The organism is Vibrio sp. Vb0304 (assembly GCF_033338995.1).
In the GTDB taxonomy this organism is placed as follows: Bacteria; Pseudomonadota; Gammaproteobacteria; order Enterobacterales; family Vibrionaceae; genus Vibrio; species Vibrio alginolyticus.
The window spans coordinates 1-57,671 of the sequence record NZ_JAWOTT010000009.1 but is presented as its reverse complement, the minus strand read 5'-3'; the positions used below and the strand labels follow the sequence as shown (position 1 = coordinate 57,671).

The window sequence follows — 57,671 nt, the reverse complement described above, 5'->3', positions numbered from 1 at the left end:
TTTACAGAGCCTTTTTCGGTAATAAAGGTGAAGCCTCGACGAGTCTGGTAATCGCCAAATGCTTCCATTGAAAAGTATTTTTCCGGCGCTCGCCCAGAAAACAAAAAGTCGACCTCAACATCGTGCTCTTTAAACGCATGACTCATCGCCCTTGCGCGTGCAATATGTCCGTTTCCTGTCCCTTGAACACCGTACAAGATTTTCATCAATTAGCCTCCCAACATCGCAATCGCTAATCCACCACAAAGACTGCCAAGCAGTGCACCAATGATGACATCGGTAAAAAAGTGCACACCCAATAAGATTCGCGCGGTTCCGATTAAACTTGCCCAAAAGAATGCAGCAACGCCTAGGCTCGGATAGAAATGGTCAATCAGCGTCGCCATGACAAACGCAGCGGCAGTGTGTCCTGAAGGAAGACTGTAGCGATCAGAGGGGGTAATAAAAGCAGGAAGGAGTGCATTAAGCTCTTCAGGGCGACGACGCTTAAAACTATTTTTCAGCGTCCAATAAATTGGTAGCTCGATAGCAAAAGCAAGTAAACCCGCCAGTAAAAACCAGACTCCTTGCTCCTTATCTAAATACCAAGCTAATAACCCCAACACCAAGTAAAGATGCCCGTCACCACTGTGGGAGACTCCTTTGCTGATATTGGCGACTTGTTGATTAAAACGGTGCTTAAGACAAACACTAGAGAGCGCTAAATCAAACTTAGCAATGGTTGCAATTGGCTGTGTAATTGTCTCTATGGTTCGCATGTGACCTTTCCTTACTTTGACAACGCCTTTGTGTGAAAAGTAGGAGGTTTAGGTGACAACAGCATGACGGGAGTTTGGACAATTAATGACAAAGGCCAAATTAAAGTGTGCCCAACAATTTATCTATTGGGCATAACCATAAAATAGAACACTAAGAAGGGTTTGCTGGTTGCGGTTGAGGGGTATCTATATACCAGACTTTTCTCTTCTTGCGGCAGGCGCGCAAAGAGCCTGTCGTCATGTCACCATCTTTTGTTAGCTCATAGCTCAGTGAGCGGCAAGTATAGTTTCCCGACAGTTCATGCTCTATACTCGTTTGCTCCGTTTTACTCGAGTTAGGCTCTAGTAAAGGGTTAGGCTGTGTAGATAAAATGTCACGATTTATCACATTGCTGCGCGCATAATCCTTATGGACATAACCTTTTATCACTCCTTTCTGTTCAACGAGAAACCAAGGTTGATCAACCACTTTTGCTAGCACATTAAAGACTTCCCCTTTCGATAATACGCCAAGCTTTTCCCCTTCAAGACTCGGTTTGGAGCGTAGGTTTAATGTGGTCTTAGAGCGGTAAGAAACATCCATAAACTCTACTGGGTTTGAGGTATCGACACCTTCAGTGGTTGGTCGGAAAACTTCCGCTTGCTGTTTCTCACTAGGTTGAACACGGATCTTCCACCAAGAATACGTTTCCGGGTCTTTACCTTTAAACTTATTTCGGCTGTCAGACTCAAGGGCAACAAGCATCTGATTCAAGAACGATTCGCGTCCCTCATAACTCAAAAATCGATCCATTTGATCATTGATAACCATGACGCTCTGTGAGTGATCATTCATAACAACGGGGGAAGCCACTTCCACATAGGTCTGCGATTGAAACAGCTGACAACCCGACAAGCTGACCAGAGTAAATACTATGGCTGAACGCCCAAATTGTTTTGTTAACCTCATTCTTTCCCTAACCCTTATATTTCTTTTACCTAGTGCAACTGCACTACTATAAATGGTCATTCAAAACTTTTGCCAAACAATTCGGACCTTTGTGTGACAAGTCGCAATCCCGATGCTTGTTTTGGTAATGAAACGTCGCAAACTTGATGAGAACTTACTTCTTCTAGCACGTTTCTATCGCATCATGTCGTTTCACTTAGTGCATCATTTTTTTCAAGCAAACGAAAAGACTCATCCGATATGAATAAAAAATCGACTTTAGGGTTGACGCGCTTCATGGAGTGCGGTACTAATTTGTTAACTTAATTATGTGGAAAGCTTAACAACTATGTCAGCTCATTTTTCTATCCTGCTTAGCCTCCTCCTGATCGTGACCAGTTCGCGCGGGTAGGCTGTGGAAGAAAAATAACCACACCAATTTCTAAGAACCCGCATGAGAATGCGGGTTTTTTTATATCTAAATACTGGAAGTAAACGATTCACTTGCGCGAAAGTGCAGAAATCAGGAAGGAAGCAAACATGAACGATCAGGTCATTATATTCGACACCACATTGCGTGATGGCGAGCAAGCGTTGTCAGCAAGCTTGACGGTTAAAGAAAAACTGCAGATTGCCTATGCGCTGGAAAGACTCGGCGTTGATGTTATCGAAGCTGGCTTCCCAATCTCTTCACCAGGTGATTTCGAGTCTGTACAAACCATCGCAAAAAACATAAAAAACAGTCGAGTTTGTGCCCTTTCGCGTGCCGTTGCGAAAGACATTGATGCTGCCGCTGAAGCATTAAAAGTGGCTGACCAATTCCGTATTCACACGTTTTTAGCCACTTCCACCATTCACGTAGAAGACAAACTACGCCGCAGCTACGACGATGTACTAGAAATGGCAGTCAACGCCGTTAAACATGCACGTAACTACACTGATGATGTCGAGTTTTCTTGTGAAGATGCTGGTCGTACTCCAATCGACAACCTATGTCGCATGGTAGAAGCCGCCATCAATGCAGGTGCGAGTACAATCAACATTCCAGATACCGTTGGCTACACCGTACCAAGTGAGTTTGGTGGGATTATTGAAACCCTATTTAACCGCGTTCCGAACATTGATAAAGCGATCATCTCCGTTCACTGTCACGACGATTTGGGGATGTCAGTTGCCAACTCTATTGCCGCCGTTCAAGCTGGCGCACGTCAGATAGAAGGCACGATCAATGGCATTGGAGAGCGAGCGGGTAACTGTTCACTTGAAGAGATCGCAATGATCATCAAGACTCGTCAAGAGTTTTTGGGCGTTCACACTGGCATTAAGCATGATGAAATTCACCGCACCAGTAAGTTGGTTAGCCAGCTATGCAATATGCCTATTCAAAGCAACAAAGCAATTGTGGGTGCAAATGCGTTTAGCCACTCTTCAGGCATCCACCAAGATGGCATGTTGAAGAATAAGAATACCTACGAAATCATGACCCCTGAGTCTATTGGCCTAAAAAACCAAGCTCTGAACCTAACCAGCCGCAGCGGTCGCGCTGCCGTGAAGAGCCATATGGATACCATGGGTTACAACGAAGACGAGTACAACCTAGACGCGCTGTATGCGGATTTCTTGAAACTTGCTGATCGCAAAGGCCAAGTGTTCGATTACGACCTAGAAGCCCTAATGCACTTCTCGAACTTGCGTGAAGAAGATGACTTCTACAAATTGAGCTACCTAAGCGTGCAGTCTGGCAGCGTAATGGCTACCACCAGCATCAAAATGCAATGCGGTGATGAAGAAATGTGTGAAGCAGCGGTCGGTAATGGCCCAGTTGATGCGCTATACCAATGTATCTACCGCGTGACAGGCTACGACATCGTTCTGGATAAATTCGACCTAACCGCGAAAGGTGAAGGTGAAGATGGTTTGGGTCAAGCAGACATCATTGCCAACTACAAAGGTCGCAAATACCACGGTACGGGTGTTTCCACCGACATCGTTGAGGCTTCCGGCCAAGCATTATTGCACGTTATTAACAGCATTCATCGTGCAGATAAAATCGAAGAAATGAAGCAGAAAAAGATTGCGACTGTGTAATAACAACCGGGCTACACGGCTCAGGAAAGAACACGCTCGTTGAAATAATTAAGCTCAAAATTAGAAAACTTAAAGGATTAACATGACAGACAAATCGTACAAAATTGCCGTCCTACCCGGTGACGGCATTGGCCCGGAAGTAATGGCGCAGGCACATAAAGTATTGGATGCAATCGAAAAGAAACATGGTATTGCGTTTGAGCGTGACGAGCATGATGTAGGTGGTATCGCGATCGACAATCACGGTTGTCCACTTCCAGAGAGCACAATAAAAGCATGTGAAGAGTCTGATGCAGTCTTATTCGGCTCGGTTGGCGGCCCTAAGTGGGAGCACTTACCACCAAATGACCAACCTGAACGCGGTGCCCTACTGCCGCTACGTAAACACTTCCAACTGTTCTGTAACTTACGTCCAGCGCAAATTCACTCAGGTCTTGAAGCTTTCTCACCGCTACGTGCAGACATCTCGGGTCGCGGCTTTGACATCGTGGTAGTCCGTGAACTGACGGGTGGTATCTACTTCGGCCAACCGAAAGGTCGTGAAGGTGAAGGCGCAACAGAAAAAGCATTTGATACTGAGGTGTACCACCGCTTTGAGATCGAACGTATTGCAAAAATCGCTTTTGACTCTGCTCGTCTACGTCGCAAGAAAGTGTGCTCTATCGACAAAGCGAACGTTCTACAAAGCTCTATCTTATGGCGTGAAGTAGTCGAAGAAATCGCAAAAGACTACCCAGATGTCGAGTTGTCACACATGTACATTGATAACGCGACTATGCAGCTTATCAAAGACCCTGCTCAGTTCGACGTAATGCTGTGTTCAAACATCTTCGGCGACATCATTTCTGATGAATGTGCGATGATCACAGGCTCTATGGGTATGTTGCCATCAGCAAGTCTAAACGAAAGCAAATTCGGTCTGTACGAGCCAGCAGGTGGCAGTGCACCAGATATCGCAGGTAAGAACATCGCTAACCCTGTGGCACAAACCCTGTCTGCGGCACTGATGCTACGTTATAGCCTAGGTGAGGAAACGGCGGCACAAGACATCGAAACGGCAGTTTCAAAAGCGCTATCAGCGGGGGAACTAACGGGTGACCTTGCTGGTGACAACCCAGCACTTTCGACGTCTGAGATGGGCGATAAGATCGCTGAGTACATCTTAAACTCTTAATACAAAACAGATTCATAATAAATACTAAATCCTCTATCCACCAATGACTTACCTCTAAGTCATTGGTGCTAAAACAAAGCAACAAGGATAACGAGGAAAGGAAGCAAACAATGGGCAAAACATTATACGAAAAAGTCTACGACGCACACGTTGCCGTCGCAGCAGAAGGGGAAAACCCAATCTTGTACATCGACCGTCACTTGGTACATGAAGTGACGTCTCCGCAAGCATTTGACGGCTTGCGTGAAAAAGGTCGTAAAGTGCGTCAGGTCAGCAAAACTTTTGCCACCATGGACCACAACGTTTCGACAACCACCAAAGACATCAACGCATCGGGTGAGATGGCTCGTATCCAGATGGAAACGCTATCGAAAAACTGTGAAGAGTTTGGCGTTACGCTTTACGACATCAACCACAAATACCAAGGTATTGTGCATGTTATGGGCCCAGAGCTTGGTATTACCCTACCGGGCATGACCATTGTTTGTGGTGACTCACACACTGCTACACACGGTGCATTCGGCTCGCTAGCTTTTGGTATTGGTACATCTGAAGTTGAGCACGTATTAGCGACTCAAACGCTAAAACAAGCGCGCGCTAAAACGATGAAGATCGAAGTGAAAGGCAAAGTAGCTCCGGGCATTACTGCGAAAGACATTGTGCTAGCAATCATCGGTGAAACCACAGCAGCAGGCGGTACCGGTTACGTAGTTGAATTCTGTGGTGAAGCGATCACTGACCTTTCAATGGAAGGTCGTATGACCGTATGTAATATGGCGATTGAGTTAGGTGCAAAAGCCGGTTTGATTGCACCAGATGAAACCACATTCGAATACATTAAAGGCCGTAAATTCTCCCCTCAAGGTGCGGACTTTGATGCAGCAGTAGAATACTGGAAGACGTTAAAAACTGACGATGATGCTCAGTTTGATGCCGTAGTAACGCTGAACGGTGCAGACATCAAACCACAAGTCACTTGGGGCACAAACCCAGGTCAAGTAATCGCGGTAGACCAGCCGATCCCAGCACCAGAGAGCTTTGCGGACCCAGTAGAAAAAGCCTCGGCAGAAAAAGCATTGGCTTACATGGGTCTAGAAGCGGGCAAGTCATTGTCTGATTACAACGTCGATAAAGTCTTCGTTGGTTCTTGTACTAACTCACGTATCGAAGACATGCGCGCAGCCGCTGAAGTAGCGAAAGGTCGCAAAGTCGCGCCTCACGTTCAAGCGCTGATCGTTCCTGGCTCTGAGCAAGTAAAAGCGCAAGCAGAAGCGGAAGGCTTGGACGTTATCTTTAAAGAAGCGGGCTTTGAGTGGCGCCTACCAGGTTGCTCGATGTGTCTAGCAATGAACAATGACCGTTTGGGCCCACATGAACGTTGTGCGTCTACTTCAAACCGTAACTTTGAAGGCCGCCAAGGTCGTGATGGCCGTACCCACCTAGTGAGCCCTGCGATGGCAGCGGCAGCAGCAATTGCTGGTCACTTTGTAGATATTCGTGAACTAGACTAAGGAGCAAACCAATGTCAGGCTTTAAACAACACACAGGCTTAGTTGTTCCTCTAGATGCAGCGAACGTTGATACTGATGCCATCATTCCAAAGCAGTTCCTACAAAAGGTCTCCCGCCTAGGGTTTGGTAAGCACCTATTCCATGACTGGCGCTTCCTAGACGATGCTGGCGAACAGCCAAATCCAGAGTTCGTGATGAACGCACCTCGCTACCAAGGCGCGTCTATCTTGCTGGCTCGTGAAAACTTCGGCTGTGGCTCATCTCGTGAGCACGCACCGTGGGCACTAGCGGATTACGGCATCAAAGCGATGATCGCACCAAGCTTTGCCGATATTTTTTACGGCAACTCGATCAACAACCAAATGGTGCCAGTTCGTTTGACTGAACAAGAAGTGGATGAAATCTTCCAGTTTGTTGAGGCAAATGAAGGTGCAGAAGTCGAGGTCGACCTAGAAGCGAATGTCGTTCGTGCCAACGGCAAAGAATATGGTTTTGAAATCGATTCGTTCCGTCGTCATTGCTTGCTAAACGGTTTGGACAACATTGGCCTAACCCTTCAACACGAAGATAAGATTGCTGAGTACGAAGCGAATATTCCAAGCTTCTTGCGTTAAGACGCGTTAGTAAATACACAAATCAAGGGCTGGCAATTGTCGGCCCTTGATTTGTTTTGGGTGACTGATCTCATATCGCTTTGCTTACAGAATACCGAACGCCTCTGTTGAAATTCGTCATCCTGAACAGCGACGAAGGAGCGTGATTCAGGATCGACTACCAGAGCGCACTGTACAGATTCATACTGTCTTTACTCAAGAGTTTGTGGGTATTAGATTCCTGATATCGCTTATGCTCCTCGGAATGACAGCGAATAAAGGCCACTGATTACTGAAAGAAAACAAGCACTAAACTGGTCTACACTATCAACAATATCTCATTCAAAGGTATCTCTATGAAGCGTCTGTTATTGCTGTTGTGTGCTCTGGTTTCTTTCTCGACATTGTCCGCGCCTAAATCCGACTTATGGCCATATTGGAAACAATCGAATCAAGCCAACCAAACCCAAATTTCTCATCAAGAATGGCAACAACTGCTCGATACTTATTTAGTTGAACAAGGCGAGAATACCTTGTTTCGTTATAGCCAAGTCTCCTCTGTCGATAAAACTAAGCTGAAACAATACATCCAGCGTTTGGCAAAACTAGACCCTCTACAATACAACCAAGCAGAGCAATATGCCTATTGGGTAAACCTTTACAACGCCATCACGGTAGATCTTATTTTGGATAACTATCCAGTCGAATCAATCACCAAGCTAGGTGGTTTATTTAGCTTTGGTCCTTGGGGAGACGATGTGGTCGTGGTCAATGGGAAGGATCTAACTTTAAACGATATTGAACATCGAATTTTGCGTCCAATTTGGAATGACCCAAGAACGCATTACGCGGTTAACTGTGCCAGCCTAGGATGCCCTAATCTGCAATCTCAAGCATTCACTGCTGACAACACGCAAGCTCTACTGGATAGTGCCGCCAAAACATTTATCAACAGCAGCAAAGGCGTATCTATCCAAGGTAACACGGCACAGCTGTCTTCTATTTATGATTGGTTTGCAACGGACTTTGGTGGAGAAAAACAAATCTTCAAACACATCGCAAAGTACGCACCGCAATACAAAAACTTCTCTGGCAAAGTGAAATACGAATACGATTGGGACTTGAATCAAGCCAACTAAACTGGGGGATGTGAGGTCAATTAGCATTAGGGACATAATAGGCCAAAAGCTAAAGACACCGGCAACTCAAAGACTAAGACATGAAAAAAAAGGGCACTGAGTGCCCTTTTTTACATCCAAATGTTTGATAGAAAACGTCCGACTACTTAAAGCCTTTAACCTTCTTAATAAGATCGTAAGCGTTTTGAATCTCTTGAGATTTCTCTTTCGCGACGTTCATCATCTCTGGTGGTAAGCCTTTAGCCATCAATTTGTCCGGGTGATGCTCGTTCATCAGTTTACGATAAGCACGCTTAACGGTTTTACTGTCTGCATCTGAAGACACATCCAGAATTTTGTACGCGTCGGCCAACTGATCCGCTTGTGAAGCTTGTTGCCAGCTACCACCTGAAGATTGGCCTTGATGCTGACCATGAAAACCGCCCTGGCTTTGGAAACGAAATGCGGCTTCTTGCATTTGCAAACGACGCTCTAATTGCTCAGAAGAGAAACCCAAACCACGTGCAATCTTGTGTAGTACATTTCGTTCACTCGGGTGGATCGAGCCATCTGCAAAGGCCGCCGAGATTTGCAGCTCTAAGAAAAATTGCAACAAGTCAAAGCGACCAGCTGTCGAAATTTTCACACGAACAAGAACATCTTCTAACGGAAAGTCGCTGTCTTTACCTTCACGAAACGCGTCTTGCGCTGCGCGACGCTGTTCGCCATGCAAATTCATGCGGTCCATCATGGCTGAAGCCAGTTGGATTTCCTCTTTGGTGACTTGGCCTTTCGCTTTTGCCACATGTCCCATTACCGCAAACGCCGCTTTAAAAAACTCTTCTTGGCGCTGAGCTTGACTTGGCCCTTTTCCAAAGCCGCCAGTAGAGAACCCGGCTTGACTCAAGCGACGTGCTTTATCGAATTGATGGCCAATAAATAAGCCAAAGAGTAAACCTAGCGGCCCGCCAAGTAACAAGCCAAAAAAGGCACCCAGAATTTTGCCAAAAATATGCATTATGTGTTCTCTATCAATGAATTTTTATCGACGACGGCGGTCTTATAGTGCCGGATGCAACGATTTCCTTTATGATAATGGAATTAGTTTTATTTCGGCTAGGCCATTTCGCCTGCTTATCTTTGCAGCTATTTTGTCGTCATTATGCCACAGTGAATCAATACGCTGGGATAAATGCGACTATAGTTGATTCATTTGGCTATTACGCTAGGGTACAACAAGCCCTATAGCCATCGAGTAGTAGTGACACAGGAAAGTTCAATTCAATGCAACATTTCTCCCGCACATTTTTAGCGGCCTCTATCAGCACCGCCTTGTTTGTACCCACCACTCAAGCTGAAGCGAATATCCATGATAGTGTGCAGGAAATGCCCGCCACAGATCAATGTTTGGTCGATACAAGTGGCGAGGAGGACGCTCTTAATACCCCAGTAGTGGTAGAAGCTGACACCCTGCAAGCCATCAATGGTGACAAAGCTCAGTACTCAGGTAATGTACAAGTCACCCAAGGCCAGAAGAAAATTACCGCAGATAGCGTAACGCTGCACCAACAAGACAACGTCGTGGTTGCCGAAGGCAACGTGACTTTCAATGACGGCCAAGTCAAAGCTCGATCTGATCGTGTTACTAACGACATTAATCAAGATACGTTTTCACTTGAGAACACCGATTATCAGTTCCTTTGCCAACAAGGCCGAGGCACTGCAGCCTATATCGCCCGCACAGGTCAGTCGGTTTATGAACTCGAAGACGGCTCTATCACATCGTGCCCTCAAGGCGATAATTCATGGCGATTGGTTGCGTCAGGCATCGATGTTGACCAAGATGAAGAGACAGCGACGCTGCACCACCCTCGATTTGAAGTGTTAGATGTGCCTGTTTTCTATGTGCCGTATCTAACCATGCCAATTGGAGATACGCGTAAAACGGGTTTCCTCTTCCCTTCTTTATCGTACGGTTCTAGTGATGGTATGGAAGTCGAGGTGCCATTCTATTGGAACATCGCGCCTCAATATGACATGACACTCACCACGCTCTATATGCAGCAACGTGGTACAAAACTCGATACTGATTTCCGCTACCTAACAGATGGTTGGGGAAGTGGAGAAATCAAAGGCGAATACCTCAATAGTGATCGCAAATATCAGGACGAGTCTCGTTGGGGCTACCAAGTTAAACACGACGGTATCATCAATAAACAGTGGATAGTCAAAGTCGATTACTCAAAAGTGAGTGATATTGATTACTTCCTCGATCTCGACTCCGACATTGGTAACCGTGAAGATGGTCAACTGGTTCAAGAAGGACAAGTACAATATCGTTCTGACTTCTGGGATGCCTCGTTAACCGTTCGTGACTTCCAAATCTTATTGAAAGAAGAGAACCGCCCTTATCGCCTGCTTCCTCAGTTAGACTTGAACTACTACACGCCGTTGTGGGGAGACTACCTTAACTTTGACGTGAAGAGCCAAGTGAGCCGCTTCGATACCAGCGATGCTGCGCGACCAAATGCGACCCGTGTTCACATTGAACCAGGGCTTACATTACCACTCTCAAACTCATGGGCAACGTGGACAACAGAAGCGCGTGTGCTCTCTACGTATTACTCTCAAGACTTAACGGGTTTGACTGATGTAAACTTGCAAAACCAGTTGGATGATGAAGTTTCTCGTGTTATTCCTGAGTTCCGTACGCATGCGCAACTTTACTTAGAGCGAGATACAAGCTGGATCAAGGGCTACACCCAAACACTGGAGCCTCAGCTGCAGTACTTGTACGTACCTGAAGAAGATCAAACCAACATCTACAACTACGATACCACCTTGCTACAAACCGACTACTACGGGCTATTCCGCAGTCGTAAGTACAGTGGCATTGATAAAATCGCCTCGGCGAACCAGTTAAGCTACGGTGCGAGTACTCGCTTCTTTGATGATGACTATAAAGAGCGTCTTAACGTTTCATTTGGTCAGATTTACTACTTCGATAAAAAGACCAAACTGAGCAACAGCCCAAATCTTCCGGATGAGACAACCAATTACTCATCATGGGCGATTGAAGCTGATTTCAACTACAACGATTACTTGTTCTATCACGGTGGAATTCAATACGATATTGATTTGAGCTCCATGCAGTTGGCAAACAGTACCTTGGAATACCAATTCAACGGCGGCTTTATTCAGGGTAACTATCGCTACGTTACGCGTGAATACATCGAAGATACGATCATTCTCGAAAACCTAGACACAATTACTCGTAAAGGTATTTCTCAAGCAGGTATTGTAGCGGCCTACGAGTTCAACCCGAACTGGTCTGCGAGTGGTCAATACTACTACGACCTCAATGAAAATGCGGACCTAGAATGGTTAGCGAGCCTACGTTACCAATCTGACTGTTGGTACATTGGCGTCACTTACTCAAACCAATTGCTTGGTTGGGAAGACCAAGCTATCGGCAGCACCGGGGCATCACCTGAATACGAAAATAACTTCAGCGTTAACTTCGGTATTCAAGGCTTTGCGACCAACCAGCGTGAAGACACTGCTGTCAAAGAGCTGGATGGTTCTGACAACGCGATTAAGTACGGCCGCCCATTCTATCTGAACAATTAATCAAAATAGGCGTCTTAAATGAATAAGACGCCTATTCAAAAATACTGACGGAATTTTAAATGAAAATTTGGAAATCAATCTTATTCACGACCCTACTCTCTTGCGGAGCGGTTGCAGCACCAGTAGAGATCGATAAGGTTGCGGTCATCGTGAACGACGGTGTAGTTCTACAAAGCGACATCGAAACAGCGATGAAAACGCTGCAAGCCAACGCTCGTCAAAGTGGAAAGAGCTTACCTTCTACCAGCGTATTAAAAGAACAAGTTGTTGAAAAACTTATCATTGACACGTTGCAAGGCCAAGAAGCTGACCGTATTGGTGTACGTATTGACGACAACCGTTTAAACCAAGCGATTGCAGAGATCGCACGTAATAATGAGCAATCGGTAGAACAACTCGCTGCTTCTGTAGAAAGTGAAGGTTTAAGTTACCCAGAATTCCGCGAACAAATTCGTAAGGAAATCGCCGCATCAGAAGCTCGCAATGCACTGGTTCGTCGCCGTATTAATATCCTTCCAGCAGAGGTCGATAGCCTTGCTGAGCAACTATCACAAGAAACCAATGCGACTGTTCAATACAAAATTGGACACATTCAACTGCGCTTCTCTGACGATAAAGAAAAATCTGCTGTAGAAGCAGAAGCTAAAGCGCTCGCGAAAAAGCTAAACGAAGGTGCAGACTTTACGGAGATGGCCTACACCTACTCTAAAGGTCCTAAAGCTTTACAAGGTGGTGACTGGGGCTGGATGCGTAAAGAAGAGATGCCGACCATCTTTGCTGATCAGATCAAGATGCAAAACAAAGGCAGCATTATTGGTCCATTCCGTAGTGGCGTTGGTTTCCACATCCTAAAAATAGAGGATGTCAAAGGCCTAGAAACGGTTGCGGTAACGGAAGTAAATGCGCGTCATATTTTGATTAAACCAACCGTGATTCTGAGCGACGAAGGGGCGAAGAAGCAACTGAATGAATTTGTACGCCGCATCAAAGCCGGTGAAGCAACGTTCGCTCAATTGGCAACACAATACAGTCAAGATCCTGGCTCGGCAGCACAAGACGGTGAACTAGGTTATCAAACACCAGATCTTTACGTGCCAGAATTCAAGCACCAAGTAGAAACTCTGCCAGTTGGCTCAATCAGCGAACCGTTCAAAACCGTTCACGGCTGGCATATCGTTGAAGTGTTGGATCGTCGCCAAGTTGACCGTACTGACTCAGCGATGAAGAATAAAGCTTACCGCATTCTATTTAACCGTAAATTTAATGAAGAAGCGGGCGCATGGATGCAAGAGCTACGCGCAAGTGCGTTTGTTGAAATCGTGGATGACAACAATGACAACTAATACAATTCGTAGAATTGTCGTAACCGCAGGGGAACCTGCGGGTATCGGCCCAGACTTAGTGCTTGCCCTATCGAAAGAAGATTGGGCGCACCAAATTGTCGTCTGTGCCGATAAGAATATGCTGATGGAGCGAGCCAAGCAGCTTGGCATCGAAGTCCAACTGTCTGATTACAATCCAGAAGAAGCACCTAAAGCACAAAAAGCGGGCACGCTTATCGTTGACCATATCCAAATATCGGAACCTGCGGTCGCAGGTGAGCTCAATGAAGCGAATGGCCACTATGTACTAAAAACGCTAGAAAGAGCGGCTTTAGGCTGTATGAATGATGAATTTGATGCTATTGTCACCGGCCCTGTTCATAAGGGGGTGATTAATCGCGCAGGTGTTGCATTCAGTGGTCATACTGAATTTTTCGCCGAGAAGTCACAAACGCCGCTAGTTGTAATGATGCTAGCAACGGAAGGACTACGCGTGGCGCTGGTTACAACACATATTCCTTTAGCTTATGTGTCCAAAGCTGTCACCGAAGAGCGATTAGAAAAAATCATCGATATTCTTCATAAAGACCTTGTAGAAAAGTTTGCTATCGCACAACCAAACATCTACGTTTGCGGGCTTAACCCTCATGCTGGCGAAGATGGCTGCTTAGGTCGTGAAGAGATCGAAACCATCACTCCGACACTGGAAAAAATTCGACAAGAAAAAGGTATCAACCTGATCGGCCCTCTGCCGGCTGATACCATTTTCAATGAAAAATATTTAAATGATGCTGATGCTGTTTTAGGCATGTACCATGATCAAGTATTGCCAGTATTAAAATACAAAGGCTTTGGTCGTTCAGTAAACATTACTCTTGGTCTACCTTTTATTAGAACATCGGTGGACCACGGTACTGCATTAGATCTGGCAGGGACAGGTCAAGCGGATACAGGGAGTTTCCGAACAGCGCTCACGCATGCGATAGATTTGGTAGAGAAGAAACAATGAGAAATGATGTCCATTTAGGACACAAAGCGCGTAAACGTTTTGGTCAAAACTTCCTGAACGATCCATACATTATTGATGGGATCGTATCAGCGATTAACCCAAAACCAGGTCAAAACCTGGTTGAAATCGGTCCTGGTCTTGGTGCAATCACTGAGCCGGTAGGTCGTGAAGTAGATAAGTTCACAGTTATCGAATTAGACCGCGATCTGGCGGAACGCCTACGTACTCACCCTGAACTGGCAGATAAGTTGACCATTCATGAGGGTGACGCTATGCGTTTTGACTTCACTCAACTAGTGAAGCCAAACAACAAGCTGCGCATTTTTGGTAACTTGCCATACAACATCTCTACACCATTGATGTTCCACCTTTTTGAGTTCCATAAAGACATTCAAGACATGCACTTTATGCTGCAAAAAGAAGTGGTAAACCGCTTAGCCGCCGGCCCTGGCAGCAAAGCTTACGGCCGTTTAACGGTAATGGCTCAGTACTACTGTAAAGTGGTACCGGTACTGGAAGTACCGCCAACGGCATTCGTTCCACCACCGAAAGTGGATTCTGCCGTTGTTCGTTTAGTGCCTTACGAAGAGCTGCCATGCCCGGCAAAAGATCTGCGTTTGCTCGATCGCGTTTGTCGTGAAGGCTTTAACCAACGTCGTAAAACCGTTCGTAACTGCTACAAATCGTTGTTAAGCACAGAAGTACTAGAAGAGCTAGGTGTTAATCCAAGCATGCGTCCAGAGAACCTGACGCTAGAACAATTCGTCGCAATGGCGAACTGGCTTGCGGATAACCCGCAGCACTAAGAACTCAAACAATGAGCCAAACCCTTGTAGGTTTGGCTTATTATTATTGGGATATTACGTTTCTGAGGAGTGCACATGGACGTCATTCAACCTTGCATCAAAATTCAAGTTCACACCAAATACATCGAAGAACAGTCCAACCCAGAGCTACAACGCTACGTTTTCGCTTATATCATCACCATCAAAAACCTTAGCCAGCAAACCGTACAGTTAGTGAGCCGCCGCTGGCTAATCACAGACTCGAACGGCAAGCAAATGACGGTTGAAGGTGACGGAGTTGTAGGCCAGCAGCCCTTTATTCCAAGCAATGATGAATACACGTACAGTAGCGGAACCGCGTTAGAAACCCCTGTCGGCGTTATGCAAGGACACTACAAAATGCTGGATGAGAAAGGGCAAGAGTTCATCACCGAAATCGAACCATTTCGCTTGGCTGTTCCAAATGTTTTAAATTAGTAAATTGGAGATTCAGTGGCTACCTATATTGTTGGTGACATCCAAGGCTGTTTTGATGAATTGCAGCGACTACTAGAAAAAGTATCTTTCTCTGCGAAAAAAGACCAACTTTGGCTTGCTGGTGATTTGGTCGCCAGAGGGCCTAAATCACTAGAAACGTTACGCTTTGTGAAGTCACTTGGCGCAAACGCAATCGTGGTGCTTGGTAATCACGACCTTCACCTTCTCGCAGTGGCTCACGGGATAAAAAAGGTCAAAGACAAAGATAAAACCGCACCTATTTTCACGGCCCCTGACAAAGAGGAACTACTGACATGGCTAGCTCAGCAACCTCTATTGGCCGAGCATGACGAGTTCGTGATGTGTCACGCTGGCATATCACCGCAGTGGAATCTAAAAACAGCGAGAAAGTGTGCCCGTGAAGTTGAGCGCATCATCCAAAGTGAAGAGTTGCCTTGGCTATTAAAAAACATGTACAGCAATCAACCTGATTCCTGGGATGACTCTCTACAGGGTTTGGACCGATACCGTTATATTATCAATGCTTTTACGCGGATGCGCTTTTGTTTCCCTGATGGTCGTTTGGATATGGATTGTAAATTGCCACCGCAACAAGTTTCCGGTAACAAACTTATTCCATGGTTTGATGTGCCCAAACGTATTCACTTAAATAAAGCGGTGCTCTTTGGGCACTGGGCAGCACTACAAGGCTATATGAACAACGAAGTCATCGGGCTAGATACTGGCTGCGTTTGGGGCGGAAGCCTGACCATGATCCGTTGGGAAGATAAGAAAATTTTTACTCAGGATGCGTTAAGTTAAACACTGAATAACAGTCGATAATCCATAGTAGGAAGAATACTTGTCACTTAACACCTCCTGTAGGGTCATTCCAACGAGCCTTAACGAGACGAGGAATCTAATATCCTCGCGCTGCGAATAGATAGAAATACCTTTGACAACAAAGTACTCGTATAGAGGATCCTGAACCTCGCTCGTTCGTCGCTTTTCAGGATGACGGTAGGTTGGGATGACCGCTCGCTGCTATACGAACGGCATTACCCCGTTTTAATCTCGAATTACTTCTCTAACACCGTAAAACGCATGTTGTAGGCGTTCTTCTCATCGGCTTGATACATTTCTGAGTAAGTTTCCTTAAACTCGTCTCCCCAATCTGGGAACTGAGTATCACCATCAATGGCCGCTTCAATGTGTGTTACATACAGTTTATTGGCCATCGGCAGACAAGATGCGTAAATCGCACCACCACCAATGATCATCACTTCTTCCACGTCACCAGCCACGTCCAAAGCTTGCTCAATCGATGTTACGGTAGTGACGCCTTCGATCTTTAGTGTCTCATCACGGCTAATAACAATATTCAAGCGACCTGGTAAAGGGCGACCAATAGACTCGTACGTTTTACGTCCCATAATAACCGGTTTACCCATGGTACAACGCTTAAACCAAGCAAAATCAGCGGGAAGGTGCCAAGGCATTTGATTGTCTTTGCCAATGATGCGATTGTCGGCCATCGCGGCAATCATACTAATGATCATGTTAGGTCCTTATACAATTGGTCTGCGGCGATAGAATAACAGCCCTGGAACCGCAAGACCAACAGCTAAACCTGCAATAATAAACATGGCCTTAAGAAAGTTTTCCATACAGGTTGCGACAAGCTCGGGTGAGTAGCCAACATGATTGATCTCTACCATAGCGATCATTGCTTTGTACGCAAACACACCCGGCACCATCGGGATCAAAGCAGCCACAGTAAACACTTTTGGATGCGCGAGAAAACGGTGAGACCAGTACACACCAATCATCCCAACTAACGTCGCAGCAAAAAAGGTTGCCCACTCAATAGGAATGCCAAACTGCATCATCAAGTAGCGGCTACCATGACCAATCGCGCCACCAACAGCGCAATACACTAAAGCTCTTTGTGGTACGTTAAAAACCAATGCAAATCCTACGGCGGGAATCGCCGCAAAAAACATGTCATTCAAAAGGCCAAACATCAAATCAAATAAACTCATTAGATAGCCCACCCCCAAATTCCAGTTACACTCATCGCAGCAACGATCCCCAAACATGTCGCCAACGTTAGTAAACTAGCCATCACAAATCGAGCAATGCCCATATTAATGTGGCCTTTCAACATATCTGCGACAGAGTTAATGAGTGGGAAACCAGGTACAAGCATTAATACTGACGATGCCATTGCTACGGTAGGTAGATTACCGATTTGGTAAATTTCCGCCTGTGCTGAAATTAAGGTAGTCACAAAAGCGGTCGCAGCAAAGTTCAATAGAGGGTTGAAATGACGATGACCAATTTCTTGGCGAACGATCATGCCACCAGCTGAAGCTAAAAAGGTCATGATGAAGACTCCCCAATCACCACCAGCTAGATGACTGAATGCCGCACAAGACAAGCCAATCATAAACACCACCAACCAGCGGTTATAACGCTCTGGACTGATAGCGTTCAGCTTTTTCTGCGCCATGGTTGCATCGAGCAAACCACGTTCCATCATGATACAGATTCGTTGAATTTGCGTAATAACGCGCATATTAATGCCACGATCAGCGCAGCTTCGGGTGGTGGTGATGCAATGCCCATCCATTACCGTCGTCACAACCAATGCATTAGCTGATAGTGCTACCGCAACTTCATTCACCCCACAAGCAAGGCCAATACGACGCATAATATCGCTCACAAGAGTACTTTCAGCACCATGAGCAAGTAGCATTTGTCCGGCTTGGGCGACAAGACGAGAAATCGATCGTTGAGTAGATACCGCCAACTCTCTAGGCGGTATGGTTTCTAGAGTCATAAATAAGTCTAATTCCTTTTAGGGTGTTACTCATTCATACGCGCGAGGGCCAAACTAACCCTCAAAAAACACGACGTATCGGTTATTGTGCCGTAAATCACATCACCTAAATATGATTTAGATACAAAAAAAGCCGCAATAAATAATTGCGGCTTAATGAATTATAGGCAAACAGGCATTGTTTGACCGTTCTGGTTAGTCACGAACGTAGACAACGTGACCGTCATCTTCTTCATCGTCCCAGTCATCCCAATCGTCGTCGTCATCTTCAGTGATAACGTCTTTACCCGCCATCGCATCTTTATGGTAATCATCCCACATGAAGTTAACTTTATCTTCTTCAGCCACTTCTTCCTCTTCGCGAGGTAGGTTATCCATAAAGTCAGCCAGTTTGTAACAAAGCTCTTTAGTACCGTTACGATTGATCGCCGAGATCTTAAAGTACTCGTCTTCCCAACCTAGTGCGTCTAAGATTTCTTGGATCTTCTCATTCGCTTCTTCTTCAGGCATTAGATCAACTTTGTTGAACACTAACCAGCGCGGCTTACTTGCCAGTTTCTCGCTGTATTGTTCTAGTTCATCAATGATCGTCAATGCATTTTGCACCGGATCGGACTGATCAATTGGCATAATATCGATCATGTGCAGCAACACTCGACAACGCTCTAAGTGCTTCAAGAATCGAATACCAAGGCCAGCGCCATCTGCTGCACCCTCGATCAAACCAGGGATGTCTGCAACAACAAAACTTTTCTCTGGTACGACACTTACGACACCCAAGCTTGGGATCAAAGTCGTGAATGGGTAATCAGCGACTTTCGGTTTTGCTGCTGATACTGCGCGGATAAAGGTTGATTTACCGGCATTAGGTAGACCAAGCATACCCACATCAGCAAGAAGCAATAGCTCAAGGCGAATTTCGCGTACTTCACCTTTTGTACCCAATGTTCTCTGACGAGGCGCGCGGTTTACTGAAGATTTGAAACGCGTGTTACCTAGACCGTGCCAACCACCTTTTGCGATCATCACTTTCTTACCGTGTTCAGCAACTTCCGCCACGATTTCATTTGTGTGGATATCCACAGCGCGCGTACCCACAGGTACACGAAGAACGATGTCTTTACCACGCTTACCTGTACAGTTACCACCGCGACCGTTTTCACCACGCTCAGCTTCGTAGAAGCGCTGGAAACGGTAATCAATCAGGGTATTTAGGTTTTCATCAGCTTGGATATAAACATCACCACCGTCACCGCCATCACCGCCATCAGGGCCACCTTTAGTGATGAATTTTTCACGCCAGAAACTGACAACGCCACTACCGCCATCACCAGCCTGAACTTTTACTACCGCTTCATCTACGAACTTCATCTTTTACTCCGACTACTTCGTGCGTGGATTAAATCTTACTATGTCATCCGACAATTTTAGCAGATGACAGATCTAAGCTCCCAGATTCAAATCGCTTAGGATCTTAGCGAGAAACTTCGATATGTCGACTGCCACAAATAAAAAACCCCGCCGATTCGGCAGGGCTTTTGAATTCAGCTTAAAGCTATTAAGTAATTTGGTTAAAAACCTAATTACTCAGCTTCGATGCTTACAAACTTACGGTTCTTAGGACCTTTCACTTCGAACTTCACTTTACCTTCAGTAAGAGCGAATAGAGTGTGGTCTTTACCGATACCTACGTTGTTACCAGCGTGGAACTTAGTACCACGTTGACGAACGATGATGTTACCTGCAAGTACAGATTCACCACCGAAACGCTTAACACCTAGACGTTTGCTTTCTGAATCGCGGCCGTTACGAGTAGAACCACCAGCTTTTTTGTGTGCCATTGTTAAACTCTCCTAATAGATTAAGCGTTGATACCAGTGATCTTCACTTCAGTGAACCACTGACGGTGACCCTGTTGCTTACGAGAGTGCTTACGACGACGGAACTTAACGATTTTAACTTTATCGCCACGACCGTGTTGTACAACTTCAGCAACAATTTTGCCGCCCTCTACAAGAGGAGCACCAACTTTGATGTCTTCGCCGTTAGCAACAAGAAGAACTTTATCAAATTCTACAGTTGCACCAGTTTCAACGTCTAATTTCTCTAAACGAAGAGTTTGACCTTCGCTTACACGGTGTTGTTTACCACCAGATTGGAAAACAGCGTACATATTTTACTCCGCTTTTTCCGCACAGCCTTTCTTGAGGGTGTGCGCTAAACTAATCATCAATAGGGCGCAGATTCTACAGAATAGATGCTCCTATGACAAGCCATATTTTGAAAAAATTGGCGAAAAGCTAATCGCCAAAGAAAAGTGCGGCAATCATGCCCTTTAGTAATGTATTAATCAACGTTTTTTAGTGTATTATTCGACAATTATATAAATCGAATAAGCCTTGCAGGGTCTAACTTCAGCCGGATATACGATGGATTTTAAAACTATCCAAGCGCTTACTGCCGATGACATGGCAAAAGTGAATGAAACAATTCAAGCCCAACTTAATTCTGATGTCTCTTTAATCAACCAGCTCGGTTTTTATATCGTGAGTGGTGGAGGCAAACGTCTAAGACCGCTTTTAGCGATACTGTCAGCCCGTGCACTTGGTTACCAAGGCAATGGTCATACAATGGCAGCTGCGTTTATTGAGTTCATCCATACAGCGACTTTGCTGCATGATGACGTGGTAGATGAATCAGACATGCGCCGTGGTAAAGCCACTGCGAATGCAGCATTTGGCAATGCGGCTAGCGTATTAGTTGGGGACTTTATCTATACACGCTCATTTCAGATGATGACAGAACTAGGATCCATGAAGATCCTTAAACTAATGAGCAATGCCGTAAACGTGATCGCCGAAGGTGAAGTACAGCAGTTGATGAACTGTAACGACCCTGACACGACAGAAGAAAGCTACATGCAAGTCATCTACTCTAAGACTGCGCGCTTATTTGAATCCGCAACTCAAATCGGTGCAATCTTAAATGATGCTCCTGAGCATGTTGAAATCGCAATGCAAAATTACGGTAAGTATCTAGGCACTGCGTTTCAGCTCATTGATGACGTCATGGATTACACTTCTGATGGCGAAGACATGGGTAAAAATGTGGGTGATGACTTGGCCGAAGGCAAGCCAACTTTACCTCTACTCCATGCTATGCGTAATACCACACCAGAAAACTCAATCATGATTCGTGAAGCGATTGAGAAAGCGAATGGCATGGATCGCTTAGAAGAAATTCTTGCGGTCATGAAAGAAGCAGGCTCTCTGGAATACACAACGCAAAAAGCTCTAGAAGAAGCAGACAAAGCAATCGCAGAACTATCAGTGTTGCCAGAGTCTGAATACAAACAAGCGCTTGTTACTCTGGCTCATGTCGCAGTACAACGCACGAAGTAATCAATAGCTACCCATAACGCAAGACTTATAGCAAAAAGGAAGAGCATGCTCTTCCTTTTTTACGTTTGATACCTAATGACGACGCCGGAGGCGCTAGTAATATCTGTCACTACCGCCATGCAGTTGTGGATCATCTTCTATTTCATCAAAGCTAACGGCGAGCTGCTGTTCAGTCCCTTGTTTGGACAACAATACCGTCTCTGCTTCATGGTCGACCACTAATATCGTACCGACGCCTTGTTGGCACTCAACAACCATGCCTTTACGGATTCGACTCGCTTCCATCATCTTCTCCTTCACTACGTGGTTTTATTCGACCATTTTTACGAAGTTGAGAAATCAAGGATCAAAAAAGCCGATCAAAATGATCGGCTTTCTTCTTATATAGGCTTTCTAGATTACTTTGCGAATTCAACACCAATGTTGATGTCGCCATTTAGTGTTTCTAGCATACCGTCTAATGCAGACTTTTCGTAATCGCTGAGTTTGCCGTAGCTTAGTACTTCTTCAACGCCTTCTTTACCCAGTTTCACAGGTTGCGCGAAGTAAGTCGCGTGTTCGCCGTCGCCTTCAACGTAAGCGCACTCAACTACGCCTTCTTCACCTTGAAGAGCACGAACCAGAGACAGACCAAAGCGACATGCAGCTTGGCCCATTGACAGTGTTGCACTACCACCACCCGCTTTCGCTTCTACAACTTCAGTACCTGCATTTTGAATACGTTTCGTTAATGCTTCTACTTCTTCAGCTGTAAACTCAACACCTTCTACTTGAGACAGTAGAGGTAAGATCGTTACGCCAGAGTGACCACCAATTACTGGCACGCGAACGTCACCTGGATCTTTGTCTTTTAGCTCAGCAACAAACGTTTCTGAACGGATAACATCCAACGTTGTTACACCAAATAGACGACGCTTATCATAAACACCCGCTTTTTTAAGAACTTCAGCAGCAATTGGCACTGTTGTATTTACAGGGTTTGTGATGATACCAACACAAGCTTTCGGACAAACAACCGCAATCTTCTCCGCTAGCGATTTAACGATACCAGCGTTTACATTAAATAGATCCGCACGATCCATACCTGGCTTACGCGCAACACCAGCAGAAATTAGCACAACATCCGCGCCTTCTAGTGCTGGAGTAGGATCTTCACCAGCGTAACCTTTGATAGAAACTGGCGTAGGGATGTGGCTAAGATCAGCGGCCACACCAGGAGTTACTGGAGCAATATCATATAGGGCTAGATCAGAACCAGCAGGAAGACGGTTCTTAAGTAGAAGGGCCAGGGCTTGACCGATGCCACCAGCGGCACCAATAACGGCTACTTTCATGTAGTTCTCCTTGAGAGTATTTCTCTTATAAACGTATTCGTAGGGTAGTTTGTAACCAACTTAAATAAAGCTATCGGAATCACAACTTGATTACAATCAATTAACGCTAGCTTTGCGACCTCGCGCAACTCGCTGTTACCGTGCTACAAATGGGGCTTGGATTATTCTTTTATTCTGTTGAAATGACAAGGAATTCAAGAAAACAGATACAGCCCTACTTCAGCGCGCTAAAGAATTCTATGTGGTATATAGTTTACAGTGACGCATCTAACATAATCCTGGGACTCTTTGGCACCGCCTGAATATATATGCGAGAATATGCAAAATTGCTGACCCGTAATAAGAGATTTGTAATGACTATGCGCAATTCAGAAAAACAAGACAACTTAGTTCGCGCCTTTAAAGCCCTGTTAAAAGAAGAAAGCTTTGGCTCACAGGGCGAGATTGTTGACGCACTCAAACAGCAAGGGTTTGAGAGTATCAACCAATCTAAAGTCTCACGTATGCTGACTAAATTTGGCGCCGTCCGTACGCGCAATGCAAAAATGGAAATGGTTTACTGTCTTCCTGCTGAGCTAGGTGTCCCAACAGTCAGCAGTTCTCTGCGTGAACTAGTACTAGACATCGATCGTAACGCAGCGTTAGTAGTAATTCACACTGGCCCAGGTGCAGCACAGTTGATTGCTCGCTTGCTTGATTCACTCGGTAAATCCGAAGGTATTCTTGGTGTTGTCGCAGGTGACGATACCATTTTCATTACGCCAACCATGGCAATTACGACTGAGCAACTCTTCAAATCAGTGTGCGAGCTGTTCGAATATACTGGTTAAGTTCTATAAAGCTTCAATCAGCTAACTCATTGTGGGTTATAAAAGAAGTCTCATTTTGTAGCCCATAATTTATGTAAATTTTTTGCTTACTCCGCTCATTCTTTAACCATCCATTTTGTGATTAACATCACGCAATTGATCTTTTTCATTTCAGTCACTAAACGTTAATTAAGCAATTGTTTTAAAAAGAATTAAATCACAAATTGAATCCTATCCCCTGATACAAAATTCAGACTTATCAACTATAACATTTAACAATTGGATAATTTTCTGCCAATTTTTTGTTATGATTCGCTCGCTTTTTCAAACGATTGGATTGAAAAAGGTGCCGTTTCCAAATAGGAAACTCCAGAAGTGATTTATGGTTATTTCCGGGTAAATAATGAATATAAGGAAGGGAAATTCATGGCATTTAACAAACTTCTCAAAGTAGGCGCTATCGCTGCAGCCGTAATGGGCGCAGGCGCAGTTAACGCTCAAGAGTTTATTACCATCGGTACTGGCTCTGTGACAGGTGTTTACTACCCAACTGGTGGTGCTATCTGTAAGTTGGTAAATAAAGGTCGTAAAGACCACAACATCCGTTGTTCAGTAGAATCGACTGGTGGCTCAATTTACAACGTTAACACTATCCGTGCAGGCGAATTAGATTTTGGTATCGTGCAATCGGATTGGCAGTACCACGGCTACAACGGTACGAGCAAGTTTGAAGAACAAGGCCCGTACAAGAAGCTACGCGCAATGTTCTCTCTTCATACAGAACCTTTCAACATCATTGCGCGTGCAGATTCAGGTATTGAAAACGTTGAAGACCTGAAAGGTAAGCGCGTAAACATCGGTAATCCAGGCTCTGGTGACCGTGCAACGATGGGCGTTGTCATGGAAGCGATGGGTTGGACAAACGACAGCTTCAAATTGGCGTCTGAGCTAAAAGGCTCTGAACGCTCTCAGGCACTTTGTGATAACAAAATTGACGCCTTCATTTACATGGTCGGCCACCCGAACGGTTCAATCAAAGAAGCAACCACATCATGTGATGCGAAGCTAGTTTCAGCAACAGGCCCTAAAATCGATAAAATTGTTGCCGACAACCCATACTACGCCTTTAGCTCAGTACCGGCTGGTATGTACCGCGGCACAGACAAAGACGTAAACAGCTTTGGTGTTGCAGCAACAATGGTAACGACCTCTGATGTTTCAGACGATGTCGCTTACAACGTGGCAAAAGCTGTGTTTGAAAACTTTGATACCTTCAAACGTCTACACCCTGCATTCGCAAACTTGAAGAAAGAAGACATGGTGAAAGCTGGTCTTTCTATTCCTCTTCACCCAGGTGCAGAAAAATACTACAAAGAAATGGGTCTAATTAAGTAATTTCCTCAGACTCTACATACAGGCAGGAAAGAATATTTTCTGCCTGTTTGAGCATACAGGTTGTAGCACGTTCTAACTGTATGCTTCATTCGCCAGTTTTCTTCTGAAAACTGCGAGCTCATACCCAAGAAAACTTAAACGCCGCCTAACAGAGTATCCAACAATCAACACTTTGAGTTCAGGCAGCAAAATACTCGAAAGCAAACTTCGCTCCATTCACTACACTGATAGAGGCGAAGTGTGGTTCTCGATAAAAATCAGACAGGACCATCAATAATAAGGAAAAAGTACATGGCGACGAATCAAGCTCCGTCACAAGATGTGCAAGAAATGGTGGCTCAGGCAGACACAGGTGCACGTAGCCCTTCGGGAATGCAAGGACGAATCCTTTGGTTTGTTCCTCTGTGTTGGTCACTATTTCAATTATGGTACGCATCCCCGTTACCATTTATTTTCAATTTTGGCGTACTGAACGACACGGAAGCGCGATCTATCCACCTTACTTTCGCGATCTTTTTGGCTTTCACTGCTTATCCAGCGATGAAGAATTCTCCTCGCGATCATATCCCTCTTGTTGATTGGATACTCGCGTTGGCTGGCAGCTTTTCAGCAGCCTATATATACCTTTTTTATACCGAGCTAGCAGGACGCTCAGGCGCACCGACAACGGTTGATATCGTTGTTGCTGTTATCGGTATGCTCCTCCTTTTAGAAGCAACACGCCGAGCACTTGGTCCACCATTAATGGTCGTGGCTGCTGTTTTCCTTACTTACACCTTTGCAGGCCCTTACATGCCTGACGTTATCGCGCACAAAGGGGCAAGCTTGAACAAGGCCATGTCTCACTTGTGGCTAACAACAGAAGGCGTTTTTGGGGTTGCGCTAGGTGTTTCTACCTCTTTTGTCTTCTTGTTTGTATTGTTTGGAGCAATGCTGGAACGCGCTGGTGCCGGTGCTTACTTCATTAAAGTTGCCTTCTCGTTGCTTGGCCATATGAAAGGTGGTCCAGCTAAAGCGGCCGTTGTTGCATCAGGTTTATCTGGTCTGGTTTCTGGTTCTTCAATCGCAAACGTAGTAACAACTGGCACCTTTACCATTCCACTGATGAAGCGTGTTGGCTTTCCCGGCACAAAAGCGGGTGCGGTAGAGGTAGCGGCTTCAACCAATGGTCAGTTAACACCGCCAATCATGGGTGCAGCAGCATTTTTGATGGTGGAATACGTCGGTATCTCCTACGTTGAGGTGATTAAAGCTGCCCTACTTCCAGCGCTAATCTCTTATATTGCTTTAATTTACATTGTTCACCTTGAAGCATGTAAAGCAGGCATGACAGGCCTTCCTCGTCGCCACAACCCAACACTAGTACAAAGTCTGCTGTCCTTTACTGGCACAATCTTAGGATTGTGTGTGATCAGCGCATTGGTTTACTACGGAGTGGGTTGGACAAAGGACGTCTTTGGTGATGCCGCGACACCAATTGTTACCGTCGCACTATTAATCGCGTACGTTGGGTTGGTGAAAGTCTCAGCAAATCACGTGCAAGATGGCGCAATTGAGATTGATGCAGAATTAACAGAAGTACCTGATCCTGGCCCAACCGTTAAGTCAGGCTTGCACTTCCTACTCCCTATCGTCGTATTGGTTTGGTGTTTGACTGTCGAACGTTTCTCACCTGGCCTTTCGGCATTCTGGGCAACGGTGTTCATGATTTTCATTTTGCTGACTCAACGTCCGTTGATTGCACTGCTGTCAAAGCAAGGTGACATGCTTCAGCAAACCAAAGATGGCTTTGTCGATCTTGCCGAGAGCTTAGTTTCTGGTGCGCGTAATATGATTGGTATCGGCGTTGCAACCGCGGCAGCGGGCACCGTTGTTGGTGTTGTTACACTAACGGGTATCGGCCTAGTGATGACCGACTTCGTCGAGTTTATCTCTGGGGGCAGTATCATTCTTATGCTGCTGTTTACCGCCATCATTAGCTTGGTTCTGGGGATGGGTCTGCCAACAACGGCGAACTACATCGTGGTCTCTACGCTAATGGCGCCGGTCATTGTTACGCTCGGCGCAGCGCATGGCTTGATTATTCCGTTGATAGCGGTGCACTTGTTCGTTTTCTACTTTGGTATTTTGGCCGACGATACCCCACCTGTAGGTCTTGCGGCTTTTGCAGCAGCCGCAATTGCGAAATCAGATCCAATTCGTACCGGTATCCAAGGTTTTACTTACGATATTCGAACCGCTATTTTGCCGTTCATGTTTGTGTTCAATACCCAGCTATTGTTAATGGGGATCGACTCTTGGTGGCATTTGGCACTCACGGTCATCTCATCGATCATTGCAATGCTGATTTTCTCTGCGGCAACTCAAGGGTGGTGGTTCACGCGTAACAAGTGGTGGGAAACAGTCCTATTATTAGTACTGACGTTTTCGTTTTTCCGTCCAGGTTTTTGGTGGGACATGCTGTACCCAGCGAAAGTTCTTTCTCCTGGCGTTGAGGTAGCTCAAATCACGGAAACACTAAATGTAGGAGAATCATTGGAGTTACGTGTTGCCGGTGAAAACCTTGAGGGCGACTACATTGAGAAAACGGTTCGTCTTCCATTCGAAGACAGTGCGACAACAGCAGACGCACGTATTTCATCTATGGGTCTGATGCTGACCGAAAGTGACAACAAAATGATTGTCGATATGGTTGAATTTGGTAGTCCAGCAGAGTCCGCTGGTATCGACTTTGATTGGGAAATCAAGTGGGTTATCCAGGATGCAGACCGTCCGATGAAAGAGTGGGTGTTTGTACCATGCTTAATGATTTTGCTGGTGCTTGCAATGAACCAAAAACGTCGTGCTCGTAAGGAACAATTGAGCGCATAACCGATTTGGCCCCGAGGATAATGGGGCCTTAATGAGAGACATTGAATGTACAAACAAATTCTTGTTCCGGTTGATCTAAATGACCAAGGCTTTTCAGACCGAGCGGTTGAACTAGCGGTTTGGCAGGCAAAGCAAGCAAATGCTCAAATCCATCTTCTGACTGTACTACCTGGTATTCACATGTCGATGGTTGCCACATACTTTCCGAAAGATGCTGCGGCCAAAATGAAGCAAGACGTGAAGCAGCAACTAAAAACTTTCGCTAATGAGCATATTGCTGAAGATGTGGTTTACCAAGTGCATGTTGCTGAAGGCAAGGCCTACGCGACCATTCTTGATTATGCAGAACGTTTAGGCGCTGATCTCATCATTATGCCAAGCCACAAGCGCTCTAAAATCAATAAAGTAATGCTTGGCTCTGTCGCGAGTAAGGTTGTGGAATATTCTCCAATCAATGTGATGGTCGTAAAACCGCAAGGCTAAGTAAATACAGAAACGAAAAAGGACGCTAACATTAGCGTCCTTTTTATATGAAACAAGTAAGGGTTATGCCATCACTGGGTAATCGGTATAACCTTCTGCTCCACCCAAATAAAAGTGTTCTGGTTTCGCCTCATTAAGAGGTGCATTTTTCTTAAATCGCTCAACTAAATCTGGGTTTGCGATAAAGGGAACGCCAAATGCGACCACATCAACTTTGTTTTCTGCAATTGCTGTTGCCGCTTCTTGTGCACTGTAGCCCACGTTCGCCATTAAGTGACCTTGATAGTTTTCGCGTGCTGGCTTGAGAACATCTGCTTTTTGTACGCCTTTCAGATCCGCACGCATCACGTGCCAATAAGCAAGATCGAAAGAATTAAGTTGCTCTGCTAAGTAACGCACCAAACCAACTGGATCACTGTCTTTCATGTCATTAAATCCATTTAGCGGAGATGTACGCAGACCGACTCTTCCGGGTCCCCACACCTCAACGACTTCTTTCACTATCTCAAGTAAAAATCGAGCACGATTTTCAACCGAGCCACCGTATTCATCGGTACGTAAATTTGAGCCGTCACGAAGGAAGTTATCAATAAGATAACCATTGGCGCCATGTATCTCGACCCCATCAAAGCCGGCTTTCTTGGCGTTTTCTGCACCTTGTTTAAACGCCGCAACAATGGAAGCTATCTCATCCACTTCGAGTGCTCGTGGTACCGTATATGCTTGCTTACCCGAAGGGGTATGGACTAATTCATCACGAATGGCCAATGCGCTCGCCGCTACAGGTGTTTTTCCTTCATTCAGATCAGGATGACAAGCTCGTCCCGCATGCCAAATTTGCAGTACAATCTTACCGCCTCTCTCATGAACCGCATCCGTTACCTTTTTCCAAGCTGCGATTTGCTCTTCGTTGTAAATGCCCGGCTCTGCCATGAAAGCAGACGTACCTTCCATCACCATGGTGCATTCAGCAATGATAAGTCCGGCACTCGCACGTTGAGCGTAGTATTCAACCATAAGGTCATTAGGAATATGGTCTGCGCCAGCACGAGCTCGCGTTAAAGGCGCCATAATGGCACGGTTATCTAATGCTAATTGACCGAGTTCGATAGGAGAAAATAAGTCTACAGAGTTGGACATGGTGTTTACCTCAAATGACAATAACTTGATGGCTAAGGATGAGGTGCCAGACTATAATCAGATTAATATTGAAACAATATGGATAATTGAAAGTGATTGTTCGCAATTTAGAAACAATTGACTTTAGAACGCTTTCTATCTTTGTCACAAGCTGTCGACTACTGAGCTTAACCAAGTGCGCGCTGGAGTTAAACCTACCAAAATCTACTGTTAGTAAAGCCATAACCAAACTCGAACAACACTTTGAAGCCAAACTTCTAGAGCGCACAACCCGAAAGTTAGTGATCACCGAAGCCGGCCAAATGGTTTTAGAGCGTGCTGCAAGCTTAGTTGAGGAATTCCACTCAATTGGCCATGACGTACAGGAGATGGAACAACAGATCCAAGGCCGGCTGCGTATTTCCGCACCACCAGCGTTGGATGCGTATATGGCGGAACACATCTTTTTGCCATTTTTAAAACAATGGCCAAAAGTACAAATTGCGTTAGAAGCATCGAACGATTTTGTTGATCTGTTTTCACACGGCTTTGATATGGCAATTCGAGTCGGTCAGATAGTTGATGATCGATTAATCGCGAAAAAATTAGGCTATACCACTCGAGTTCTGGCTGCTAGCCCTGAGTATTTAGCTGAGTTCAGCGTACCTGAAACGCCAGAAGACCTGACAAAACATAACTGTTTGAGGTATCAATATGTTTCAGAAATAGGACCTTGGACGCTGATCTCACACGATAATACCGTCAATGTTTCAATAACCAGTAACTTCTCAAGTACAACTGTAGAAGCAATATTAAAAGGCGCACTTAAAGGACTAGGCATCGCGAACTTACCTGTGCAGAACATGACGCAAGAGCTAGAAAGTGGCACCTTAGTCAGAGTGTTACCGCAATGGCACACGGTACCAATGCCTATTTATTTAGTCTATCGTCCTGGAGCAAACCGCCCACGGCGTGTACAAGCAATGATTGACCATATCATGAGCTTAAGATCTCAATTTGAATTTGGCCCTCGGCATGGTTTGTGTTGCGGAGAAGCATAACCTAGCAACTATCAGGCACTAGCATGCTGCTCGGATAAATGCCGCAAGCTTCTCACTAGCATGCTGTTCACTCAATGCAGACATATCACCCGCGGCTTCCACTTTACCATCTGCCACAAACACAAAGTGGCTGGCAATCGCTTTGGCATCGCTTAAATGGTGCGTGACCATCAATACAGTTATTCCCTGCTCTGCTGCGAGTTTTTTTACCAAGCTCAGCATCTCTTCACGCAACACCGGATCAAGCGCCGAGAACGGCTCATCCAATAGCCACATGGGATGAGGCTGAACAAAACAACGCGCTAAGGCAACACGTTGACGCTGGCCACCAGAAAGATGCTCTGGCAAACGGTCGAGGTACTCTGCAACACCAACTTGCTGCGCGGCTTGTTCAATCTGACGATTTTGGTCCACCGTAAGCTTTAGCCCTGGGTGTAAGCCCAAACCGATGTTGTCACGCACCGATAAGTGAGCAAACAAATTGTGCTCTTGGAACAACATAGAGAACGGACGCAGATAAGGCTCTTTACGCACAATGGACTCACCATCAACACAAATATCACCACGGTCAGGATGGATAAATCCTGCCACCAACGCCAGCAAGGTTGACTTCCCTGCCCCACTTGGTCCCATCAGCGACACAATCTGTCCTTGCTCAATCGTTAAGTCAAAACGAAACAGTTCACGTTGGTAGGTGTACTGCACATCATCCAACACTAACATTACGCTCTCTCCTTCGTTTTCAATACTTTCTCAATCAAGGCAAAACAGCCCACACTCAACAACAATAGGGTCACCGATACCACCGCAGCTGCGTCCATCTGATAACTGCCAAGCAACTGGAACAAATACAGAGGTAAGGTACGAAACTCTTGTCCACCAAACAGTGCTATGGCACTTAAATCCCCTATTGCAAACATAAAGCTGATCGCAAACGCATGTGCAAACGGCTTGCGTAGCGCCTGCCACTCCACCACTTTAAACCGTTGCCAGCCACGCATGCCTAAGCTGGCACATACATACTGATACTGTTGTTCAATGTGCAGCATTGGCTGCGCTAGCGTTTTGATCACGTAAGGCAAAGCCATCAAACCGTTCACCAAAATCACGACAAAAAATGCCAAGCTAAAAACATCGGTAAATGCGCGCAGTAATAAGAATAAACCGGTGCTAATCACCAGACCTGGAGTTACCAAAATAATTGTGCCGATTAACTCAATCTGATCGGCTCGCGTGTTTTTGTACTGCAACCGCCAACGGCGACTGGTCAATAGTATGGACACCCCTGCAGCGACCGCAAGCGCGCTAGCGACACAGGCGACTTTGAGAGAGTTCAATAGCGCAGACCAAAAACGCTCATCGGTTAATACTGTCCAAACTTGTTGGTTGATGCCACTCAGTAACACCATCAATAACGGCGGTATTACCAGTAAAAAGGCACCCATGATCCAAAAGCTATCCCAAGCTTTTGACCACCCATGATCCTTCGTTAAATATTGCTGTACTGATGTGCTTCCAGCACTGATAGAAACAGGCCTTGTTAACTTCTGCACTCCAATAGCAAGCAGTCCACATAACAACATCTGCCACAGCGCCAATAACGCCCCAGCTTGTAAATCAAAATCAAACTTAATCGCTTGGTAAATGGCCAATTCAATGGTGGTGGATTTTGGCCCGCCCCCCAACGCCATTACAGTAGCAAAACTGGTAAAGCACAACATAAACACCAACCCACAAACGTGGGGAAGCTGCTGCCTTAAACGCGGCCATTCTACCCAGCGAAACTTATCCCAATGGCTCATCCCAAGATGCGCGCAAAGCTTATGCTGCTCGGCAGGAATAGACTCCAAGGCTTGCAGAAGCAATCGTGCCGCGTAAGGTAAATTAAAGAACACATGGGCGAGTAAAATGCCGTTCAAACCGTAAATAGAGAATGGCAGTTTAGTGTCGAAACTTTGCAACCACTGTGCCAACAAACCACTGTTGCCATAAATCGCTAACAGCCCAAAAACACCAACCAAAACCGGCAAAACCAGTGTCGATGCAAACAGCTTAAGCAGTAATGATTTACCAATAAATTGGCGACGCGAAAGTGCGTGCGCTACTGGAATGGCAAAGCCAACACTGAGCAATGTGGAAAGAAAAGCTTGGTAGAAGCTGAACTTGGTGACATGTTGATAATACGGGTCGCCCCATACCACAGACACATCAAGTGAAGGGGCTTGAACAATCAAAGCACCTAGGGCAGAAATAACAAAGGTCGCGATGATCATCGCGACCCCTAAACCTATTTTTGGAACAGAATTCAAAGGTAAAACCTATCTCATTCAGATGAGGATGGAAACGTCAGCTAAAACGTCAATGCGCTTTGCCATTCGCGAATCCAAGACTTACGCATTTTTGCCACTTCATCAGCACTAAAGCTCAACGACTTGCTTGGAACACTCAAAGTTTCAAAACCTTTAGGTAACTCAACGTCAGTGACTGGGTACATCCAGTTACCCGTTGGCATCGCCGATTGGAACTCATCACTTAAAATGAAACTCATAAATTGATCAGCAAGTTCTGAATTTTTGGCCCCTTTCACTTTGGCGGCTACTTCAACTTGCATGTAGTGGCCTTCAGCAAAATTCGCCGTAGCAAACTTCGAATCGTTTTCCGCAATTAAGTGGTACGCAGGTGAAGTGGTGTAAGAAAGCACTAAATCGGACTCACCATTGAGGAACATAGAATACGCCTCAGACCAACCTTTCGTGACCGTTACGGTTTTGCTCGCTAGCTTCTGCCACGCTTGCGTCACATCGTCGCCATAAATAGATTTCATCCATAGCATTAAGCCTTGGCCCGGCGTTGAAGTCCGCGGATCTTGGTAAATCACTTTCAGATCGTTGCGCGTTTCCACCAGCTCTTTCATGCTTTTCGGCGGATTAGCCAGTTTCTCTTTGTTGTACACAAACGCGAAGTAGCCGTAATCGTACGGTACAAACGTCGTGTCACTCCAACCGTTTGGTAACACTGTGTTAGCCGTATCCACATTGTGCTCGGCAAGCAGATCGGTTTTCTTCGCTTCTGCCATCAGATTGTTATCCAAACCTAATACGATGTCCGCTTTGCTATTACCGCCTTCAAGACGAAGACGATTCAGAATCGACACACCATCGTCCAACGCTACGAAGTTAACGTCACAGCCACATTTTGCTTCAAAAGCTTGCTCGATTTTAGGACCCGGCCCCCAATCTGCGGCAAAAGAGTCGTAGGTATAGATGGTTAATGTGTTTTCAGCGGCAAACGCTGAAGTAGAGGTGATTGCAGCTAGGGCAATCAGATTTAGAGTGGGTTTCACTGCTCGCTCTCCATGAGTATTTCAGAGAAATAAGTTGAGCGGCACAGGGTTTGAGGCGGCTATTAAGGACTTCCAATATCCAGACTCAATTCCTACGCCAGCATTATCTGGTTCAGGTAATACGGGTCCCTAGTTAAACACTTAGGTCTCAGCGCCCCAATGCATTGATTGACTCAATGCTAAATGGGTTTGCTCCCCGATGAGTTGGATGGATTGTAAAGGTATTTGAGTGGTTACACAATCAGCTCACGAGCGCTGGTCATAACCCCAACGAGGCACCAAACCTTGCTCAATACCTAAGTGGTCAAGAATTCTCGCCACCATAAAATCCACTAAGTCTTCAATACTCTTTGGCTGATGATAGAAGCCTGGAGCTGCTGGCATGATGGTGACGCCCATTTGCGACAGTTTGTGCATGTTCTCCAGATGTAGCGTTGAAAATGGTGTTTCGCGAACCACGAGCAACAACTGCCCGCGCTCTTTCATTACTACATCAGCGGCCCGTTCGATCAAGTTGTCCGACATACCGTGTGCTATGGCTGCAACGCTTCCCGCAGAGCATGGGCAAACCACCATTTGCTTGGGTGCAGCAGAACCAGAGGCAACCGGCGAGAACCAATCGTCTTTACCGCAAACGGTGATGTTATTTCGATTGCAGTTCAGGTGCTCTACCAATGCTTGCTGCGCCGCTTCTGGGCCACTTGGTAGCTTAAGATTATGCTCGGTTGCCATCACAACACGAGCTGCCGAAGAAATCAGAACGTAGACATGATAATCCGCCGCAACCAAGCATTCTAAAAGACGAAGGCCGTAGGGAGCACCAGAAGCACCCGTTAATGCCAACGTGATGGCTTTTTTATGAGAGGGTTGTGTTTTGTTTTGCATATCAATCAGGCTTTTTGTTTTAACTGCTCAAGAAGTTTTCCGTGAATACCACCAAAGCCACCGTTGCTCATGACTAGAATTTGATCACCTGGTCGCGCACGTTCGACGATCTTGGCTACAAAGTTATCTATATCCGCATCGACAAACGCTGGCTGTGTGCATTGGTCGGCAATGTCTTGCACAGACCACTCGATATTATCTGGCTGGAACAAGAAGACTTCATCTGCACTGTGCAGTGACTCTGCAAGTGTGTTTTTGTGTACGCCACGCTTCATGGTGGCAGAACGCGGCTCTAACACAGCTAGGATGCGTTTTTCACCTACCTTGTTACGCAAACCACCGACAGTAAGTTCAATTGCCGTTGGGTGATGCGCAAAATCATCGTAAACCGTCACACCTTGTTCTTCACCTTTCAGCTCTAAACGGCGCTTGGTATTGATGAAACGCCCTAATGCCTGGCAAGCAAGATCCGGAGTGACTCCAACATGTCGTGCAGCAGCGATTGCCATCAGCGCATTATCCACATTGTGGTCACCCACCAAATTCCATTCGACGGTACCAACCTTCTCGCCTTTCAACGCAACGTCAAATTTTGAGCCATCAAGCACTAATTTGTGCGCTTGCCAGTCACCATTCTCACCAGAGAACTGTTTTTCTGTCCAGCAACCACGCTCTAATACATCCGCCAAAGCTTGGTCTTGCTTCGGAGCTAAGATTAAGCCATTGCCGGGAACCGTTCGCACTAAATGATGGAATTGGCGCTTGATCGCCTCTAGATCATCGAAGATATCAGCATGATCGAACTCAAGGTTATTCATGATTAAAGTGCGAGGATGGTAATGCACAAACTTAGAACGCTTATCGAAAAAAGCACTGTCATATTCGTCCGCTTCAACGACAAAAAACATGCTTTCACCCAAACGAGCAGACACTCCGAAGTTACCGAGTACCCCACCGATTAAGAAACCCGGTTGATAACCACAATCTTCAAGTATCCAGGCAAGCATGCTCGACGTGGTCGTTTTCCCATGTGTACCCGATACCGCCAATACCCACCGATCATGCAGCAAAAACTCGTTGAGCCACTGCGGACCAGAGGTGTAGCGCATGTTAGTGTTGAGCACATGCTCGACACAAGGGTTGCCACGGCTCATCGCATTACCAATCACCACAAGATCTGGTTGAGGGTCGAGTTGAGACGGGTCAAAGCCTTCAATAATTTCAATACCTTGAGACTCAAGCAGTGTGCTCATTGGCGGATAAACGTTGGCATCAGAACCAGTGACTTTATGTCCTAATTGGCGCGCTAGAATCGCTGCGCCGCCCATAAATGTGCCACAGATACCCAAGATATGAATGTGCATAAACTAAACCTTGTAATGCGTTTTTTAATGCTTTCATTATCGCGATTACCGCCTGAAAAGCGAGTGACTTTAGCCTTCTTCTTGCAGTCCCTTTCACAAATATGACAAGGTTGAACACAGACTGTACAACCTCTTGCTTACTGATGAATCCCTCAAACAAGTCTACAAATAAATTGAGATCTCAAACAGTTACTTCATTACCATTAAAAAGATCTGCGACTTAAACTTACATCCAGCGCAATCGTTTAACATCCATAAAGAGATGCTCACTTGCGCACTACCCCCAATGAAATGAAAATGTAAGGATTAACCATGTCAGGACTGCGCACCCTAGGCGAGTTCATTGTCGAAAAACAAGCGGATTTCCCCCACGCTAGCGGTGATCTATCATCCCTTTTAGCCTCCATTCGTTTAGCTGCAAAAATCGTTAACCGCGAAATCAACGCAGCGGGTCTCGGTGATATCACTGGTGCTGTAGGTACGGAAAATGTCCAAGGTGAAGATCAGCAAAAGCTCGATGTTTACGCGAACGATAAGTTCAAAGCCGCGCTCGAAGCTCGTGATCAAGTGTGTGGCGTTGCCAGTGAAGAAGAAGACGAAGCAGTTGCGTTCAATAAAGAACTCAACCAAAACGCCAAATATGTAGTACTGATGGACCCACTTGATGGCTCTTCTAACATCGATGTGAACGTCTCTGTTGGTACTATCTTCTCGATTTACCGTCGTGTTTCTCCAATCGGTACTCCACCAACTGAAGAAGACTTCCTACAACCTGGTCACAAACAAGTGGCTGCGGGCTACGTAATTTACGGCTCCTCCACCATGTTGGTATACACAACTGGTAACGGCGTAAACGGCTTTACTTACGACCCATCTATCGGCAGCTTCTGTCTTTCTCATGAAAACATGATGATTCCTGATGATGGTAAGATCTACTCCATCAACGAAGGTAATTACATTCGTTTCCCTCAAGGGGTGAAGAAGTACATCAAGTACTGCCAAGAAAACGTGCCAGAAGACGGTCGCCCATACACTTCTCGCTACATTGGCTCGCTGGTTGCTGATTTCCACCGCAACCTACTGAAAGGTGGTATCTACCTTTACCCAAGCACACAAAGCCACCCACAAGGCAAGCTACGCCTGCTTTACGAATGTAACCCTATGGCATTCCTCATTGAGCAAGCTGGGGGCATTGCATCGGACGGCGTGAATCGCATTATGGACATCAAGCCTACTGAGTTGCACCAGCGTGTACCTTTCTTTGTGGGTTCGAAGAACATGGTTCGCAAAGTTGAAGAGTTCCTTGAACTGCACCGCGACGAAGAATAATTTCAGACCTTTGTCCAACGCGGCAGGTGTTTACCTGCCGCGTTTTTGTCGCTAAAGTGAAACGCGAATTTATCATCAGATGAAGCCGCTTTTGTGTGACTCATCGTTAATGAAAAGGAATATTCTAATGAGCTTAAACCATGTACCAGCAGGCAAGTCGCTGCCTGAAGATATCTATGTCGTGATCGAAATTCCTGCAAATGCAGATCCAATCAAGTACGAAGTAGATAAAGACTCTGGTGCTGTATTTGTCGACCGTTTCATGTCTGCACCAATGTTCTACCCATGCAACTATGGCTACGTGAACAATACCCTGTCTCTTGATGGCGACCCAGTCGACGTATTGGTACCAACACCATACCCACTCATGCCAGGTTCAGTCATTCGCTGCCGTCCTGTTGGCGTTTTGAAGATGACAGATGAATCGGGTGAAGATGCAAAAGTGTTTGCGGTTCCCCACTCAAAAATCTCGAAAGAGTACGAGCACATCCAAGATGTGGGCGATATCCCAGAACTACTGAAAGCGCAGATCACGCAATTCTTTGAGCGTTACAAAGAGCTTGAAGCAGGCAAATGGGTGAAAGTGGATGGTTGGGCAGATGTTGCTGCCGCCAAAGCTGAAATCCTAGAATCTTACGAGCGAGCTCAGAAAAAATAAGTATCACTGCTGATACAAAATTAAAAAGAGCTGCTCTAGGGCAGCTCTTTTGCTTTCATCTTACCTGTGTCAACTAGATAGGTGCGCCTGCTGAAGACATTCGTCCAGCGTCGTAGTCATGTTGAAAGAAGGGGTCAACATCATCACAAATGCCAAAATACGGCCGCCCGATAACACCGAGCATATAAGCACTTTGCTCACAATACTCTTGTTTGCCTTGCTGGTAACCCGCTTGATAAGCCATTATCAGTTCGGCGTCGCATGGTTAACATCATCCAGCTTCGCAATTCGCTCCTCAGATAACTCCCGTAATCCATCTAAAGCTGACTGCTTACCAAACACTTGCCAATCGGTCACATTATTCGAAGTCGGTAGTGTTGTTTGTGCGCATGCAGCAAGAAGCAACGCCATTACTCCAATTACGAATGCTTTCATCGCGACTCCTTAGTGTTTAGCTCGTTGCTATTGATAATGTCAGTATAGCTCACACCTTTTGACACCAATCTCCGGAAGCGATTTCTTCGGTTAATTGCTCAGTATCTTGATATAAGTAGATCCAAGCTTGGCCAAAAGGCGTAGCGATGCTCTCTCGGCGATATTCCACTGGCACATCTTCTAACCTATCTAGCTCAGATAAGGTTTCATCATCAATCAGATACACTTCACCTTGAATCGAGCGTTGCCCATCAGACAACGCTGGATAAGGGCCTAAGTCATACATTGCAAATTGAGCATCCGTTTCATGTAAACCAAGAAACTGCGCCGAGCGCAAATACTGATGGTTGTACTCTCCCTTGCGTAACGTGCCGTAGACAAAAATCAAATGCTGCATAACCACTCCTTAGTCATGACTGTGTATGCTTAGGTTAAAGCACTTTAATCGAACTCAAACTGATAGAGTAGGTCAACGGCGCTATCTACACCAGATACCGCTTCTAAATACAAGTCTTGCATCAATCGGTAACGCACAGTGAACTCACCTAGGGAGTTAAAGATGCCGACACCATATTTCACCTGCAAACCTGGCAGAATATAACCACTCACCGTCACTTGCGAGTCATCGCCCGACCCAGCAGTGTCCAGCTGTAAATCCTGTACGCCAAAGGCTTCACCGATTTCACCAACCACACGACCACTCTTCGCCAAGCTTAAACCAATTAAGGTAGTTGTCATTGCATTACCACCGGCTTCACCATCAATATCTTGACCACGAAGTAGATAAGAAAGTGCATTGGCTTGGTTCATCGCGGGCTCTGAGAAAATTTCTATACTCGGATCAGATGCTGGGCCTGACACTTGTACCCCCGCAATGACATCATCTTGGGTATTGTCTGGATTACGAATCGCTTTGATAGACAAGTAAGGTTGATCTGGTGGACCATTCATCAGAATCTTACCTTCTTTAATCAATAAGTCCTGACCAAACGAACGATAAGAACCGTCGACAACATTCACTTCACCAACGATGAAAGGACCTTTGTCTTTTTGTGTCACGTTTAGGTTCCCTTTCAACCCACCTTTTAAACCAAAAGCGGCAAGTTGGAAGTCATCACCAATTTTAATGTTGATGTTCGTTTCCACATCAAACGGCATCGCAGCCACATCGTCCACTGGCTGCAAGTTTTTATCGAGAATAACGGTATCACTCGATACGCCTACCGCACTTGGTGGAAGCTCTTCGACGACAATTCTGCCCCATGGCAAATTAATATCACCCTCAATTTTCGCAAGCTGAGGGGTCACATCTATTGTCATGTCAGGCTCCACTTTGATTTTTACCATTGGAGGCAAATCAACATTGAGCTCTTTAGCAAATACACGCGCTTTAGTGCGCCAGTTCTGTAAGTCCTGCCAGTCGGCATCACCGGTAACGTTCAACTCACCATCCGGGGTTAAAATTCCGGCATCCAAGTCCGCTTGATGGCCTTTAAAGTTGATGACGACCTGCCCTGAGTTTATATCTATCGGTGTGACTTCACCCTGTAGCTTCATTTGGTCAATCAAGAACTGACCGTTCACCTTCGGATGCATAACGTCACCTGATATCGCTAGGTCAGTATTCATGTTTGCTTTAAACAAGCTGTACTCACCAATCAACGGTGCCAAGAAGTCCAAGTGGAACGTAGAGAGTGAAACCTTACCATCAATAGTGGGCTTTTCAGACGAGACATTCAGTAAAGAAACCTTACCAGACAAGTCACCGTTATCTTTCACATCAAATAGCCACTCGGCATCAAGCTTGTCTTTCGCTAATGCTGCTTTAAAGTTGAAGCTTTCCCAACCGACTTTAATTGGCTGTTCAAACGCTTGTTCAACTTGGCCTTTTGGCATATTGACACTTAAGGTTACTTCAGGCTTTTTCTCTGGTGCCCATTTAGCAAAAGCCTGTGCATTAACCGAGCCTTGCAGCTTGGTTTCTGGCGGCAGGAATTGTTTGATTTGGTCAAAATCAAAATCATTGATGGCTAACTTCGCCTGGCCACTCTTACCGACACTAATGTCTTCGGTTAGACATACGCTCGACTCCGCTTGCAACCAACAATGCGCTTGAACGTTCGCGATCTGTTTGTCGATATTGACCTTCACCGCGGTCGATTTTTGCAACGCCCACGGGCCTTGTTGCGAGCTCAGCGTCAAGCGGCGCAGCGCCCCATCCCAAATCATTTCTGGTTTCTGCTGGAATGTCCCTTCAATTTCTAAACTGGTCGACACCAGGTCAGACACTACATCGAGCGTCAGTTGATGCAGTTTTTCATCCCCAGAGACTTCAAGGTCAGCACTATCAACTTTTATGTCGTCATAGGTAATGTTGTTCGCAATAAGGCTTATGTTCGCTTTTGGTGCTGGCAGAGGCTTCACATCACCCTTTAAGGTGATCGTTTCTACGTTCGCCTGTTGCTGCCAGTTTATCTGATTTAAAGCGAGATCAAGATTGATGTCTGGTTCTTTCAAGCTACCACGTAGTGCGACTTTACCTTGCATTTTACCTGCAAGATCCGGAACACTTTTCGCAAAATCAGGGAAGTTAACCTCAACATCCATCAGAATTTGCTTATCGATCTTACCCTTTGCACTGAGTTGGTTTGGACCATGAGAAAGCGCTAAACCCTGAGTGGTAAGTTGGATGTCTTCGCCTTTGCCGTTTTTATCAGACGCTTCAAGTTGCCCTTCAACATTCAGCGGATACCCTCGCAAAATGCCGTCAATGTCTAACTTAGGCAAACTGACTTGCCAACCGCCTTGTTCTGTTAACGACCCCGAAGTCGAAAGGTTACCGCTGATATCCCCTTCAGCTTCTTTCCATTGTAAACCTGGTTGAATGTTTTTCAGGTTCAAGTCAGCTTGCCAGTTGATTGGCGCGGCCCAATTGGCCATGACTTTCCCAGAGAGTTCGCCCCCTAAGGTTTTCACTACAAGGCTTTCGAGGTCAATTTGCTCTAGCGTACCTTTGCCGTTTAGTGCGACATCAACGGCGGGAATATCTTTGCCCGAAGCTTTGGTTTCTAATGCGACTTCGTAGCCATCAAGTGAGCCTTTTGCCGCCAAGCTTGGTACAGAAACCTGGTAATCGCTTTGTCCAAATAGCGGCCATTGCGCCTGTACATTTTTAATCGCGACATCAAACGGCAACTGTGTTTTAAGCGGTTGAATATCACCTTTGATCTCCGCTTGTACAAGCTCAGAAAGCGTAGCATTTAGTGACAAATCACCAACCGAACCCGAGACCGAAAGCGACAGTTTTTGTCCCTTCGCATCCGCTTGCTTCACTAACGCGTCCAATTGCGCTTTGATAGGGTAATCAGAAGAAAGCGTCACTTGTGTGCTCAACTTGCCTTCCACTTCTGGCATGTCGAGCTCTAACGTTTTGACATCAACACGTTCACTGCCTGCTCTTGCAACCAAACCAAGATGATTGACGATCACTGGCGTTTCACCCGCCAGTTTGAAATTGTGAATATCAAGACGACGCGCTTCAACCGTCAGTGGAATCCATACTTCGGGTAACACAATATCTTGCGGCGTAACGTCAGTTTCTTTCGGCTCCTCGGCAGCCGCTTCAGGTTCAGCCTCACTTGGTGCTAAAGCCACATTAATGTCTTTCAACGCGGTAGGTGCGATCACCAAACGATCACCCTGCATCGACAAAGCGGTCGAGAATGTTTGCCAATCAATTTGATTGCCCAGCACATTGACATTGATGTCATTAAAGCTGACTTTATTAACAAAAATTGGCACTGGCGTACTGATAGAACGCAGTGGTGGTGTTTCCTCTTGCTCCTCGCTTGCTGGCGGTAGCTCTGGCATCTTAAAGTCAAGCCCCTGCAGTCTTAACTCATCGACACAGACCTTAGGGTCAAAGAAACAGCGGAAGTTCACTGCCAAAGCTAAACGCTCGACTTTGGCGTCGATATTCAAAGACTCATCGACAAAACTGACGTTATGCAGTTCGAAGCGAGGAAACAATGAACCCTGCACTTTTTCAATCTGCAATTGTGGTAATGCTTTTTCAGCTCCCCACAAGGCAAATTTGAGTCCTGGGTGGGTAAACAAAACTGTCGCGACAATAATGATGAGCAACAGCAATAGACCAATCAAACTGAGCGACAGCCATTTGGTCCACTTAAACATCATTTTGATCATAGCTCAGGCCCCAATGAGAAGTGGATACGAAACTCTCGTTCTGGTTTTGCATCCAACCCCCATGCAAAATCAAAACTAACAGGGCCCACCGGAGACGCCCAGCGGATACCAACACCAGCACCTGATTTCCAATCTGGTGTTTCATTAAACGCATCACCAATATCGTAAAACGTTGCAGCCCACCAGTTTCCATAAACACGATATTGATATTCTAATGTACTGCTAACAATGTATTTACCACCCGTCAAAGCACCACTCTCATCCACAGGTGAAATAGATTCATAGCCGTAACCACGAATATTATTGTCACCACCAGCGAAGAAACGCAGCGACGGTGATAGTTTTTCAAGTTCATCGGTAATATTCGCACCACCTTCTAAGCGGAACAAACCACGATGATTCTCTCCAATACCACGAATCCAAGATGTCGAGCCAATTAAGCGGAGCACTCTAGTTTCAGAAAGCATAGCGGTATCACCATACTCAATAGTGATGCTTTGCTTGTCTCCCCACATTGGCATATTGCCCCCTCGAACCCTAGTCCGAGAAAATGTCGCACCTGGAAGTACGAAGTTGAATTCATCATCTTGTAAACCTTGCGTAAAGCTCTCGTACAAATGACGAACATAAACGGTATTATGCCAACCACCGTCTGCTAACCAATGACGCTCCACTGCAAGGTTAGACTCGATACTCTGCGTGTCACGGTTGTCTAGGTTTTTAAGCCCATATTGAACTTGATAATAATCGTTAGCGACATCTTCTAAAGGAATTTTGTAAGAAGCAGTCACGGTTTGCTCTGGCTTAGATAGGGATAAAGCAGTGTTGAAACTGTGTCCTCGGGAGCTCACCCAAGGTTTCTTCCACTTCAACGTTCCTCGAACGCCAACATCCGTTGAGTAACCAATACCCGTCTCGATCTGATTCTTCGAAGCAGGAGATAAAGACACTTTAATTGGCAAGTCTCGGCCATCATCAAGCCTATCCAATTCAGGCTCAACAAAAACTGAGGAAAACCACTCCGTATTTGATAGCTTCTGGTTAAACTCGCCCAGCTTCGAAACGTTGTATGGGTCCCCTTCTTTAAAAGGTTGTAGTGATGCGACACGGTCTTCCCAGATGTGGTTGCCAATAAAAGAAACGTCGCCAAAATTGAAACGTATTCCACTGCTGTAGTGCAAACGGACATTAGCTTCGTTCAGATCAGGGATAACCTCTAATCGACTTAGCGTAAACTCACCATTGAAGTAACCACGCTGAAGCGCCAAGTTACGAATGCCTGACTTAAGGCTGTCGTATTGGCCTTGATTCAAAACTTGACCAACTTTGAGCGGAGAGCGCTCAATAAGTTTTGCAAACTCTTCATCGTCCTTGGCCTCTCCAGTGATGACCACATCCATGACTTTCACTTTCACTGGCAAGCCCGGCTTGATGAGCACAATTAACTCATCATTCGCTTCAGGAATAGAGTATGAAATTTTTGCATGATAATACCCAAGCGCGTTAAGCGCTTCAGTGATACTTTGATCTAATCTCGCTTGAAAACGCAGAGAAGTGGAGTAATCCTTCTCTGGAATAGATGATAGATACGCACTGACATTCTCTTCTAAAGCGCCATCAATGCCTTTCAAAGTCAAAGAAACATCGGCATAGGCACCATGAGAAAAGGCAAACAGGCCAACAATGGTGGGGAGAGCTTTTTTTATCATGCTTTTATGGCTGAATGAGGTTAAGTAAACGTAAATAATGATAACGCCAATTAGATTCTAAGTCTGTAATATTAATAGGTTTAACGCGGTCTATGTCATCACAGCATCAGATACAGACGAAATGAAAAAGTTCGCAAATTTAAGACACGTATTGAAGGACAAATACCATGCTCAACAAACAAACATTGATCAGTATAGAAGATGCCTTGCCAGGTAGAGATCAACCAATGCAGATTGACGATCATCATTTTGTAAATAAATCTAACCTAAAGGCGCCTCTTGCGTCACACCAACAGCAGATTTTGCTCGGAATGGGCTGTTTTTGGGGCGCTGAGCGCGTATTTTGGCAACTCGACGGCGTTGTATCTACTTCGGTCGGTTACGCTGGGGGGTACACACCCAATCCCACGTATGAAGAGGTCTGTACAGGTAAAACGGGTCATACAGAAGTCGTACGAGTCGTTTTCGATGAACGCGTCATCTCATTAGAAAAGCTACTGGCTGTTTTTTGGGAAAAACACGACCCAACTCAGGGAATGCGTCAAGGTAACGACTTAGGTACTCAATATCGTTCTGCAATTTACACTTATTCGACGGAGCAGCTCGAGAGCGCAGAGAAATCGAAACTCTTGTATCAGCAAGCACTGCAAGAAGAGCAACGCGCGAACATCACCACCGAAATACAACCAGCAGGTCCGTATTACTTTGCGGAAACCTACCACCAGCAATATTTGGCGAAAAACCCTGATGGTTACTGTGGCATCGGAGGAACGGGAGTTTGCTTCCCACCAAGCCTCCAAGGATAAACCTAACTAGCAACAAAAAGAGCGACCGATATGGTCGCTCTTTTCTAAATCTAAGTGGGTACCAAGCTAACTAAGCCGATAATGATGCTATCACTTGGTTGACTTCTTTAAAGATGGTGAGCCTTTTATGATCGTTGACGTCAGGTAGTAACACTTTGCCATTGTCGAACTGAAAACAGCCAACCCCAACAATAAAAAACTGACCTTTGAACAACGTTTTAACAAAACGGGCCACTTGTAATGGTCGATATACAGCAAACTCACGTAGCATAACTCACCTCAATTCCTTTGAGAAAACACGGATTGCTTATTTTTCCTCTGCAATCTTAATGCGCAATTTGCGACGGAACTCATTTTAGCAAATTCTAAATATAACGCAAGATTACACCACTCCATACGTTAAATAAATGTTATAAACGGTCCTACAAATTTCTAAGATCTGGATATATACTGGAAGCTTCCAAACCTCGTACGGAATATAACAATATGAAAACTAAGACTCTCCTACCTCTACTACTGGCCTTAACGCCAAGCTTGACCTTTGCACACAACTTGTCAGTAGGAAAAAGCGTTCCTCCTGTCAATGTTGCCGCTTACGGCGAGATTGTTTTACAAGGCGAAGGCGTTGCATACCAACCCTGGGCAACTCAACATATGCAAGGCAAAGTTCGTGTTATTCAAGCCATCGCAGGCCGTAGCAGTTCAAAAGAGATGAATGCCCCTTTAATGTCGGCAATAACAGCGGCAAATTTTCCACAAGAAAGCTACCAGACGACGACTATCATCAACCAAGATGATGCAATTTGGGGGACAGGCTCTTTCGTGAAGTCTTCAGCTCAAGACAGCAAAAAAGAGTTTCCTTGGTCATCCATGGTTCTTGATGAAAATGGCGTAGTTGCTAATACTTGGGACCTGAAAGAAGAAAGCTCGGCCATTATTGTTCAAGACAAAACGGGCAAAGTTCTGTTTGTCAAAGAGGGCGCACTTGAGCAAGATGAGATAACAAAAGTCATTGAGCTTATTAAACAGAACATCTAGCTTCATTGAATGGCTCCTTGTTCCTGTTGTAAGGAGCTATATGAATTTGATTAGAAGCATGGGCAGTGATAACTCTGCTCTTTATAAGTGCGACACTTCCATCAGAGAGTATTACCAATATTTTTCGGCACGTATGTGTTGAGTTAAATTTTTCTGCTAGCCAACAAAAGAGTGAACTTTTATTCATTATGGGTGTTATATTATAACAGTCGGTAAGAGGAGCTCAGATGTACCACCACCAGCAAAAAACACTAAGATATTGGTATCGCACTGCTTTATTTTTCAGTGTTGCGTTGCTGATCGCTTGGAACTTTGCGGTTGTACTCCATCAAGTCGATCTGACGCCCGACCATCATACCCATCATCATTGCCAATTATTTTCTGGGGTTCAGCACGGTATAGCAAAGGTACAACCAACCCTCTCTACACCGACTTTTACGCGCGCCCAGCATCATCATGTTTTTTTGCATCTCGTGTACGGCGAAGAAATTCTTGGCGCTGCTCGTGCCCCTCCTTATTTTGCTTAATTTCCAAACTATTCCACACTCAAAATTATTGAGTTCATTTCCGCACCTAGTGTGTCAGGGAACAATAACTTAGTGAAACTCGAATCTGAGCAATACCGCCTTTGGTTAATGCCAGTAAAATTAGGAAAAATACAATGTCATCAAAACACGTTTTAGCCCTTGCTATTGGCCTCACTTTATCGACAGCAGCGAATGCAAACGAATACCGCCAGCATGGTGCTCATGTGCATGGTCACGTCGAGTTTAATATCGCCCAAGATGGCAAAGATCTGTTAGTAGAGATCACAGCTCCTGGAGCTGATGTTGTGGGTTTCGAACATGCTCCAGAAAACGCGCAACAAGAGCAAGCGCTTAAACAAGCCGTCGCTACACTCGAAGACAGCAACGCATTGTTCGCTATTAACTCACAAGCTGATTGTAATGTTGAAGAAGCTTACGTGAGCCACAACCTAAGCGAAACTCATGAGGAACATGATCATAGTGAGCACGACCATGATGACCATGCACATCACGATCATGAAGGGCACGAACACCATGATCATAATGAACATCATGATAAACATGACCACCATGACGATCATGATGAGGCGCACGATCATGGCGGTCACGGTGAATTTTCGGTGCAATATCGCTTCAGTTGCGAACAAGTTAATCAGCTTAGCCAAATCCAAACCGATTGGTTTAACCAGTTCCCAACTACAGAGTCCATCAGCGTCAATATATTCACTGATACCATGCAATCAGCAATTAAATTAAGCAAAGATAACACCCAAATCGTAATCAAATAACACGAGTGGCGTGTAAGTACCTACTTACACGCCAAAGCTTTGGTGATTTAATATGACTGAAACCACACCAAATGTTGTCGAGCTAGAGGATGCCCAATTTTTCTGGCCCGGTTCAATCAACGCAACCATCCACATCCCTAAATTACACATTACACAAGGCGAGCATGTGTTTATCAAAGGTCCAAGTGGCTGCGGTAAATCGACCTTGCTCGCTTTGTTGACGGGGATTAACACATTAACTTCAGGCTCTCTATCTGTACTCGATACTGACCTTGCTAGTTTAAGTGCCAGTCAGAGAGACCGCTTTCGCGCCAATCATATTGGCTACATCTTTCAACAGTTCAATTTATTGCCGTACCTTAACGTACTTGAAAACGTATTATTGCCATGTCAGTTCAGTAAAATACGACGTGACCGTGCCCATTTAGGTGCCTCATCTCAAACGTTAAATGAACAGGCTCAGGCCCTACTAGAACGACTGCACCTGCCAAACGAGCTTCATACACGCCCTGTCTCTGAATTGAGTATTGGTCAACAACAACGTGTGGCTGCGGCTCGAGCTCTGATAGGACATCCAGAGTTAGTGATCGCTGACGAACCAACCTCAGCTTTAGACTATGACAATCGTAAAGCATTTATTGAGCTCCTTATGGAGCAAGCGAATCAAGCCAATGCCACACTGGTATTCGTTAGCCACGACCCAACACTCGAACCCTTATTCGATCGCACGCTCAATCTACCCGACATTAATCAAGTATCTAGCCTAGGAGCCATATCATGAGTGCTGTTGTAAAGCTCGCCTGGAAAAGCTTGATGAACCGCAAAGCGACGGCAATTCTAACCATCATGACCGTTGCGATTTCAGTGGTACTCCTCTTGGGCGTCGAGCGTATCCGAACTCAAGCCAAGGATAGCTTCGCTAATACAATTTCAGGCACTGACCTCATTATTGGTGGACGCTCTGGGCAAGTGAACCTATTGCTCTATTCTGTGTTTCGTATTGGTAATGCGACCAACAACATCGATTGGAAAAGCTACCAAGAGTTTGCCAATCATCGTTCAGTCGATTGGGCTATTCCAATCTCGCTTGGCGACTCGCATAAAGGCTTCCGAGTTATGGGAACCAATCACAGTTACTTTGAGCATTACAAGTTTGGAAGTAAGCAACCACTAACATTTAGCAAGGGTAGAGAATTCCATGGTTTATTTGAAACCGTGCTAGGTTCTGATGTCGCTAAACAACTTGGTTATGATATCGGTAGCGAAATCATCATTGCCCACGGCATTAGCGACGTTGGCTTTAGCCGTCATGACAATCTGCCATTTAAAGTTGTCGGTATCCTTGCACCTACAGGAACACCAGTCGACAAAACTGTCCATGTATCATTGGAAGCCATCGAAGCCATTCACGTCGGATGGGAAAGTGGTGCGCGTTTGGGCCCGACACCCAAGGCACAAGATCTCAAAAACAGAGACTTTCAGCCCAAACAAATTACCGCTATGCTCGTTGGTTTGAAATCTCGTATTCAAACTTTCGCCCTGCAAAGACAAATTAACACCTACCCCAAAGAGCCGCTCAGCGCCATTATGCCCGGCGTTGCGTTGCATGAGTTATGGGGAATGATGTCGGTTGCAGAGCAAGCCCTAATGGCAGTATCTGGTTTTGTCGTGATCGCAGGGTTGTTAGGTATGTTAAGCAGTCTATTAACTAGCCTACAGGAACGCCGCCGTGAAATGGCGATTTTGCGTGCCATGGGAGCAAGGCCTCGTCATGTTTTCTCACTCTTAATTAGTGAAGCCAGCTTGCTTACTGCTGCTGGTATTATTACTGGCGTTACTGGGCTGTATGCCATTCTTGCTATCGCGCAGCCGATCATCCAACAGCACTATGGAATACATCTCACCTTAAGCATCTTATCTACTTATGAGTGGATGCTATTAGGTTTCGTACAATGCGCTGGTATTGTGATTGGTTTCATTCCCGCACTCCGCGCCTACCTACAGTCACTGAGTGACGGAATGACAATAAGGATTTAATAAAATGTGGAAAAAAATACTCGCAAGTTGCTTGCTGGTCGTCGCATTCACAGCGCCTGTTATGGCCAGCGAAGAACCATTGAAGCTTGACTGGATTGACCTTGTTCCAGAAAAAGAGCGTAAATTGTTCGACAGTATAGGCATGCCTGCATCTGATCACAGTGGTGGCGCAGCGCAGCAGTCCAAGATTGGTAATGTTCGACCAGAACTGAACGGAAGCCAAGTTAAAATTCCGGGGTTTGTTATCCCACTTGAAGGTGATGCCGATACCGTCACCGAATTTTTATTGGTGCCATATTTTGGAGCTTGTATTCACGTGCCACCACCGCCTCCAAACCAGATCATTTACGTGAAGTTTCCGAAAGGCGCGCCTGTTCAAGAGTTGTGGGATGTCATATATGTGGTTGGAACGTTGAAAACCGAGACGATAAACCACGAACTGGCAGAAACGGCTTACGTTATTGAGGGATCAGAAATAGAAGCCTACGACGATATGTAATTTAAGTCGTCGATAAGCCTCGCTACACCTAAGGCGTCACACTGGCGCCTTTTTTAGCTTTGTGCTACACGATATAACGAGATAAATACGCTAATACGCCCACATAAATAACCAAAAGAAACGCTATCGACAGGTGCTTTTTGAGTTTACCTGCTTCTGAGAACTTCATAGCCCCTCCAAAATAACGATAACAATTTTAACAACTCATTATCATTTTGAATAGCCCTATTCGTTCAAAAACTGAGAACTCCTGTCTGGTCGCTTGGTCAGATAAGGTGTAAATTTAAACGTGCGAACCGCGCAGTTCTTGGTAGGAAAACGAATGGCAGACCCGACAAAGCAACCTGTTGTCATCGAACATCAGTCAGACACAAAAAAAAATACGCAACAAGAAAAGAAACAAGGCTACATAAAAGACAGTGCTAGTAAGGTAAAAACCATAGCCCAAATACACGGTCTTGACGCCTTACTGCAAACCGAACCGCCAGCCAAATCTGCGTTTGAAAGAGCCCAATTGCGAGAGCAAAGACGCCAAGAACAGCGACAAAAAAACTTAGAACAGATTTTAAAATTAGCGCACAGTTCATGCCGAGATGAGACAGCGGGAGAGCCAGACCAAGATTGGTTGCATCGATTTTTTGAGATGGCTCAAGACATCCATAACAGCGCGATGCAAAAGCTATGGGCTCAAGTGATGAAGCGTGAAGTGACAAATCCGGGCTCAACGTCCATGAAAGCGTTGAAAACCCTCAAAGATATGTCACCAAAGGAAGCACAAACTCTGCAAAGAGCCGCCTCTTTAGCGTGCAGTTTTGGAGGGGATCACAGCAGAAAACTGCTGATTGGTTACAAAGCGCAAGGAGGCATATTTAGCTTCGGCAAGCGAGACGTCGCCAACAGCCTAAATATGGGAAGTTTTCAACTGCCGTATTCAAGCTTGTTGCTCTTAATTGAATTAGGGCTGCTGCACAGTGCCGAACTTGAATCTGGCGAAATTAGTATCGAGACACCGTTGGTCCTCACCTACCAAGGTAAAAACTTGTCGCTGCACGTAAACAGTAAAGGTGTCCGCCTTTTATATTACCGCTTCACACCCACAGGCAATGAGCTCTGCACCTTGCTCGGAAACAAACCACATGCCGAATACTACGAGCAAATGCTTGCACTGTTAAATCATAGATTTAGTGTCCATAGTGAAGCTAAAAGTACGGTTCATCATACTGTCTAGCCAGTTGGAGAAGCATTTGACCACCTATGATCCAAATACTTCTCCAGCCGCTCAAAGAGCTTTAGGTCACCTATGATCTAAATGATTTTTATCGGATCACACCGCGTTGTTTAAGATCGATTAAGCACAAATCCACCAGCTCATCGACACTCTTTTCTCCCGCGGGCAAATCGATTTCAGGGTTCTCTGGCGCTTGATATTCCGAATCAATACCAGTGAAATTAGGAATCTCTCCCGCACGGGCTTTACGGTATAAACCCTTAGGATCTCGACCTTCGCAAACCTCTAGAGATGCATTGACATACACTTCGATAAACTCGCCTTCTGGCAATAAATCGCGCACTAACTTCCGCTCTGCACGATGCGGTGAAATAAACGCCGACAGAACAATTAAACCCGCATCTGCCATCAACTTCGCCAGTTCACCAATGCGACGAATGTTCTCGCGACGGTCCTGTTCAGAAAAACCTAAATCGCTACACAAACCATGTCGTACATTGTCACCATCCAATAAATAGGTGTGGTAACCCAATGCTGCAAGGCGATTTTCCAACGCCCCAGCTACGGTTGATTTACCCGCTCCAGATAAACCAGTGAACCACAATACGGCAGGTTTTTGCTTCTTTAATTCAGCACGAAACTGTTTATCAACCGAATGCTGGTGCCAAACAATGTTTTCATCTTTTACCGTCGTTTCGGCAGTCATAACGTATCCTTGTAAATATCGGAATTAAAACGGGAAAAAGACCGGGATCAAAGTAAGTACTAATACAGAGTACACAATCGAAATTGGCACTCCAATTCTCACGTAGTCGGTCAATTTGTAATTTCCTACGCTGTACACCAGCAGGTTAGTTTGGTAACCGTAGGGAGAGATAAAGCTCGCACTCGCGCCGAACAAAACCGCCATGATGAATGGCATCGGATCCACGCCATAACCCACCGCCATGCTATAGCCGATAGGAAAAGAAAGCGCAGCCGCGGCATTGTTTGTCACCAATTCAGTGAGTACCAATGTCATGATATAAGTCGCCACCAAGGCACCAAATACTCCCCAGCCATTAAACGCTTCAATAAACATCACTCCCATTCTTTCTGACAATCCAGAAGAGATCATCAGTTGAGCAATAGACAAAGCGGAACCGACAATCACGACGATATCGATCGGAAAACGGCGGCGCAGTTCTGAAATCTGCACAATACCAAACGCAATAAGCGCGATAAGGTACGCAGCTAGACCTTTAATAATTGGCACTAACTCTAATAGAGCGCATCCAATTACGGCTGCAAAGCCCAGTAATACAATGGAAGACTTATTGGTATCAAGCCGAGCGCTAGAGTCCAAGTCATGCACTAAGACAAACTCTTTACGATGAGCTCGGCGTTCAGACTCAAAACGCTTGCCTGGAACCAGAACTAACGTGTCCCCTGGCGCTAAGGTAATACTACCCAAGCCACCTTCTAGGCGTTCGTGGCCTCGGCGAATCGCCACAACAACGGCATCGAATCGGTCGCGGAATCGGCTCTCTTTGAGGGTTTTGTAGCAAAATGTCGCCGACGAGCTCACCACAACTTCGATAAAGTTTTGCCCATTTAAGTGCTGCTGACCAAACAACTTGAGGCCCGGAATTTCTTGCAGGGTCGCGACGCTCTCAACATCGCCACAAAATAACAGGCGGTCTTTTGCATTGAGCACAAAATCCGGTCCCACAGAAGAAACAGTAACACCATCGCGCACCACTTCTGCAAGAAACAGTTTGCGCAGAGCACGTAAATTATTCTCGCTGATCGTACGCCCAACTAGCGGTGAGCCTGGCTCAACGCGAGACTCAAGAAAGTAAGGTAAATCTTCTTGGTTTTGATCATCATAATTCGGTAGCAAGTAGCTGAGCGGGATAAGAATCAGCATCCCTCCCACCAGCACAGCCAAACCTATCATCGTAGGTGTAAAAAAGCTCAGGCTCGGTAAGCCTGCGTCTTCGACAAAGCTGTTGATGATTAAGTTAGTCGACGTACCAATCAAAGTTAACGTGCCACCAAAAATGGCGGCGTAAGACAAGGGAATAAGTAATTTCGAAGGTGCATGCTGCTGATTACGCTTAATCGCCCCAATCAATGAGACAACCACAGCGGTATTATTCGTAAATGAAGAAAGCAAGGCGGTCGACACACCGAGCTTAGCAATCACGCTGCCTAACTGACCCTCAGAGATACTTCGGCTCACCCAACTGATCAGCAGTGTTTTTTCTAGAGCACAGGATGCAAGAATCAATAGAACCAGGGTTAACAATGAAGAGTTGGTAAAATTGGATGCGATAGTGGCTGAATCCATCATCCCAGCCATGAATGCAATAAAAGCGGCACCCGCAAAGACGTAACTAGGCTTAATTTTCGTGACAAGCAAGCAAGTGATAATGCCAAGCAAAATCGCTAACACAAACCCTTGTTCCCACATAGCCTTTCCTTACCAAATAGCCCTAAAGGGCACAACAACGACTCATTTATCCATGAAACACCGACAAACGAGTAAACAGACAAAAATCAGCGCAAGCGAAAAGAACATCAGAATGCTCGGTTTTCTTGGGCTCCACCGAAGCATTCTGGTATTAGGAGAATACCTAACGACATTTCGCAATTCAGTTAGGTAGCGACGCCCCAAGTACAACAGCAGACAGAGCCTGAAATTATCGTACTTGGGTAAGCCAGTTACTTTTTCAGAAACTGGCTGACGTCTTTTGCTTCCCAGTGTGGGAAGTGTTTACGGACAAGCGCATTAAGCTCAACTTCAAACGCAGAGATGTCCGTCAAATCGCGCTCAACCACGGCGAGGCTCTCTTTAACCATGCCGGCACCAACCGTCACGTTTGTCAGACGATCGATAATGATAAAGCCACCGGTATCTGCACAGTCTTGATAATTGTCCAGCGCGACTGACTCATTAAGAGACCATTCACACAAACCAATACCATTCAATGGCAGCTCTGCCGAGCTATGAGTCGAGAGATTATTAATGTCATATTGATGACGAATCGCTTCAACATGACCTACGGTTTTCTTACCTGCGATTTTGATGTCATAGTCACGACCCGGTTGCAGGGGTTGCTCTGTCATCCACACCACATCGGCAAGCAAATGGTTTGTGGTTTCCACTTGAGCATTATCTAGAACAATCAAATCGCCACGGCTAATATCGATCTCATCGCTTAGCGTCAGAGTGACAGCTAATCCGGCACGAGCTTCTTCGATATCACCATCAAAGGTCACAATACGTGCCACTGTTGACGTTTTACCCGATGGCAATGCTTTAATGGCATCACCGACTTTGATCGAACCAGAAGAAATGGTCCCCGCAAAACCACGGAAATCGAGGTTAGGACGATTAACGTATTGCACAGGGAAGCGGAATTCACCCGCGCCTTTTTCTTGATCCACATCGACCGTTTCAAGAAGCTCAAGCAATGATGGGCCTTTAAACCAAGTCAGGTTTTGGCCTTTATCCACCACATTGTCCCCTTCAAGCGCTGAGATCGGGATGATTTGAATATCAATATCCCCTGTCAGATTCTCAGAGAACTTCAGATACTCATCGCGGATCTCTTCAAAGCGCTCTTGGGAGTAATCCACTAAGTCCATCTTGTTGATCGCCACAACAAAGTGCTTCAAACCCAACAGGTTGGAAATGAAAGAGTGACGACGAGTTTGATCGAGAATGCCCTTACGTGCATCAACCAGAATCACAGCTAAGTCACATGTCGATGCGCCTGTAGCCATGTTACGTGTGTACTGCTCGTGTCCAGGAGTATCTGCAATGATGAATTTACGTTTCTGCGTCGAGAAATAGCGGTAAGCCACATCAATCGTGATCCCCTGCTCTCGCTCAGCTTGTAAGCCATCGACCAACAACGCAAGGTCGGGCTTTTCACCCGTGGTACCCACACGTTGGCTGTCTGAATGCACTGCCGCTAGCTGATCTTCATAAATTTGTTTTGAGTCATGGAGTAAGCGACCGATTAATGTACTTTTACCGTCATCCACCGAGCCACAAGTCAAGAATCTAAGTAACGACTTGTACTGGTGTTGTGTTAAATAGCCTTCGATACCAAGCTCGGCTAATTGAGCTTCAACTGCACTGTTCATTATCTTTCCTTAGATCCTTTAGAAGTAACCTTGACGTTTCTTAAGCTCCATCGATCCTGACTGATCGTGGTCGATCGCTCGGCCTTGGCGCTCACTCGACGTTGCCACCAGCATCTCTTCAATAATGCCAGTTAAAGTGTTCGCTTCAGACTCAATGGCCCCGGTCAATGGATAACAACCAAGGGTACGGAAGCGCACACTCTTCTCTTCAATCACTTCACCCGGTTGAAGCTCCATACGATCATCATCAACCATGATCAGCATGCCATCGCGTTCAACAACTGGGCGTTTGTCCGCGAGGTAAAGCGGCACGATCTCGATGTTTTCTAAATAGATGTATTGCCAGATATCAAGCTCAGTCCAGTTAGACAGCGGGAATACACGAATGCTCTCACCCTTATTAACCTGACCGTTGTACGTCTTCCATAGCTCAGGACGTTGGTTTTTAGGGTCCCATGTATGGTTCTTATCGCGGAATGAATACACGCGCTCTTTCGCCCGTGATTTCTCTTCATCACGGCGCGCGCCACCAAAGGCCGCATCAAAACCGTACTTGTTCAGCGCTTGTTTTAAGCCTTGAGTCTTCATGATGTCAGTGTGCTTAGAAGAACCATGAACAAACGGACTACAGCCCATGGCTAGACCTTCTGGATTCTTATGTACCAAAAGCTCAAAACCGTATTTGGCCGCGGTGCGATCACGAAATTCAATCATCTCGCGGAACTTCCAATCGGTGTCGACATGCAGCAATGGAAATGGAATCTTACCTGGGTAAAAAGCTTTACGCGCTAGGTGCAGCATCACTGATGAGTCTTTACCAATCGAATACATCATGACTGGGTTATCAAACTCAGCCGCAACTTCACGGATGATGTGGATACTCTCCGCTTCGAGTTGTTTAAGGTGAGTTAAACGTTGTTGGTCCATGTTTTGTATTTCCTTTTTAAGCTTGAAGGCGCATTACGTCTCTAATCTTTGGTCTGAAATTATATGGAGTTGGCAATAGCACTTTTGTTGAATTCAGTACTAGACAAAAACCAGTCTAACTTTTGAGACAGTCGCACTACCTCTCCGACAACAATCAAAGATGGCGACTGTGCTTCCTTCGATAAATCAGAGAGTTGGGAGAGTTCTCCCGTAAATACTTTTTGTTGAATCTGCGTGCCACGCTCAATAATGGCAATCGGAGTCGACGCTGAACGGCCATGCTTAATGAGTTGATTCTGAATATAGTGTGATTTCATCAGCCCCATGTAGATCACTAAAGTCTGATTCCCACGCGCCAACGTGGACCAATCCATCTCATCACTTTCTTCTTTCAAGTGGCCAGTCACAAAGATGGCCGATTGCGCATACTCACGATGAGTCAGTGGAATACCAGCATAAGCGGTTGCGCCAGCTGCTGCGGTAATGCCAGGGACAACTTGAAAACGAATGCCAGCATCAGCAAGCACTTCTAACTCTTCACCACCACGACCGAATACAAACGGATCACCACCTTTAATGCGCACTACTTTGTAGCCCTGCTTGGCAAAATCCACCAAAAGCTGATTCGTCTTCTCCTGCGGCACACTGTGATGCCCAGCTCGCTTCCCAACGCACACTAAAATCGTATCGCTTGGAATCAATGCCATGATTTCTTCAGACACCAAGTAGTCGTACAAAACCACGTCAGCTTGCTGCAAGCAGTTCAGTGCTTTCACCGTCAGAAGTTCAGGATCGCCTGGTCCTGCACCTACTAAGGCGACTTCACCAGGCTGTAGCGATTGCTTTGCAAAACGAGTAATACCAGCGACTGGGTTGTCAGAAACTAACCGGGGCTTTGGTTTAGGAAAAGAAGTGACTGAATCGTTCGTTGCCATGTGCTTGCTCATCGTCCATTGATATCGTTATGCAAGCATTATGGCGGGGCGTTTATATTACCTGAAATTCTAAAATTTCATTTTTTATTCAAAAATCTGCTAAGAAGTTTTT

The 57,671-nt window shown here is 45.6% G+C and carries 54 protein-coding genes, 1 pseudogene and 1 riboswitch (1 of these 56 running past the window's edge); of the genes and pseudogenes, 27 read left to right on the top strand and 28 right to left on the bottom strand.

Annotation, left to right across the window (positions count from 1 at the left end):
• From R7P35_RS13045 to R7P35_RS13035, 3 genes are all read right to left on the bottom strand, one after another.
• Positions 1–206: the 5' end (the start) of an MJ1255/VC2487 family glycosyltransferase gene (locus tag R7P35_RS13045; RefSeq protein ID WP_005379691.1), read on the bottom strand. 841 nt of this gene lie to the left of the window's left edge; the window shows 206 of its 1,047 coding nt (coding positions 1–206); the start codon lies at positions 204–206; the stop codon falls past the left edge of the window.
• 3 nt (positions 207–209) lie between these two features.
• A complete protein-coding gene (locus R7P35_RS13040) occupies positions 210–758 on the bottom strand; it encodes a phosphatase PAP2 family protein (protein WP_033906038.1) in 549 nt (182 codons plus the stop codon).
• Positions 759–909: 151 nt separating this feature from the next.
• Positions 910–1,707, bottom strand: a complete 798-nt coding sequence (locus R7P35_RS13035; RefSeq protein WP_085569670.1) for an SH3 domain-containing protein — start codon at positions 1,705–1,707, stop codon at positions 910–912.
• 519 nt (positions 1,708–2,226) lie between these two features.
• Here R7P35_RS13035 and leuA point away from each other — a divergent pair.
• The 5 genes from leuA (at position 2,227) to R7P35_RS13010 (ending at position 8,191) form a co-directional block, all read left to right on the top strand.
• Complete coding sequence (gene leuA / locus R7P35_RS13030) at positions 2,227–3,774, top strand: 2-isopropylmalate synthase (RefSeq protein WP_005379685.1); 1,548 nt, start codon at positions 2,227–2,229, stop codon at positions 3,772–3,774.
• A gap of 82 nt (positions 3,775–3,856) precedes the next feature.
• A complete protein-coding gene (gene leuB / locus R7P35_RS13025) occupies positions 3,857–4,948 on the top strand; it encodes a 3-isopropylmalate dehydrogenase (RefSeq protein WP_213904794.1) in 1,092 nt (363 codons plus the stop codon).
• A 110-nt stretch (positions 4,949–5,058) separates the two neighbouring features.
• Entirely contained in the window at positions 5,059–6,459 is a 1,401-nt protein-coding gene (gene leuC / locus R7P35_RS13020; protein WP_025768372.1) for a 3-isopropylmalate dehydratase large subunit, read from the top strand.
• 11 nt (positions 6,460–6,470) lie between these two features.
• Positions 6,471–7,073, top strand: a complete 603-nt coding sequence (gene leuD / locus R7P35_RS13015) for a 3-isopropylmalate dehydratase small subunit (RefSeq protein ID WP_005383071.1) — start codon at positions 6,471–6,473, stop codon at positions 7,071–7,073.
• 335 nt (positions 7,074–7,408) lie between these two features.
• Positions 7,409–8,191 carry a DUF547 domain-containing protein gene (locus tag R7P35_RS13010; RefSeq protein ID WP_005383074.1) on the top strand — a complete coding sequence of 261 codons (783 nt, stop codon included), beginning with the start codon at positions 7,409–7,411 and terminating at the stop codon, positions 8,189–8,191.
• A gap of 142 nt (positions 8,192–8,333) precedes the next feature.
• Here R7P35_RS13010 and djlA read toward each other — a convergent pair whose 3' ends face one another.
• Positions 8,334–9,188: a co-chaperone DjlA gene (djlA, locus tag R7P35_RS13005; RefSeq protein WP_005383076.1), complete on the bottom strand. Its 855-nt coding sequence runs from the start codon at positions 9,186–9,188 to the stop codon at positions 8,334–8,336.
• Positions 9,189–9,454: 266 nt separating this feature from the next.
• Here djlA and lptD point away from each other — a divergent pair, with 266 nt between their 5' ends.
• The 6 genes from lptD (at position 9,455) to apaH (ending at position 16,215) form a co-directional block, all read left to right on the top strand.
• On the top strand, positions 9,455–11,800 hold the full coding sequence (gene lptD / locus R7P35_RS13000) for an LPS assembly protein LptD (protein WP_213904793.1): 2,346 nt from the start codon (positions 9,455–9,457) through the stop codon (positions 11,798–11,800).
• Positions 11,801–11,859: 59 nt separating this feature from the next.
• Positions 11,860–13,143: a peptidylprolyl isomerase SurA gene (gene surA / locus R7P35_RS12995; protein ID WP_005379672.1), complete on the top strand. Its 1,284-nt coding sequence runs from the start codon at positions 11,860–11,862 to the stop codon at positions 13,141–13,143.
• Positions 13,133–14,131 carry a 4-hydroxythreonine-4-phosphate dehydrogenase PdxA gene (gene pdxA, locus R7P35_RS12990; RefSeq protein WP_005379670.1) on the top strand — a complete coding sequence of 333 codons (999 nt, stop codon included), beginning with the start codon at positions 13,133–13,135 and terminating at the stop codon, positions 14,129–14,131. Before surA ends, pdxA begins: the two co-directional genes overlap by 11 nt.
• Positions 14,128–14,937, top strand: a complete 810-nt coding sequence (gene rsmA, locus R7P35_RS12985; protein ID WP_005379669.1) for a 16S rRNA (adenine(1518)-N(6)/adenine(1519)-N(6))-dimethyltransferase RsmA — start codon at positions 14,128–14,130, stop codon at positions 14,935–14,937. The genes pdxA and rsmA overlap by 4 nt, the downstream gene beginning before the upstream one ends.
• 75 nt (positions 14,938–15,012) lie before the next feature.
• Positions 15,013–15,393 (top strand): Co2+/Mg2+ efflux protein ApaG, encoded by a 381-nt coding sequence (gene apaG / locus R7P35_RS12980; RefSeq protein ID WP_005379668.1) that lies wholly within the window; start codon positions 15,013–15,015, stop codon positions 15,391–15,393.
• 15 nt (positions 15,394–15,408) lie between these two features.
• Positions 15,409–16,215 carry a bis(5'-nucleosyl)-tetraphosphatase (symmetrical) ApaH gene (gene apaH, locus R7P35_RS12975; protein ID WP_025768370.1) on the top strand — a complete coding sequence of 269 codons (807 nt, stop codon included), beginning with the start codon at positions 15,409–15,411 and terminating at the stop codon, positions 16,213–16,215.
• Between the two features lie 257 nt (positions 16,216–16,472).
• Here apaH and folA read toward each other — a convergent pair whose 3' ends face one another.
• From folA to rplU, 6 genes are all read right to left on the bottom strand, one after another.
• Positions 16,473–16,952: a type 3 dihydrofolate reductase gene (gene folA / locus R7P35_RS12970; RefSeq protein ID WP_025768369.1), complete on the bottom strand. Its 480-nt coding sequence runs from the start codon at positions 16,950–16,952 to the stop codon at positions 16,473–16,475.
• 9 nt (positions 16,953–16,961) lie between these two features.
• Entirely contained in the window at positions 16,962–17,435 is a 474-nt protein-coding gene (locus R7P35_RS12965; protein ID WP_005379665.1) for a threonine/serine exporter family protein, read from the bottom strand.
• Entirely contained in the window at positions 17,435–18,235 is an 801-nt protein-coding gene (locus R7P35_RS12960; protein ID WP_005383089.1) for a threonine/serine exporter family protein, read from the bottom strand. The genes R7P35_RS12965 and R7P35_RS12960 overlap by 1 nt, the downstream gene beginning before the upstream one ends.
• Before the next feature lie 195 nt (positions 18,236–18,430).
• A complete protein-coding gene (gene cgtA, locus R7P35_RS12955) occupies positions 18,431–19,606 on the bottom strand; it encodes an Obg family GTPase CgtA (protein WP_005383091.1) in 1,176 nt (391 codons plus the stop codon).
• A gap of 212 nt (positions 19,607–19,818) precedes the next feature.
• A complete protein-coding gene (rpmA, locus tag R7P35_RS12950; RefSeq protein WP_005383095.1) occupies positions 19,819–20,076 on the bottom strand; it encodes a 50S ribosomal protein L27 in 258 nt (85 codons plus the stop codon).
• A 20-nt stretch (positions 20,077–20,096) separates the two neighbouring features.
• Complete coding sequence (rplU, locus tag R7P35_RS12945; RefSeq protein ID WP_005383096.1) at positions 20,097–20,408, bottom strand: 50S ribosomal protein L21; 312 nt, start codon at positions 20,406–20,408, stop codon at positions 20,097–20,099.
• 256 nt (positions 20,409–20,664) lie between these two features.
• Here rplU and ispB point away from each other — a divergent pair, with 256 nt between their 5' ends.
• The gene (ispB, locus tag R7P35_RS12940) at positions 20,665–21,636 is read left to right on the top strand and encodes an octaprenyl diphosphate synthase (RefSeq protein ID WP_025768368.1); all 972 of its coding nucleotides are present in this window, start codon (positions 20,665–20,667) and stop codon (positions 21,634–21,636) included.
• Between the two features lie 93 nt (positions 21,637–21,729).
• On the opposite strand, the gene R7P35_RS12935 is transcribed toward ispB, so the two are convergent.
• Both R7P35_RS12935 and mdh read right to left on the bottom strand, forming a co-directional pair.
• Complete coding sequence (locus tag R7P35_RS12935; protein ID WP_005379661.1) at positions 21,730–21,921, bottom strand: hypothetical protein; 192 nt, start codon at positions 21,919–21,921, stop codon at positions 21,730–21,732.
• A 113-nt stretch (positions 21,922–22,034) separates the two neighbouring features.
• Complete coding sequence (mdh, locus tag R7P35_RS12930; RefSeq protein ID WP_005379660.1) at positions 22,035–22,970, bottom strand: malate dehydrogenase; 936 nt, start codon at positions 22,968–22,970, stop codon at positions 22,035–22,037.
• A gap of 359 nt (positions 22,971–23,329) precedes the next feature.
• On the opposite strand from mdh, the gene argR reads away from it, so the two are divergent.
• The 4 genes from argR to R7P35_RS12910 all read left to right on the top strand — a co-directional run bounded on the left by argR (position 23,330) and on the right by R7P35_RS12910 (position 28,528).
• On the top strand, positions 23,330–23,800 hold the full coding sequence (argR, locus tag R7P35_RS12925) for a transcriptional regulator ArgR (protein WP_005379659.1): 471 nt from the start codon (positions 23,330–23,332) through the stop codon (positions 23,798–23,800).
• A gap of 405 nt (positions 23,801–24,205) precedes the next feature.
• Positions 24,206–25,174 (top strand): TAXI family TRAP transporter solute-binding subunit, encoded by a 969-nt coding sequence (locus tag R7P35_RS12920; RefSeq protein WP_005379657.1) that lies wholly within the window; start codon positions 24,206–24,208, stop codon positions 25,172–25,174.
• Positions 25,175–25,465: 291 nt separating this feature from the next.
• Positions 25,466–28,045 (top strand): TRAP transporter permease, encoded by a 2,580-nt coding sequence (locus tag R7P35_RS12915; protein ID WP_025768367.1) that lies wholly within the window; start codon positions 25,466–25,468, stop codon positions 28,043–28,045.
• 45 nt (positions 28,046–28,090) lie between these two features.
• Positions 28,091–28,528 carry a universal stress protein gene (locus tag R7P35_RS12910; protein ID WP_005379654.1) on the top strand — a complete coding sequence of 146 codons (438 nt, stop codon included), beginning with the start codon at positions 28,091–28,093 and terminating at the stop codon, positions 28,526–28,528.
• A 63-nt stretch (positions 28,529–28,591) separates the two neighbouring features.
• Here the strand turns inward: R7P35_RS12910 and R7P35_RS12905 are convergent, their stop codons facing one another.
• Positions 28,592–29,668 carry an alkene reductase gene (locus R7P35_RS12905; protein ID WP_025768366.1) on the bottom strand — a complete coding sequence of 359 codons (1,077 nt, stop codon included), beginning with the start codon at positions 29,666–29,668 and terminating at the stop codon, positions 28,592–28,594.
• 92 nt (positions 29,669–29,760) lie between these two features.
• Here R7P35_RS12905 and R7P35_RS12900 point away from each other — a divergent pair, with 92 nt between their 5' ends.
• The gene (locus R7P35_RS12900; protein WP_206953623.1) at positions 29,761–30,708 is read left to right on the top strand and encodes a LysR family transcriptional regulator; all 948 of its coding nucleotides are present in this window, start codon (positions 29,761–29,763) and stop codon (positions 30,706–30,708) included.
• Positions 30,709–30,726: 18 nt separating this feature from the next.
• Here the strand turns inward: R7P35_RS12900 and thiQ are convergent, their stop codons facing one another.
• The 5 genes from thiQ to mpl all read right to left on the bottom strand — a co-directional run bounded on the left by thiQ (position 30,727) and on the right by mpl (position 36,300).
• Positions 30,727–31,431, bottom strand: a complete 705-nt coding sequence (thiQ, locus tag R7P35_RS12895; RefSeq protein ID WP_171342788.1) for a thiamine ABC transporter ATP-binding protein — start codon at positions 31,429–31,431, stop codon at positions 30,727–30,729.
• Positions 31,431–33,017 (bottom strand): thiamine/thiamine pyrophosphate ABC transporter permease ThiP, encoded by a 1,587-nt coding sequence (gene thiP, locus R7P35_RS12890; RefSeq protein WP_206953621.1) that lies wholly within the window; start codon positions 33,015–33,017, stop codon positions 31,431–31,433. Before thiP ends, thiQ begins: the two co-directional genes overlap by 1 nt.
• A gap of 41 nt (positions 33,018–33,058) precedes the next feature.
• Complete coding sequence (gene thiB / locus R7P35_RS12885; RefSeq protein WP_047101920.1) at positions 33,059–34,051, bottom strand: thiamine ABC transporter substrate binding subunit; 993 nt, start codon at positions 34,049–34,051, stop codon at positions 33,059–33,061.
• A 72-nt stretch (positions 34,052–34,123) separates the two neighbouring features.
• A riboswitch (TPP riboswitch) is annotated at positions 34,124–34,260 on the bottom strand.
• A gap of 37 nt (positions 34,261–34,297) precedes the next feature.
• Positions 34,298–34,936, bottom strand: a complete 639-nt coding sequence (locus R7P35_RS12880; RefSeq protein ID WP_005379640.1) for a flavin prenyltransferase UbiX — start codon at positions 34,934–34,936, stop codon at positions 34,298–34,300.
• Positions 34,937–34,941: 5 nt separating this feature from the next.
• Positions 34,942–36,300 carry a UDP-N-acetylmuramate:L-alanyl-gamma-D-glutamyl-meso-diaminopimelate ligase gene (gene mpl / locus R7P35_RS12875; RefSeq protein WP_213904791.1) on the bottom strand — a complete coding sequence of 453 codons (1,359 nt, stop codon included), beginning with the start codon at positions 36,298–36,300 and terminating at the stop codon, positions 34,942–34,944.
• A 312-nt stretch (positions 36,301–36,612) separates the two neighbouring features.
• Here mpl and fbp point away from each other — a divergent pair, with 312 nt between their 5' ends.
• Positions 36,613–37,629 carry a class 1 fructose-bisphosphatase gene (gene fbp, locus R7P35_RS12870; protein ID WP_005383114.1) on the top strand — a complete coding sequence of 339 codons (1,017 nt, stop codon included), beginning with the start codon at positions 36,613–36,615 and terminating at the stop codon, positions 37,627–37,629.
• Between the two features lie 127 nt (positions 37,630–37,756).
• On the top strand, positions 37,757–38,287 hold the full coding sequence (gene ppa / locus R7P35_RS12865; RefSeq protein WP_054574250.1) for an inorganic diphosphatase: 531 nt from the start codon (positions 37,757–37,759) through the stop codon (positions 38,285–38,287).
• Between the two features lie 73 nt (positions 38,288–38,360).
• On the opposite strand, the pseudogene R7P35_RS12860 reads toward ppa, so the two are convergent.
• From R7P35_RS12860 to R7P35_RS12845, 4 genes and pseudogenes are all read right to left on the bottom strand, one after another.
• A pseudogene (locus R7P35_RS12860) lies at positions 38,361–38,722 on the bottom strand (DUF2799 domain-containing protein).
• Positions 38,723–38,771: 49 nt separating this feature from the next.
• Positions 38,772–39,119: a gamma-glutamylcyclotransferase gene (locus R7P35_RS12855; protein ID WP_053303337.1), complete on the bottom strand. Its 348-nt coding sequence runs from the start codon at positions 39,117–39,119 to the stop codon at positions 38,772–38,774.
• A 44-nt stretch (positions 39,120–39,163) separates the two neighbouring features.
• The gene (locus tag R7P35_RS12850) at positions 39,164–42,928 is read right to left on the bottom strand and encodes a translocation/assembly module TamB domain-containing protein (RefSeq protein WP_213904790.1); all 3,765 of its coding nucleotides are present in this window, start codon (positions 42,926–42,928) and stop codon (positions 39,164–39,166) included.
• Positions 42,925–44,637 carry an autotransporter assembly complex protein TamA gene (locus tag R7P35_RS12845; protein ID WP_005383121.1) on the bottom strand — a complete coding sequence of 571 codons (1,713 nt, stop codon included), beginning with the start codon at positions 44,635–44,637 and terminating at the stop codon, positions 42,925–42,927. The genes R7P35_RS12850 and R7P35_RS12845 overlap by 4 nt, the downstream gene beginning before the upstream one ends.
• A gap of 167 nt (positions 44,638–44,804) precedes the next feature.
• Between R7P35_RS12845 and msrA the strand changes: the two genes are divergently transcribed.
• Positions 44,805–45,443, top strand: a complete 639-nt coding sequence (gene msrA, locus R7P35_RS12840) for a peptide-methionine (S)-S-oxide reductase MsrA (RefSeq protein WP_005379620.1) — start codon at positions 44,805–44,807, stop codon at positions 45,441–45,443.
• A gap of 70 nt (positions 45,444–45,513) precedes the next feature.
• Here the strand turns inward: msrA and R7P35_RS12835 are convergent, their stop codons facing one another.
• Positions 45,514–45,714, bottom strand: a complete 201-nt coding sequence (locus R7P35_RS12835) for a DUF1107 domain-containing protein (RefSeq protein ID WP_005379612.1) — start codon at positions 45,712–45,714, stop codon at positions 45,514–45,516.
• Positions 45,715–45,929: 215 nt separating this feature from the next.
• Between R7P35_RS12835 and R7P35_RS12830 the strand changes: the two genes are divergently transcribed.
• The 7 genes from R7P35_RS12830 (at position 45,930) to R7P35_RS12800 (ending at position 51,560) form a co-directional block, all read left to right on the top strand.
• A complete protein-coding gene (locus R7P35_RS12830; protein ID WP_005383122.1) occupies positions 45,930–46,481 on the top strand; it encodes a YtfJ family protein in 552 nt (183 codons plus the stop codon).
• Positions 46,482–46,708: 227 nt separating this feature from the next.
• Entirely contained in the window at positions 46,709–47,008 is a 300-nt protein-coding gene (locus R7P35_RS12825) for a DUF2607 family protein (RefSeq protein WP_158173620.1), read from the top strand.
• A 134-nt stretch (positions 47,009–47,142) separates the two neighbouring features.
• Positions 47,143–47,796, top strand: a complete 654-nt coding sequence (gene zrgA, locus R7P35_RS12820) for a zinc uptake protein ZrgA (protein ID WP_017820285.1) — start codon at positions 47,143–47,145, stop codon at positions 47,794–47,796.
• Between the two features lie 52 nt (positions 47,797–47,848).
• The gene (locus tag R7P35_RS12815; RefSeq protein WP_017820286.1) at positions 47,849–48,577 is read left to right on the top strand and encodes an ABC transporter ATP-binding protein; all 729 of its coding nucleotides are present in this window, start codon (positions 47,849–47,851) and stop codon (positions 48,575–48,577) included.
• Complete coding sequence (locus R7P35_RS12810; RefSeq protein ID WP_171344403.1) at positions 48,574–49,833, top strand: ABC transporter permease; 1,260 nt, start codon at positions 48,574–48,576, stop codon at positions 49,831–49,833. Before R7P35_RS12815 ends, R7P35_RS12810 begins: the two co-directional genes overlap by 4 nt.
• Before the next feature lie 4 nt (positions 49,834–49,837).
• On the top strand, positions 49,838–50,332 hold the full coding sequence (locus tag R7P35_RS12805) for a DUF3299 domain-containing protein (protein WP_005379600.1): 495 nt from the start codon (positions 49,838–49,840) through the stop codon (positions 50,330–50,332).
• A 322-nt stretch (positions 50,333–50,654) separates the two neighbouring features.
• Positions 50,655–51,560: a TIGR03899 family protein gene (locus R7P35_RS12800; RefSeq protein WP_171344404.1), complete on the top strand. Its 906-nt coding sequence runs from the start codon at positions 50,655–50,657 to the stop codon at positions 51,558–51,560.
• Between the two features lie 88 nt (positions 51,561–51,648).
• On the opposite strand, the gene cysC is transcribed toward R7P35_RS12800, so the two are convergent.
• The 5 genes from cysC to cobA all read right to left on the bottom strand — a co-directional run bounded on the left by cysC (position 51,649) and on the right by cobA (position 57,559).
• Positions 51,649–52,266: an adenylyl-sulfate kinase gene (gene cysC / locus R7P35_RS12795; RefSeq protein ID WP_005379598.1), complete on the bottom strand. Its 618-nt coding sequence runs from the start codon at positions 52,264–52,266 to the stop codon at positions 51,649–51,651.
• Positions 52,267–52,290: 24 nt separating this feature from the next.
• Positions 52,291–54,015, bottom strand: coding sequence for an SLC13 family permease (locus R7P35_RS12790; RefSeq protein ID WP_005379596.1), 1,725 nt, complete (start codon positions 54,013–54,015; stop codon positions 52,291–52,293).
• A 251-nt stretch (positions 54,016–54,266) separates the two neighbouring features.
• Positions 54,267–55,697 (bottom strand): sulfate adenylyltransferase subunit CysN, encoded by a 1,431-nt coding sequence (cysN, locus tag R7P35_RS12785; RefSeq protein WP_017633444.1) that lies wholly within the window; start codon positions 55,695–55,697, stop codon positions 54,267–54,269.
• Between the two features lie 18 nt (positions 55,698–55,715).
• Positions 55,716–56,624, bottom strand: coding sequence for a sulfate adenylyltransferase subunit CysD (gene cysD, locus R7P35_RS12780; RefSeq protein ID WP_005379592.1), 909 nt, complete (start codon positions 56,622–56,624; stop codon positions 55,716–55,718).
• 59 nt (positions 56,625–56,683) lie between these two features.
• Positions 56,684–57,559: a uroporphyrinogen-III C-methyltransferase gene (gene cobA, locus R7P35_RS12775; RefSeq protein ID WP_213898419.1), complete on the bottom strand. Its 876-nt coding sequence runs from the start codon at positions 57,557–57,559 to the stop codon at positions 56,684–56,686.
• Between the last annotated feature and the right edge of the window lie 112 nt (positions 57,560–57,671).

What these genes read in the sequence shown, in the direction of transcription:
- R7P35_RS13040 (WP_033906038.1), bottom strand. Translation starts at nt 758, where the DNA reads ATGCGAACCATAGAGACAATTACACAGCCAATTGCAACCATTGCTAAG.
- R7P35_RS13035 (WP_085569670.1), bottom strand. Translation starts at nt 1,707, where the DNA reads ATGAGGTTAACAAAACAATTTGGGCGTTCAGCCATAGTATTTACTCTG.
- leuA (WP_005379685.1), top strand. Translation starts at nt 2,227, where the DNA reads ATGAACGATCAGGTCATTATATTCGACACCACATTGCGTGATGGCGAG.
- leuB (WP_213904794.1), top strand. Translation starts at nt 3,857, where the DNA reads ATGACAGACAAATCGTACAAAATTGCCGTCCTACCCGGTGACGGCATT.
- leuC (WP_025768372.1), top strand. Translation starts at nt 5,059, where the DNA reads ATGGGCAAAACATTATACGAAAAAGTCTACGACGCACACGTTGCCGTC.
- leuD (WP_005383071.1), top strand. Translation starts at nt 6,471, where the DNA reads ATGTCAGGCTTTAAACAACACACAGGCTTAGTTGTTCCTCTAGATGCA.
- R7P35_RS13010 (WP_005383074.1), top strand. Translation starts at nt 7,409, where the DNA reads ATGAAGCGTCTGTTATTGCTGTTGTGTGCTCTGGTTTCTTTCTCGACA.
- djlA (WP_005383076.1), bottom strand. Translation starts at nt 9,188, where the DNA reads ATGCATATTTTTGGCAAAATTCTGGGTGCCTTTTTTGGCTTGTTACTT.
- lptD (WP_213904793.1), top strand. Translation starts at nt 9,455, where the DNA reads ATGCAACATTTCTCCCGCACATTTTTAGCGGCCTCTATCAGCACCGCC.
- surA (WP_005379672.1), top strand. Translation starts at nt 11,860, where the DNA reads ATGAAAATTTGGAAATCAATCTTATTCACGACCCTACTCTCTTGCGGA.
- pdxA (WP_005379670.1), top strand. Translation starts at nt 13,133, where the DNA reads ATGACAACTAATACAATTCGTAGAATTGTCGTAACCGCAGGGGAACCT.
- rsmA (WP_005379669.1), top strand. Translation starts at nt 14,128, where the DNA reads ATGAGAAATGATGTCCATTTAGGACACAAAGCGCGTAAACGTTTTGGT.
- apaG (WP_005379668.1), top strand. Translation starts at nt 15,013, where the DNA reads ATGGACGTCATTCAACCTTGCATCAAAATTCAAGTTCACACCAAATAC.
- folA (WP_025768369.1), bottom strand. Translation starts at nt 16,952, where the DNA reads ATGATCATTAGTATGATTGCCGCGATGGCCGACAATCGCATCATTGGC.
- R7P35_RS12965 (WP_005379665.1), bottom strand. Translation starts at nt 17,435, where the DNA reads ATGAGTTTATTTGATTTGATGTTTGGCCTTTTGAATGACATGTTTTTT.
- R7P35_RS12960 (WP_005383089.1), bottom strand. Translation starts at nt 18,235, where the DNA reads ATGACTCTAGAAACCATACCGCCTAGAGAGTTGGCGGTATCTACTCAA.
- cgtA (WP_005383091.1), bottom strand. Translation starts at nt 19,606, where the DNA reads ATGAAGTTCGTAGATGAAGCGGTAGTAAAAGTTCAGGCTGGTGATGGC.
- rpmA (WP_005383095.1), bottom strand. Translation starts at nt 20,076, where the DNA reads ATGGCACACAAAAAAGCTGGTGGTTCTACTCGTAACGGCCGCGATTCA.
- rplU (WP_005383096.1), bottom strand. Translation starts at nt 20,408, where the DNA reads ATGTACGCTGTTTTCCAATCTGGTGGTAAACAACACCGTGTAAGCGAA.
- ispB (WP_025768368.1), top strand. Translation starts at nt 20,665, where the DNA reads ATGGATTTTAAAACTATCCAAGCGCTTACTGCCGATGACATGGCAAAA.
- R7P35_RS12935 (WP_005379661.1), bottom strand. Translation starts at nt 21,921, where the DNA reads ATGGAAGCGAGTCGAATCCGTAAAGGCATGGTTGTTGAGTGCCAACAA.
- mdh (WP_005379660.1), bottom strand. Translation starts at nt 22,970, where the DNA reads ATGAAAGTAGCCGTTATTGGTGCCGCTGGTGGCATCGGTCAAGCCCTG.
- argR (WP_005379659.1), top strand. Translation starts at nt 23,330, where the DNA reads ATGCGCAATTCAGAAAAACAAGACAACTTAGTTCGCGCCTTTAAAGCC.
- R7P35_RS12920 (WP_005379657.1), top strand. Translation starts at nt 24,206, where the DNA reads ATGGCATTTAACAAACTTCTCAAAGTAGGCGCTATCGCTGCAGCCGTA.
- R7P35_RS12915 (WP_025768367.1), top strand. Translation starts at nt 25,466, where the DNA reads ATGGCGACGAATCAAGCTCCGTCACAAGATGTGCAAGAAATGGTGGCT.
- R7P35_RS12910 (WP_005379654.1), top strand. Translation starts at nt 28,091, where the DNA reads ATGTACAAACAAATTCTTGTTCCGGTTGATCTAAATGACCAAGGCTTT.
- R7P35_RS12905 (WP_025768366.1), bottom strand. Translation starts at nt 29,668, where the DNA reads ATGTCCAACTCTGTAGACTTATTTTCTCCTATCGAACTCGGTCAATTA.
- thiQ (WP_171342788.1), bottom strand. Translation starts at nt 31,431, where the DNA reads ATGTTAGTGTTGGATGATGTGCAGTACACCTACCAACGTGAACTGTTT.
- R7P35_RS12880 (WP_005379640.1), bottom strand. Translation starts at nt 34,936, where the DNA reads ATGCAAAACAAAACACAACCCTCTCATAAAAAAGCCATCACGTTGGCA.
- mpl (WP_213904791.1), bottom strand. Translation starts at nt 36,300, where the DNA reads ATGCACATTCATATCTTGGGTATCTGTGGCACATTTATGGGCGGCGCA.
- fbp (WP_005383114.1), top strand. Translation starts at nt 36,613, where the DNA reads ATGTCAGGACTGCGCACCCTAGGCGAGTTCATTGTCGAAAAACAAGCG.
- ppa (WP_054574250.1), top strand. Translation starts at nt 37,757, where the DNA reads ATGAGCTTAAACCATGTACCAGCAGGCAAGTCGCTGCCTGAAGATATC.
- R7P35_RS12855 (WP_053303337.1), bottom strand. Translation starts at nt 39,119, where the DNA reads ATGCAGCATTTGATTTTTGTCTACGGCACGTTACGCAAGGGAGAGTAC.
- R7P35_RS12850 (WP_213904790.1), bottom strand. Translation starts at nt 42,928, where the DNA reads ATGATCAAAATGATGTTTAAGTGGACCAAATGGCTGTCGCTCAGTTTG.
- R7P35_RS12845 (WP_005383121.1), bottom strand. Translation starts at nt 44,637, where the DNA reads ATGATAAAAAAAGCTCTCCCCACCATTGTTGGCCTGTTTGCCTTTTCT.
- msrA (WP_005379620.1), top strand. Translation starts at nt 44,805, where the DNA reads ATGCTCAACAAACAAACATTGATCAGTATAGAAGATGCCTTGCCAGGT.
- R7P35_RS12835 (WP_005379612.1), bottom strand. Translation starts at nt 45,714, where the DNA reads ATGCTACGTGAGTTTGCTGTATATCGACCATTACAAGTGGCCCGTTTT.
- R7P35_RS12830 (WP_005383122.1), top strand. Translation starts at nt 45,930, where the DNA reads ATGAAAACTAAGACTCTCCTACCTCTACTACTGGCCTTAACGCCAAGC.
- R7P35_RS12825 (WP_158173620.1), top strand. Translation starts at nt 46,709, where the DNA reads ATGTACCACCACCAGCAAAAAACACTAAGATATTGGTATCGCACTGCT.
- zrgA (WP_017820285.1), top strand. Translation starts at nt 47,143, where the DNA reads ATGTCATCAAAACACGTTTTAGCCCTTGCTATTGGCCTCACTTTATCG.
- R7P35_RS12815 (WP_017820286.1), top strand. Translation starts at nt 47,849, where the DNA reads ATGACTGAAACCACACCAAATGTTGTCGAGCTAGAGGATGCCCAATTT.
- R7P35_RS12810 (WP_171344403.1), top strand. Translation starts at nt 48,574, where the DNA reads ATGAGTGCTGTTGTAAAGCTCGCCTGGAAAAGCTTGATGAACCGCAAA.
- R7P35_RS12805 (WP_005379600.1), top strand. Translation starts at nt 49,838, where the DNA reads ATGTGGAAAAAAATACTCGCAAGTTGCTTGCTGGTCGTCGCATTCACA.
- R7P35_RS12800 (WP_171344404.1), top strand. Translation starts at nt 50,655, where the DNA reads ATGGCAGACCCGACAAAGCAACCTGTTGTCATCGAACATCAGTCAGAC.
- cysC (WP_005379598.1), bottom strand. Translation starts at nt 52,266, where the DNA reads ATGACTGCCGAAACGACGGTAAAAGATGAAAACATTGTTTGGCACCAG.
- R7P35_RS12790 (WP_005379596.1), bottom strand. Translation starts at nt 54,015, where the DNA reads ATGTGGGAACAAGGGTTTGTGTTAGCGATTTTGCTTGGCATTATCACT.
- cysN (WP_017633444.1), bottom strand. Translation starts at nt 55,697, where the DNA reads ATGAACAGTGCAGTTGAAGCTCAATTAGCCGAGCTTGGTATCGAAGGC.
- cysD (WP_005379592.1), bottom strand. Translation starts at nt 56,624, where the DNA reads ATGGACCAACAACGTTTAACTCACCTTAAACAACTCGAAGCGGAGAGT.
- cobA (WP_213898419.1), bottom strand. Translation starts at nt 57,559, where the DNA reads ATGGCAACGAACGATTCAGTCACTTCTTTTCCTAAACCAAAGCCCCGG.